The organism is uncultured Chloroflexus sp., from assembly GCF_937951745.1.
Classification (GTDB): Bacteria; Chloroflexota; Chloroflexia; order Chloroflexales; family Chloroflexaceae; genus Chloroflexus.
In genome coordinates, this window is the sequence record NZ_CALFBQ010000031.1 from 1 (window position 1) to 55,348 (window position 55,348).

Annotated in this window: 48 protein-coding genes and 1 tRNA gene; 27 read left to right on the forward strand and 22 right to left on the reverse strand. The window is 58.4% G+C overall.

Annotation, left to right across the window (positions count from 1 at the left end; all coding sequences use genetic code 11):
* A partial coding sequence (locus tag Q1A59_RS08545) for a DMT family transporter (protein ID WP_299644805.1) occupies nucleotides 1–732 on the reverse strand: 732 nt, incomplete at its 3' end.
* A 114-nt stretch (nucleotides 733–846) separates the two neighbouring features.
* Here Q1A59_RS08545 and Q1A59_RS08550 point away from each other — a divergent pair.
* Nucleotides 847–1,578 carry a plastocyanin/azurin family copper-binding protein gene (locus Q1A59_RS08550; protein ID WP_298402603.1) on the forward strand — a complete coding sequence of 244 codons (732 nt, stop codon included), beginning with the start codon at nucleotides 847–849 and terminating at the stop codon, nucleotides 1,576–1,578.
* A gap of 62 nt (nucleotides 1,579–1,640) precedes the next feature.
* On the opposite strand, the gene rlmD is transcribed toward Q1A59_RS08550, so the two are convergent.
* The 3 genes from rlmD to thrC all read right to left on the reverse strand — a co-directional run bounded on the left by rlmD (nucleotide 1,641) and on the right by thrC (nucleotide 5,270).
* Nucleotides 1,641–2,834 carry a 23S rRNA (uracil(1939)-C(5))-methyltransferase RlmD gene (gene rlmD, locus Q1A59_RS08555; RefSeq protein ID WP_298402605.1) on the reverse strand — a complete coding sequence of 398 codons (1,194 nt, stop codon included), beginning with the start codon at nucleotides 2,832–2,834 and terminating at the stop codon, nucleotides 1,641–1,643.
* Nucleotides 2,835–2,901: 67 nt separating this feature from the next.
* Nucleotides 2,902–3,897: an STAS domain-containing protein gene (locus tag Q1A59_RS08560; protein ID WP_298402607.1), complete on the reverse strand. Its 996-nt coding sequence runs from the start codon at nucleotides 3,895–3,897 to the stop codon at nucleotides 2,902–2,904.
* Nucleotides 3,898–3,941: 44 nt separating this feature from the next.
* Nucleotides 3,942–5,270, reverse strand: a complete 1,329-nt coding sequence (gene thrC / locus Q1A59_RS08565; RefSeq protein ID WP_298402609.1) for a threonine synthase — start codon at nucleotides 5,268–5,270, stop codon at nucleotides 3,942–3,944.
* A 330-nt stretch (nucleotides 5,271–5,600) separates the two neighbouring features.
* On the opposite strand from thrC, the gene mltG reads away from it, so the two are divergent.
* The 3 genes from mltG to Q1A59_RS08580 are packed head-to-tail and all read left to right on the forward strand — an operon-like array spanning nucleotide 5,601 to nucleotide 8,259.
* Entirely contained in the window at nucleotides 5,601–6,683 is a 1,083-nt protein-coding gene (mltG, locus tag Q1A59_RS08570; protein WP_298402610.1) for an endolytic transglycosylase MltG, read from the forward strand.
* Nucleotides 6,662–7,519 carry a shikimate dehydrogenase gene (aroE, locus tag Q1A59_RS08575; RefSeq protein ID WP_298402612.1) on the forward strand — a complete coding sequence of 286 codons (858 nt, stop codon included), beginning with the start codon at nucleotides 6,662–6,664 and terminating at the stop codon, nucleotides 7,517–7,519. Before mltG ends, aroE begins: the two co-directional genes overlap by 22 nt.
* Nucleotides 7,516–8,259, forward strand: coding sequence for an A24 family peptidase (locus tag Q1A59_RS08580; RefSeq protein ID WP_298402614.1), 744 nt, complete (start codon nucleotides 7,516–7,518; stop codon nucleotides 8,257–8,259). The genes aroE and Q1A59_RS08580 overlap by 4 nt, the downstream gene beginning before the upstream one ends.
* Nucleotides 8,260–8,376: 117 nt before the next feature.
* Here the strand turns inward: Q1A59_RS08580 and Q1A59_RS08585 are convergent, their stop codons facing one another.
* Both Q1A59_RS08585 and Q1A59_RS08590 read right to left on the reverse strand, forming a co-directional pair.
* Complete coding sequence (locus Q1A59_RS08585; protein ID WP_298402616.1) at nucleotides 8,377–9,669, reverse strand: adenylosuccinate synthase; 1,293 nt, start codon at nucleotides 9,667–9,669, stop codon at nucleotides 8,377–8,379.
* Nucleotides 9,670–9,779: 110 nt separating this feature from the next.
* A complete protein-coding gene (locus Q1A59_RS08590; protein ID WP_298402618.1) occupies nucleotides 9,780–10,982 on the reverse strand; it encodes an aspartate aminotransferase family protein in 1,203 nt (400 codons plus the stop codon).
* A 194-nt stretch (nucleotides 10,983–11,176) separates the two neighbouring features.
* On the opposite strand from Q1A59_RS08590, the gene Q1A59_RS08595 reads away from it, so the two are divergent.
* From Q1A59_RS08595 to Q1A59_RS08615, 5 genes are all read left to right on the forward strand, one after another.
* Entirely contained in the window at nucleotides 11,177–11,797 is a 621-nt protein-coding gene (locus Q1A59_RS08595) for a class I SAM-dependent methyltransferase (protein ID WP_298402620.1), read from the forward strand.
* Nucleotides 11,775–12,413 carry a ribonuclease HII gene (locus Q1A59_RS08600; RefSeq protein ID WP_298402622.1) on the forward strand — a complete coding sequence of 213 codons (639 nt, stop codon included), beginning with the start codon at nucleotides 11,775–11,777 and terminating at the stop codon, nucleotides 12,411–12,413. Before Q1A59_RS08595 ends, Q1A59_RS08600 begins: the two co-directional genes overlap by 23 nt.
* The gene (locus tag Q1A59_RS08605; RefSeq protein WP_298402623.1) at nucleotides 12,410–12,976 is read left to right on the forward strand and encodes a hypothetical protein; all 567 of its coding nucleotides are present in this window, start codon (nucleotides 12,410–12,412) and stop codon (nucleotides 12,974–12,976) included. Before Q1A59_RS08600 ends, Q1A59_RS08605 begins: the two co-directional genes overlap by 4 nt.
* 23 nt (nucleotides 12,977–12,999) lie before the next feature.
* Nucleotides 13,000–13,488 carry a hypothetical protein gene (locus tag Q1A59_RS08610; RefSeq protein ID WP_298402625.1) on the forward strand — a complete coding sequence of 163 codons (489 nt, stop codon included), beginning with the start codon at nucleotides 13,000–13,002 and terminating at the stop codon, nucleotides 13,486–13,488.
* A gap of 254 nt (nucleotides 13,489–13,742) precedes the next feature.
* Nucleotides 13,743–14,993: a hypothetical protein gene (locus Q1A59_RS08615; RefSeq protein WP_299644811.1), complete on the forward strand. Its 1,251-nt coding sequence runs from the start codon at nucleotides 13,743–13,745 to the stop codon at nucleotides 14,991–14,993.
* Nucleotides 14,994–15,035: 42 nt separating this feature from the next.
* Here Q1A59_RS08615 and Q1A59_RS08620 read toward each other — a convergent pair whose 3' ends face one another.
* Entirely contained in the window at nucleotides 15,036–16,112 is a 1,077-nt protein-coding gene (locus Q1A59_RS08620; protein WP_299644813.1) for a GAF domain-containing protein, read from the reverse strand.
* A gap of 105 nt (nucleotides 16,113–16,217) precedes the next feature.
* The gene (locus Q1A59_RS08625; protein WP_298402631.1) at nucleotides 16,218–18,698 is read right to left on the reverse strand and encodes an ATP-dependent Clp protease ATP-binding subunit; all 2,481 of its coding nucleotides are present in this window, start codon (nucleotides 18,696–18,698) and stop codon (nucleotides 16,218–16,220) included.
* 135 nt (nucleotides 18,699–18,833) lie between these two features.
* On the opposite strand from Q1A59_RS08625, the gene Q1A59_RS08630 reads away from it, so the two are divergent.
* The 10 genes from Q1A59_RS08630 (at nucleotide 18,834) to Q1A59_RS08675 (ending at nucleotide 28,640) form a co-directional block, all read left to right on the forward strand.
* A complete protein-coding gene (locus Q1A59_RS08630) occupies nucleotides 18,834–20,765 on the forward strand; it encodes a hypothetical protein (protein WP_298402633.1) in 1,932 nt (643 codons plus the stop codon).
* A 266-nt stretch (nucleotides 20,766–21,031) separates the two neighbouring features.
* On the forward strand, nucleotides 21,032–21,991 hold the full coding sequence (locus Q1A59_RS08635) for a cytochrome c biogenesis protein (protein WP_298402634.1): 960 nt from the start codon (nucleotides 21,032–21,034) through the stop codon (nucleotides 21,989–21,991).
* 2 nt (nucleotides 21,992–21,993) lie between these two features.
* A complete protein-coding gene (locus Q1A59_RS08640; protein WP_298402635.1) occupies nucleotides 21,994–22,197 on the forward strand; it encodes a CcmD family protein in 204 nt (67 codons plus the stop codon).
* A 65-nt stretch (nucleotides 22,198–22,262) separates the two neighbouring features.
* Nucleotides 22,263–22,682, forward strand: coding sequence for a cytochrome c maturation protein CcmE (locus Q1A59_RS08645; RefSeq protein ID WP_298402636.1), 420 nt, complete (start codon nucleotides 22,263–22,265; stop codon nucleotides 22,680–22,682).
* A gap of 63 nt (nucleotides 22,683–22,745) precedes the next feature.
* A complete protein-coding gene (ccsA, locus tag Q1A59_RS08650) occupies nucleotides 22,746–25,139 on the forward strand; it encodes a cytochrome c biogenesis protein CcsA (protein WP_298402637.1) in 2,394 nt (797 codons plus the stop codon).
* A 147-nt stretch (nucleotides 25,140–25,286) separates the two neighbouring features.
* Nucleotides 25,287–26,387, forward strand: coding sequence for a DnaJ domain-containing protein (locus Q1A59_RS08655; RefSeq protein ID WP_298402639.1), 1,101 nt, complete (start codon nucleotides 25,287–25,289; stop codon nucleotides 26,385–26,387).
* 33 nt (nucleotides 26,388–26,420) lie between these two features.
* Entirely contained in the window at nucleotides 26,421–27,260 is an 840-nt protein-coding gene (locus Q1A59_RS08660; protein WP_298402640.1) for a redoxin domain-containing protein, read from the forward strand.
* 32 nt (nucleotides 27,261–27,292) lie between these two features.
* The gene (locus Q1A59_RS08665) at nucleotides 27,293–27,976 is read left to right on the forward strand and encodes a response regulator transcription factor (protein ID WP_298402642.1); all 684 of its coding nucleotides are present in this window, start codon (nucleotides 27,293–27,295) and stop codon (nucleotides 27,974–27,976) included.
* A gap of 44 nt (nucleotides 27,977–28,020) precedes the next feature.
* Nucleotides 28,021–28,096: transfer RNA gene (locus Q1A59_RS08670), tRNA-Gly, on the forward strand.
* 250 nt (nucleotides 28,097–28,346) lie between these two features.
* Nucleotides 28,347–28,640, forward strand: coding sequence for a GxxExxY protein (locus Q1A59_RS08675; protein ID WP_298402644.1), 294 nt, complete (start codon nucleotides 28,347–28,349; stop codon nucleotides 28,638–28,640).
* A 236-nt stretch (nucleotides 28,641–28,876) separates the two neighbouring features.
* Here the strand turns inward: Q1A59_RS08675 and Q1A59_RS08680 are convergent, their stop codons facing one another.
* The 5 genes from Q1A59_RS08680 to Q1A59_RS08700 all read right to left on the reverse strand — a co-directional run bounded on the left by Q1A59_RS08680 (nucleotide 28,877) and on the right by Q1A59_RS08700 (nucleotide 35,503).
* Nucleotides 28,877–29,593, reverse strand: a complete 717-nt coding sequence (locus Q1A59_RS08680) for an ABC transporter ATP-binding protein (RefSeq protein WP_066787132.1) — start codon at nucleotides 29,591–29,593, stop codon at nucleotides 28,877–28,879.
* A 99-nt stretch (nucleotides 29,594–29,692) separates the two neighbouring features.
* Nucleotides 29,693–30,472 carry an ABC transporter ATP-binding protein gene (locus Q1A59_RS08685; RefSeq protein ID WP_298402648.1) on the reverse strand — a complete coding sequence of 260 codons (780 nt, stop codon included), beginning with the start codon at nucleotides 30,470–30,472 and terminating at the stop codon, nucleotides 29,693–29,695.
* 3 nt (nucleotides 30,473–30,475) lie between these two features.
* Complete coding sequence (locus Q1A59_RS08690) at nucleotides 30,476–31,825, reverse strand: branched-chain amino acid ABC transporter permease (RefSeq protein ID WP_298490326.1); 1,350 nt, start codon at nucleotides 31,823–31,825, stop codon at nucleotides 30,476–30,478.
* A gap of 3 nt (nucleotides 31,826–31,828) precedes the next feature.
* The gene (locus Q1A59_RS08695) at nucleotides 31,829–32,995 is read right to left on the reverse strand and encodes a branched-chain amino acid ABC transporter permease (RefSeq protein WP_298402650.1); all 1,167 of its coding nucleotides are present in this window, start codon (nucleotides 32,993–32,995) and stop codon (nucleotides 31,829–31,831) included.
* Between the two features lie 78 nt (nucleotides 32,996–33,073).
* Nucleotides 33,074–35,503, reverse strand: coding sequence for a branched-chain amino acid ABC transporter substrate-binding protein (locus Q1A59_RS08700; RefSeq protein ID WP_298402652.1), 2,430 nt, complete (start codon nucleotides 35,501–35,503; stop codon nucleotides 33,074–33,076).
* A gap of 285 nt (nucleotides 35,504–35,788) precedes the next feature.
* Between Q1A59_RS08700 and Q1A59_RS08705 the strand changes: the two genes are divergently transcribed.
* From Q1A59_RS08705 to tsaD, 3 genes are all read left to right on the forward strand, one after another.
* Nucleotides 35,789–36,373 carry a hypothetical protein gene (locus tag Q1A59_RS08705; RefSeq protein ID WP_298402654.1) on the forward strand — a complete coding sequence of 195 codons (585 nt, stop codon included), beginning with the start codon at nucleotides 35,789–35,791 and terminating at the stop codon, nucleotides 36,371–36,373.
* The gene (locus Q1A59_RS08710) at nucleotides 36,370–37,104 is read left to right on the forward strand and encodes a YggS family pyridoxal phosphate-dependent enzyme (protein WP_298402655.1); all 735 of its coding nucleotides are present in this window, start codon (nucleotides 36,370–36,372) and stop codon (nucleotides 37,102–37,104) included. The genes Q1A59_RS08705 and Q1A59_RS08710 overlap by 4 nt, the downstream gene beginning before the upstream one ends.
* A 126-nt stretch (nucleotides 37,105–37,230) precedes the next feature.
* Nucleotides 37,231–38,289 carry a tRNA (adenosine(37)-N6)-threonylcarbamoyltransferase complex transferase subunit TsaD gene (gene tsaD, locus Q1A59_RS08715; RefSeq protein WP_298402656.1) on the forward strand — a complete coding sequence of 353 codons (1,059 nt, stop codon included), beginning with the start codon at nucleotides 37,231–37,233 and terminating at the stop codon, nucleotides 38,287–38,289.
* A 19-nt stretch (nucleotides 38,290–38,308) separates the two neighbouring features.
* On the opposite strand, the gene Q1A59_RS08720 is transcribed toward tsaD, so the two are convergent.
* The 4 genes from Q1A59_RS08720 to Q1A59_RS08735 all read right to left on the reverse strand — a co-directional run bounded on the left by Q1A59_RS08720 (nucleotide 38,309) and on the right by Q1A59_RS08735 (nucleotide 42,424).
* Nucleotides 38,309–38,941, reverse strand: a complete 633-nt coding sequence (locus tag Q1A59_RS08720) for a glucosaminidase domain-containing protein (RefSeq protein WP_298402680.1) — start codon at nucleotides 38,939–38,941, stop codon at nucleotides 38,309–38,311.
* Between the two features lie 15 nt (nucleotides 38,942–38,956).
* Nucleotides 38,957–41,134: an HD family phosphohydrolase gene (locus Q1A59_RS08725; protein WP_299644822.1), complete on the reverse strand. Its 2,178-nt coding sequence runs from the start codon at nucleotides 41,132–41,134 to the stop codon at nucleotides 38,957–38,959.
* A 22-nt stretch (nucleotides 41,135–41,156) separates the two neighbouring features.
* Nucleotides 41,157–41,708 (reverse strand): GatB/YqeY domain-containing protein, encoded by a 552-nt coding sequence (locus tag Q1A59_RS08730; RefSeq protein WP_298402659.1) that lies wholly within the window; start codon nucleotides 41,706–41,708, stop codon nucleotides 41,157–41,159.
* A gap of 86 nt (nucleotides 41,709–41,794) precedes the next feature.
* On the reverse strand, nucleotides 41,795–42,424 hold the full coding sequence (locus Q1A59_RS08735; protein WP_298402661.1) for a guanylate kinase: 630 nt from the start codon (nucleotides 42,422–42,424) through the stop codon (nucleotides 41,795–41,797).
* Between the two features lie 59 nt (nucleotides 42,425–42,483).
* Between Q1A59_RS08735 and Q1A59_RS08740 the strand changes: the two genes are divergently transcribed.
* The 3 genes from Q1A59_RS08740 (at nucleotide 42,484) to Q1A59_RS08750 (ending at nucleotide 44,909) form a co-directional block, all read left to right on the forward strand.
* Nucleotides 42,484–44,232, forward strand: coding sequence for an NFACT family protein (locus Q1A59_RS08740; protein WP_299644825.1), 1,749 nt, complete (start codon nucleotides 42,484–42,486; stop codon nucleotides 44,230–44,232).
* 82 nt (nucleotides 44,233–44,314) lie between these two features.
* Nucleotides 44,315–44,551 (forward strand): ferredoxin, encoded by a 237-nt coding sequence (locus tag Q1A59_RS08745; RefSeq protein ID WP_298402664.1) that lies wholly within the window; start codon nucleotides 44,315–44,317, stop codon nucleotides 44,549–44,551.
* A 67-nt stretch (nucleotides 44,552–44,618) separates the two neighbouring features.
* The gene (locus tag Q1A59_RS08750) at nucleotides 44,619–44,909 is read left to right on the forward strand and encodes a hypothetical protein (protein WP_298402666.1); all 291 of its coding nucleotides are present in this window, start codon (nucleotides 44,619–44,621) and stop codon (nucleotides 44,907–44,909) included.
* Here Q1A59_RS08750 and apaG read toward each other — a convergent pair whose 3' ends face one another.
* The gene (gene apaG, locus Q1A59_RS08755; RefSeq protein ID WP_298402668.1) at nucleotides 44,910–45,317 is read right to left on the reverse strand and encodes a Co2+/Mg2+ efflux protein ApaG; all 408 of its coding nucleotides are present in this window, start codon (nucleotides 45,315–45,317) and stop codon (nucleotides 44,910–44,912) included.
* Between the two features lie 76 nt (nucleotides 45,318–45,393).
* Nucleotides 45,394–47,772, reverse strand: coding sequence for a S9 family peptidase (locus Q1A59_RS08760; protein ID WP_298490324.1), 2,379 nt, complete (start codon nucleotides 47,770–47,772; stop codon nucleotides 45,394–45,396).
* A gap of 266 nt (nucleotides 47,773–48,038) precedes the next feature.
* Between Q1A59_RS08760 and Q1A59_RS08765 the strand changes: the two genes are divergently transcribed.
* Nucleotides 48,039–49,406, forward strand: coding sequence for an LCP family protein (locus tag Q1A59_RS08765; protein ID WP_299644829.1), 1,368 nt, complete (start codon nucleotides 48,039–48,041; stop codon nucleotides 49,404–49,406).
* 320 nt (nucleotides 49,407–49,726) lie between these two features.
* Here the strand turns inward: Q1A59_RS08765 and Q1A59_RS08770 are convergent, their stop codons facing one another.
* The gene (locus Q1A59_RS08770; RefSeq protein ID WP_298402673.1) at nucleotides 49,727–50,530 is read right to left on the reverse strand and encodes a [LysW]-aminoadipate kinase; all 804 of its coding nucleotides are present in this window, start codon (nucleotides 50,528–50,530) and stop codon (nucleotides 49,727–49,729) included.
* A 115-nt stretch (nucleotides 50,531–50,645) separates the two neighbouring features.
* On the opposite strand from Q1A59_RS08770, the gene Q1A59_RS08775 reads away from it, so the two are divergent.
* The gene (locus Q1A59_RS08775; protein WP_299644831.1) at nucleotides 50,646–51,794 is read left to right on the forward strand and encodes an N-acetylmuramoyl-L-alanine amidase; all 1,149 of its coding nucleotides are present in this window, start codon (nucleotides 50,646–50,648) and stop codon (nucleotides 51,792–51,794) included.
* 10 nt (nucleotides 51,795–51,804) lie between these two features.
* On the opposite strand, the gene Q1A59_RS08780 is transcribed toward Q1A59_RS08775, so the two are convergent.
* Together Q1A59_RS08780 and Q1A59_RS08785 are read right to left on the reverse strand one after the other, a co-directional pair.
* Nucleotides 51,805–54,450, reverse strand: coding sequence for a C25 family cysteine peptidase (locus Q1A59_RS08780; protein ID WP_298402676.1), 2,646 nt, complete (start codon nucleotides 54,448–54,450; stop codon nucleotides 51,805–51,807).
* A 13-nt stretch (nucleotides 54,451–54,463) separates the two neighbouring features.
* A partial coding sequence (locus Q1A59_RS08785) for a DUF11 domain-containing protein (RefSeq protein ID WP_299644834.1) occupies nucleotides 54,464–55,348 on the reverse strand: 885 nt, incomplete at its 5' end.

Consider the following 55,348-nt stretch of genomic DNA (forward strand, 5'->3'; position numbering starts at 1 on the left):
TATCAATAGCATCAAGAGGAGAATTGCCCCAATTGATAAAACTAGCGTCAACCACAGCAACGCTCCGATCAGGGCCGGTTGCCAATCAATCACCTGTTTCTCAAACAGCAGCGCTAATGGCGCCGTCACTAGCAACGCCCCCAGATATTGCGCCCACGTGCCGCTCAGCAGCGGCAATCCGGCGCCAAATCGTTTTTGGTAAAGGGTGCCGGCAGTAGTGGCCAGCAAGGCGATAGTCGCCGCTGTCAGCGTTACCGGCGTAACCAGCGGCGGCCCGGCTACCATCAGTTTATCACTCACGACTGCCGCAACGCCAATCAGCCCAAGCGCTAACCCGAACCATTGCCGCCATGCGATCTGCTCGCCGAGCGCCCACTGGCTGATCAGTGCGGTCAAAATCGGCTGCAAACTAACGATAAGCGCTGTGAGACCCGCCGGCATGCCGCCATCAATCGCAAAAAAGACCCCGCCCAAATAGCCACTATGGAGCAGAATCCCAACGATTGCGCTGTGACCGTAGGCGCTAGCTTGCGCGAGCCATGGCTGCTGAAACATCACGGTCAAGCCGCCCAGAATGATTAATACGAGGACAAAGCGGATGCTGAGGAAGGTGAACGGTTCGATGTGCGGTAACCCAAAACGTGCCCCTATAAATCCGGTGCTCCAGAGCAGCACAAAAAGGAACGGAGCAATCGTCGCGAGATGGGTAGAAACGGCAATGTGGCTCTTCATGCAGAGTTGTTTTCTTTCAGTATAACACCCATGTTCATCAGGTTCTCATTTTATGCTAAACTATGGTCTGTGCCGAATATCACGATATCAGGCCGAATGACGAGGAGGTTCCAGATGAGTTGGCGAGGTTCTGGATCGAGTAGTTTTCGTTCGCGCAGCAGCAGTAGTAGTGGCCGCAGCAGCGGCAATGGCGGCTCAAGCTTCTCGGGTGGCAGCGCCGGCGGACCACCCCTGAGTGTGATGATCGGGTTGGCGTTTGGGCTTGGTTTCATTGCGCTAATCATTATGATCGCCTTCAACGTCAATCAGGGCGGTTTTGTCGCCGCCGGTCCCCGTCCCACCGCAACGCCGCGCCCCACCGCTACTCCCCGTCCTACTGCGGCGCCAGCCGCTACCCAGCCGACCAAAGCCCCGGCTGCGCAAGCTACCAACGCCGCTGGTGGCACTAACGTAGTGAACGAAACCCCGGCGCAAACTATCGAGATTCAGGCTGATCCGAATGCTTTGGCATTCGTCCAGACCTCTCTAACTGCCCCTGCAAACACCGTCGTTAAGCTCAATTTCGTCAACCAAAACAACCTTGGCGTCCAGCACAACTGGGTACTGGTCAATGGCGGTGATGATGTGGCCGCCGCCGTGAACAACGCTGCGCAGGCAAACGCTGATGCCCTCTTTGTGCCGCCGCCCGATACGCCCGGCGCCTTAGCATGGACGCCGATGCTCAATGCTGGTCAAACCGGCAGCGTAACCTTCCGCACGCCCCCCCCCGGCACCTATCTCTACATTTGCACCTTCCCCGGTCACTATCTAGCTGGTATGAAGGGCACGCTGACGGTTACTCAGTGACCGGTTAGTGGCTTGATCGCAACGCCAGTAGTGCAGTAGCACTATTGGCGTTATCTTTTTTGTCACTCAGCACACCGTTCTAACACGGCAATCGTCTCAACGTGCGGTGTGTGGGGAAACATATCGTATCCCCGCAGGCTCGTTACTCGATATGCGGTCTGTAGTAGCTGCAAATCGACAAGCTGAGTGAGCGGGTTGCACGACACATAGACAATCCGCTGCGGCCCGATCCGCAGCAGTTCATGGCAAACCTGCGGCCCTAGACCGGTACGCGGCGGATCGGCGACGATTACCGGCAAACTTCCCGCCGGCTGCGCGCGCAAGTACTCCAACGTATCGGCGCAGATCGGGTTGAAGTTGGCAACACCATTGGCGATCGCATTGCGCTGCGCACGTGCGACGCTGTCCGCCACTGCTTCAACGCCATCGACGCTGGCAACGCGCCGGGCCAGATGCAACCCAATTGCGCCAACGCCTCCATACAGATCGGCAGTCCGCATTGTTGGCTCAACTGCCGCTGCGCTGACCGCATCGCTGATTAACCGATCCGCTAAATAAACATTGTTTTGAAAGAAGGTATTGGGGCCGACGAAACAGACCATCTCGCCAATGCGCATCGTCAGATCGGCTGCGCCCCAATGCCAGTACGGCTCGCCGAATGAGAGATCGGTCAGCGTGTCGTTGACCAACCAGTGAAAGCCTACCACCCCCGGCTGGGCCAGTGCCGTCTCCGCCAGCGCAGCCATCGTTGCTTCATCACCGCCGCCAGCCGTTACCGCTGCGATCAGCAATTCGTCATTTGGGCTGCGCCGCACCACCACATAGCGCAAAAAGCCGGTATGGGCACGGATGTCGTAATCGGGCACACCTAACTCGCTGGCCCGCCGCCATACCGCTTGCGCCGCCGCAAACGCCATCGGCGGTATCAGGTGGCACGTTGTGAGTTCGATAATGTAATTAAACTTGCCGCGCGCTCGCAAGCCAAATCGCCCCTTCGTGGCGACGTAATCCATCCGGGTGCGGTAGGCAAACGGGTCCGGCGAGGGAACAACCTCAAACCCATCAACGCTGATCCCGCCGCTCTCGTACAGTTCGCGTAAGACGGCAGCTTTCGCTGCTACCTGATCGGCGTATGCCCGATCCTGAAACGCGCACCCGCCACATTCCCGCGCATGCGGGCATAATGGCGGCGTTGGCTGCCCGGCTAATACCCGATTAACGATCGCCTTGCGCAGCGTCTTACTGGTAAATGTCATAGCAGATGCTCACATTCCAGCGGCGCTGCTAACCTTCGTTTCACCATAGCCACTCGTCTTGGCCGTATCAATTCAACCCATAACGCTGATTGCGGGCCAGCGTGTTCTGCTCGCTTAGCCAACGCTGCAACGCCTCTTGCGGCGATGCCGCCACTTCCAGCTCATGCAACTCAATCCCAATGTGCGTCAAGGTTAACGCCACCTGCGACGAAATACCGGTCAGCGTTACTCGACAACCCAGCAAACGCAATGAGCGCACTGTTTGAGTTAACGCATTAGCAACTGCTGTGTCGATCAATGGTACGCCAGCTACGTCGAGAATAACCAAATTAACCCGCCGTTCGTAAACGAGTTCCAATAACCGTCTGGTAATCTTGCCCGCCCGTTGGCTATCGATCCCGCCCACAAGCGGGACGAGCAAGACGCCATCGGCAATCCGCACTGCCGGTGTCTCAAGCTGGCTCACCAGTTCGAGCAGCTCTTGCTGACGCTGATTCTGCTCGGCTAACTCGTGACGCTGCTGCTCGATCGCTGCTGCACGCTCGGCAATTTCAGCCCGTGCCGCTTCAGCTTGGGCCGCATTCCGTTCAGCCTCAATCCGAGCCGTATCGAGCGCAAGCCGAGCAGCCGCAAAGGCAACTACCTGCACAATATAGCTTGCTAATACGCCAACATCCGCGTAGACGCTATCAAATCGACCATCGGCCAATACATCGCGACCGAGCAAGATGGCAATCATCGCCAACCCAATCCCGGCCACCCACTGCGTATTCGTAATCGCAATGGCAAACGCTAACGGCGTGAAGAGCACGATTGTCTGCCCCTCTAGTGGCAGGCCAAAGGCTACCACCAGTGCCACACCGCTTGTGGCAAACATCCGTGCCCCTTCCCAACCGCGCCAGTAAAGCCATGTAGCTATCCAGAAGATTGCCGAAACGATGAGGGTGAGAATAATCGTTGTTAATGGATCACCAAACACGATGTTCAGCAACCCGCGTACTAGCGTGTAGCCCGCCATACCGCCCATAAGGACGAGGGCTAAACTTCGTTGGTCGACTCGCACAGGCCCTCCGTAGTTTGCAAGAATCTTCTACGTACTAGTTGGTACTAATCACCAAACCGCTGCGCAATGGCACGGCGCACAGCATCAACGTCGGGCGGCAATTCGATGGGCGGGTTGGTATATTGGCCGACCACATCGCGCAATGTCCCTTCATGATACTCGACTTTAAAGCGACTAAACTTCAACCCGTGCGCCGTAGAAATCACTACGACACGATCCCCCCGTTCGATTTCACCGCGCTGTACGAGTTTGATCAACGCAGCAAGGGCCACGCCAGTATGCGGGCAGGCATACGCACCGGTGCGATCAGCCCGCGCAGCAGCGTCGGCCAATTCTTGCTCGGTTGCCTGCTCGACAATCCCATTAAAGCGGCGCAGAATGCTAATCGCGCGATTAATACTCACCGGATCGCCAATCTGAATGGCGCTCGCCGCCGTAGGTTGGGCCTTCACCGGTTCGTACTCGCGAAACCCGGTGAGGTATGACCGGTACAATGGATTGGCGTTGGCTGCCTGTGCCGTCACTATCCGCGGCAACCGGTTGATCAGACCGAGTTCGTACATCATCAACAGACCCTTGCCGAGCGCAAAGGTGTTGCCGAGGTTGCCGCCGGGAATGATAATCCAATCCGGCACTTCCCAATCAAACTGCTGCACAATCTCGATCCCAACTGTCTTTTGGCCCTCGACCCGCAGAGAATTAAGTGAATTGGCCAAGTAGATGCCATTATCGGGGTTGGCGGTAATTTCACGCACAATGCGCATACAGCCATCAAAATCGGTATCGAGCGCCAGCACGAGGGCACCATGTGCAACCGGTTGCACCAACTGGGCAATACTCACTTTGCCTTTCGGCAAGAACACGATTGTCGGAATGCCGGCTGCCGCGCCATACGCTGCTAGTGCCGCAGAAGTATCACCCGTTGAAGCACAAGCAATTGCCCGGATCGGTTTGCCCTCGCTGATCATTTGCTTGACCACGCTGACCAGCACGGTCATACCGAGATCTTTGAACGAGCCGGTGTGTGAATTGCCGCACATCTTGATCCAGAGATCTTCAAGCCCGATCTCGCGCCCAAAGCGCTCGGCCCAAAAGAGATTGGTGCCGCCTTCAAACATACTGACCACGTTGTCGTCAGAGACAATCGGACAAACCCACTCTTTCTTCCCCCACACGCCACTGCCATACGGCCACGTGGTTCGCATCCAACGCTCATCAAACAGTCGTTTCCACTCTTCCGGGCTACGTTGGGCCAGCGCAGCCATATCATGCTGCACCTCTAACAACCCGCCTGACCGGCTGTAATACACCACCTCCGTCAGCGGGTACCGCTCGTTAGGATCGTCTTGGGCGGCAAACCATGCGTGATACATTGCGCTTCACTCCTGCATGCTGCGTTTGCCTGAAATTAGGCAGCGTGAGGTATCCTTAGTTCGCTCGGCCGATATTAGGTTGTTCTTACAAGTGTTTATCATACCATCGAATGGGTTGGGCCGCCATGCGGCGGGGGTAGGGCATACTGCTGTGTGCCCCTACGCGCGGGGTGTTGCCGGAGATTGAAAAGCTTCAGCAAACTGACGCGCTTGTGTGCCCCTACGCGCGGGGTGTTGCTTGTCGTTCAACCGTACCGCTCATACGCTATAATGACCCTATATCTTTAGCATGGTTGACTGCGCCCCTGCGGCGCAAGGGAGGTTAGCGCAATGCGGCATGTCCGCGCACTGTTACTCGGCCTTTCGCTGCTGGCGTTGGTGGTTTCCTGCGCCGGTTACATCTTCCTCAGCGAATTGCGCGCGACGCCGGCAACATCCGGCACTCCGGTTGAGTTTGTGGTCGCCCCCGGCGAAACGGCCAACGATATCGCCACCCGGCTCGGCGAGGCTGGCCTGATCCGCCAACCGGCCTTGTTTCGGGCGCTGGTGCGTTGGCGCGGTCTCGATCAACAGATACAGGCCGGGCGCTATGTGCTAAGCCCGGCAATGACGATGAGCGAGATTCTGATCGTCTTGCAGAGCGGGCGCGTCGTCAACGATATTCAGATTACGATCCCTGAAGGTCTCCGTCTCGAAGAGATTGCTAGCATCATCGCCGCCGCCGGTCTGGTCAGCGAGAGCGAATTTTTGGCCGTAGCGCGCGATGGCGACCGCTTCCGCGCCGATTATTTCTTGCTCAATAGCTTGCCGGCGGGCGCAACGCTCGAAGGTTATCTTTTCCCCGACACCTATCGCTTCGCCCCTTCGGCTGATGCCGAGACCATTGTGCGCAAGCTGCTCGATCGCTTCGTTGAGCAGTACAGCACCATCGAGCGCTCGGTGCGCGTGCCGGGGGTAACAGTGCATCAGATTGTGACCATGGCTTCGATTATTCAACGTGAAGCGGCGTTGCTCAGCGAGATGCCTCAAATCAGCGCTGTCTTCTGGAACCGGCTCAAGCCCCAGTATGCCCCAACGTTCGGCGGCGGCTTGCTCGGCGCTGACGCTACCGTCCAGTATGCCATCGGCTATGACGCCACTGAAGGCACATGGTGGAAGCGCAACTTAACCGTGACCGATTTGGCCATCCAAAGCCCGTATAATACCCGCATCACGCCGGGCCTGCCGCCGGGTCCAATCGCTGCCCCCGGCCTTGCCGCCCTCACCGCAGCGGCCCAACCGGATGAGACATCGCCGTATCTGTTCTTTGTCGCAAGTTGCGAACGCGACGGTTCGCATAAGTTCGCGACGACCATCGAAGAGTTTCGCGTCTACGAAGCGGAGTGGTTGGCGTGCCAACAGAATCGACCCTAACGGCAGAGATTATCTTGATCGGTGATCCGGTGGCCCATTCCCGTTCGCCAGCGATGCACAACGCAGCACTGGCGGCGCTCGGCATAGCTGCCCGCTACCGCGCCGTGCAGACGACTGCCGCCGACTTGCCAGCCCGTATCGCCGAGCTGCGCCAAGCACAGTTCCTTGGGGCAAATGTCACCTTGCCGCACAAGCAGGCGGTAATGCCGCTACTCGATGAGCTTGATCCGCTGGCGGCCCGCATCGGCGCCGTCAATACCATCGTGCGCCAATCCGATGGCCGGCTGCTAGGAACCAATACCGATGCGCCGGGATTGTTGGCCGATCTGGCCACCGCTGAATGGTCGCCCACCGGTCAAGAGGTAGTTATTCTTGGCGCGTCGGGGGCGGCGCGCGCCGCCGCTTTCGCGCTAGCCGATGCTGGCGTCGCTGGTCTCACGATCATCAACCGCAGCTTGATGCGCGCGGTTGATCTCGCCGCCGCTGCCGCCGCTAACCAACCGGCGCTGCGCGCGCGGGCGTTGGCGCTGGCCGATCCGGTCGTCGCCGAGGCTATCGCCGCCTGTACACTGCTGATCAACGCCACCTCCTTGGGTTGGCACGATGACGAAACCCCGCTGCCTGATCCGCCGGTTGGCCCGCATTGTCTGGTCTACGATATGGTCTACCGCGAGACAACCCTTTTGCGCGCTGCCGCCGCGCGCGGCGCGCGGGTGCGCGATGGCCGCGGGATGTTGGTTGAACAGGGAGCCCTCGCCTTTGAACGCTGGACGGGCCGCCCAGCACCGCGCAAGATCATGTGGCAAGCCGCGTTTGGGGTGGAGCACGGGCCATGATCAGTCTGCTCGTCATCGGTATTGGTCTAGTGCTGGGAAGTTTGCTGAATGTGCTGATTATCCGCCTGCCCCGCGAGCAACGCCTGCTCGGCTGGCCGCGCTGCATTCGCACCGGCCAACCGCTGCAATGGTGGCAGTTGCTGCCAGTGCTGGGGTGGGTCTTACAACGCGGTAAGGCCGCCGATGGTCGCCCACTGCCGATCATCTACCCGTTGGTCGAAATCGGCAGCGCCATCTGGTTGTGGCGGTTGTACGACCTCTACGGATTTGGCCCGCTCTTCCCGTATCTGGCCTTTGTCGGCGCGGTCTTGATCGTCACCGGCGTGGTTGATTGGCTCTACCGCTGGATCTACACCGTTGTCATTCTGGGAGGGGCGCTGATCGCCTTTATCTGGGGGTCATTAGTAGGAGCCGGCTGGCGCGAATTGCTCTTGGGCGGGTTGATCGGCGGGGTAGGGTTCCTGTTTCTCTACTTGCTGGCGCTGGTGCTGTTCCCTAGCAAATCGGCCCCGTTTGGGTTAGGCGATGTCTATCTCGCTATCTTTATTGGTGCAGCGCTCGGTTTGCGCCACCTCGGCCCAGCCCTCATCTACGGCATCTTTATGGCCGGCTTGGTCGCCGCCGGCATCCTGATTGCCCGCCGGCTTGGTCGCACGACGCCGGAATACCTGCCCTACGGCGCATACCTCTGTCTTGGGGTGTTGATCTACGTGGCCCTTGGCGGCTACTTGTCGCCATAAACGGGGCGCTGCGCGATACGGGTTTTACACGCGCCGCATTGCAACAGCCAAGAACGAATGCGGCAGGCAACCTGCCACACTCCCTCTGCCTCGCATTGGGCGAGGAATCGCCCCTCATCAAAACACATCCGCCACCATGATCGTCTGATCACGTTCGGGGCCGACCGACACAATCCCCAGCCGCGCGCCAACCAATTGGCAGATGCGGGCCACATAGGTCTGCGCTGCATCGGGCAAATCGGCAAACCGGCGCACGTGGCGCGTTGATTCCATCCAACCCGGCAGCTCTTCATACACCGGCTCGACCTGCGCCAAAATGGCGGTTGTGGTCGGCGGATACTCGAGCACCGCGTCATTCAGTTTATAGCCAGTACATACTTTTAGCGTCTCGATCCCATCCAGCACATCAAGTTTCGTAATCGCCAAGGTGTCAATCCCGTTCACTTGCGCCGCATAACGGGCCATGACCGCGTCAAACCAACCCACCCGGCGCAACCGGCCAGTGGTCGTGCCAACCTCGGCCCACGGCGTGCCAATTTGGCGCAGCGCATCGGCCACCGGCCCATCAACTTCGGTCGGGAACGGCCCTTCACCGACGCGCGTAGTATAGGCCTTCACCACTCCAAGCACCGAATTGATCCGAGTAGGGCCAATGCCGCTGCCTTGGCACGCGCCGGCAGCACCGGGAGGCGAGGAGGTCACGAAGGGGTAGGTGCCGTGATCAATATCGAGTAATGCGCCTTGTGCCCCTTCCAACAACACCGGCAAATCTTTGTCAAGCGCCCGGTGAATGATGGGATGCACATCGGTAATATGGTCTACTAAGCGCCGGCCATACTCGAGATAGGTCAAGTAGGTATCGTGTAGCGAGAGCGGGCGGGCATTGTAGAGCTTGGTCAAGATCCGGTTCTTCTCTTCAAGCACGGTACGCAACCGGTTGAGCAACGTCTCTTCGTGCAACAAATCGCCCATCCTGATGCCGGAACGGCTCATCTTATCGGCATAAGCCGGCCCAATCCCGCGCCCGGTGGTGCCGATCCGCCCCTCGCCCCGCGCCTCTTCCTGCAACTGATCGAGCTGAATGTGATAAGGCATAATCACGTGAGCGCGATCGCTGACGAATAGCTTGGCGGTCGAAACGCCCCGCGCCTCGAGTTCTTCAATCTCTTTAATCAGCACCTCAGGATTAATCACCACGCCGGGGCCAATCACATTCACAATCCCCGGATCGAAGATGCCAGAGGGAACCAAATGTAATTTAAACGTGCCCAGATGGTTGACCACGGTATGGCCGGCGTTATTGCCGCCGCCGTAGCGAATCACCAACCGGGCGCGAGCGGCTAATAGATCAACCAGATGACCTTTGCCCTCATCACCCCACTGAGCGCCGATTAAGGCAAGCACAGGCATTGTTATTCTCCCTGTTGGATTGCACAGCTCACGCCGGTCTATTCTCGCTGCACCAATGCCACCGGCTTTCTATCCCCCGCCGTTCCGCCTCGCTACGTTCAGCCGCGCGCTCACACCCGCAACGCTGCGCGCAGACCGGCAATCGCTTCATCAACGTGCTGCGGTTCGATAATTAACGGCGGCAAGAGCCGGATCACGTCTTCCCCTGCTGTCGCCACCAACAACCCATAGCGATGGGCCGCTTCGCGCACCGCGCCCGCCGATCCGGCAATCCGCACGCCGCGCATCAACCCCCGCCCGCGCAATTCAAGCACCATATCGGGGTGCTCGGCGGCCAAATCCTGTAACGCCTCATCGAGATAATTGCTGACCTGCTGTACGTGGGCAAGAAAAGCCGGATCGCTAATCTTGCGGAAGACCGTCGCACCCACTGCGGTCGCCAACGGATTGCCGCCGAAGGTTGTGCCATGGTCGCCGGGCTGAATCGCATCGGCCACGTGTTGACCCATCAGGATCGCACCGATCGGCAGGCCGCCGGCCAGCGGTTTGGCCACCGTCATGATGTCCGGTTGCACGCCAAGCTGTTCGTGGGCCCAAACCGTGCCGGTGCGACCCATCCCGCACTGAATCTCATCGAAGATAAGCAAGGCACCATACTGCCGGCACAGCTCGCGCGCGCCGCGCACAAAGTCAGCCTCGGCGGCGCGCAGGCCTCCTTCGCCTTGCACCGGCTCGAGCACGACTGCGCAGACATCGTGCCCCATCGTCGAAGCCAACGACGCGCGATCGTTATAGCGGGCGAAGCGCACTCCCGGCATCACCGGCATGAATGGCTCGCGGTACTTCTCGCGGGCCGTAATCGCCACCGCTCCCATGGTGCGCCCGTGGAAGCTGCCGTCAAACGCGACAATCGTCGTTTTGCCTTCACCAAAATGGGCGCGCGCATAGCGGCGGGCAAACTTTATCGCCCCCTCAATCGCCTCGGCGCCACTGTTGCAGAAGAATGCCTTGTTGAACGCCGGACTGCTCTGCACCAGCAGCGCAGCTAATTCGACCGCCGGGCGAGTATGGTAGAGGTTAGAAACGTGGATCAAACGCGCCGCCTGCTCGTTGATCGCGTTGAGCACATCGCGATCGCCGTACCCTAGCGCATTGACGGCAATACCGGCCACAAAATCGAGATAACGCTGGCCCTCGCTGTCGTAGAGATAAACACCCTCGCCGCGTTCGATAACGAAATCGGCGCGCACATAACTCTGCAACAGATAGTTGTGATCGGCCTGAATTAGGTCTGCGGCGCTCTCGCCGATCATAGTTCGTCCTTTCCAACGCGATGTGCGAACCCTCTCACGCGCAATTATACCACCGGCGGGCGGAAGGGGCGGCATAGCTTGACATGCACCGCCGTGCGGAACTGAGATTATGGTATAACGATAGCAGCCGCTTGTGGAGTGCGGCAGTGGATTTGCCGCCTGCTTAAACTTTGCGCCGCTCGAGTACGCATCCTATGATCTCATTTTACCAGCGCCTCATCCGCTGGCTCTTCCAGCGACTCTACCACGAATTTGCATGGAGTTACGATCTGATCGCATGGCTCGTTTCGGGCGGCTACTGGCAGCGTTGGGTGCTGGCCGCGTTGCCTGCGCTGCGCGGGCGCGTGCTGGAACTCGGCTGTGGCCCCGGTTATCTCCAACGGGCCTTGGCAGAACGGCCCGCCGTCGCCGGTCTCGACGCCTCACCCGCCATGCTGCGTCGCGCTGCGCGTTTTACCAACCGGCTCGTGCGCGCCGATGCCCGCCGCCTGCCGTTTGCCGATACCAGTTTTGATACGGTCTGCGCCACCTTCCCCGCCGAATATATTCTTGATCCGGTCACCCATGCTGAAATACGGCGGGTACTGGCGCCGGACGGCCAATTGGTTATTGTTGATGGCGGGCGGCTGGAAGGGAGCTATGGGCAATTGATCGATGCAATCTATCGCCTGATCTGGCTGGGACGCAACCCGCCCGATCTGCCAGAGAGCATCTCATTTGGCGATTTTCGCATGCGCGTGCAGCGCGTGAGAGTCGGTCATAGCAGTGTCCTTGTGATGACCGGGAGGCCGCATGAGTCCGGATCTGAGCATTGAACAGACCCTGCGCGCACGCGGCTATTCGGCGCTGGCCGGGATTGACGAGGCCGGACGTGGCTGTTGGGCTGGGCCGGTGGTGGCCGCCGCAGTGGTATTAGCGCCAATCGTTTACGAACAGCCGCACCTCTTGGCAGCAGTCAACGACTCGAAACAACTGAGCGCCATAGCCCGCGAACGCGCGTTTGCCACCGTCCAAACCTACGCCCAAGGCATCGGCATCGGTATCGTGCCGGCCTTCCTCATCGACGCTTACGGCATTCTGCCCGCTACCCGCCTTGCGATGACTCAGGCGCTGCTCGCGTTGCCCTGCCCAGTTGATGCGCTGTTGATCGACGCCGAACATCTCCCCGGCCTTCGCCTGCCCCAAGAATCGTTGGTGCGCGGCGATGCCCGTTCGCTCTCGATTGCCGCCGCCTCGATCATCGCCAAAGTCACCCGCGACCAGTTGATGCGCACTGCTGATCGCTGTTACCCGGCCTATGGCTTTGCCGTGCATAAAGGGTACGGCACTGCCACGCATCGCCGCGCTTTGGCGCACTATGGCCCATCACCCATCCATCGCTATACCTTCCAGCCGGTGATAGAGTCACTCGAGCAGTTGGAACCCGCATGAATCTCCGTGAACATCTCCTTTATTCAAGCGTGCTGGCTGCCAGCTTGTACGCGCGCCAACCGGTCGCCGCTGCGCTCTTGATCGCCGGCGGTGTGCTGATCGATCTCGATCACCTCGCCCTATACGTCTGCCGCACCGGTGATTGGAGCATCAGCGGTGCGCTGCTGTACAACCGCTATCGCAACCAGTTCATTCGTCCCCATGACAACCGGCCCCGCTATGGCTCGCTGCGCTCGTGGCTGCACCAGCCGCTCTTCGTCTTGCCGCCGCTGTGGAGGCTGGCGCAGCGTTACCCATGGTTCCGTCCATTCGCCATTGGCGTCGCTTTCCATCTCTTGCTCGATCACCTGCCTCTGCCGCTGATCTGGGCAGCGTATTGGCGGGCTGGCGGACGCTGCGCGCGCTGCGGTAACCGGCAACAGATTGAGGTGTACCGCCGGCCCCGCTTCCCCGATCAGCGCATGCAGTGGGTCGCGCTCTGCCGGCAGTGCGCAAACAAGAGAATGTGGTACACTGATCATGATACGCATGCCACCACAACTTCCGCGCTGCCCAACGATTGAATAAACCGGAAGGAGTGTATTAAATGGATCCGGATGACGAGCTAACCCCGGAAGATCCGCTGACCGAACTGAGCCGGCTGGCGAGCGAAGCCATTGACAGCCAATCGAAAGGTGCCACCTCAGCCGAGCGCCGCCGGCGTTGCGATCGCGTGCTCGAACTCGAAGCGCAAGGTTTCATCACCGACGATCGCGCCTGCTTCCTCGCCGGTTTAGTGATGATCTGCGGCGAATCGGTGGCCGATTTTCACCATGCCCACCGGTTTGCCCGTCGCGCCACCGAATTAGGTGACGAACGCGCATGGACGTTGCGCGCGATGGCATGGGATCGGTTGTTGATCGAATTGGGCCGGCCACAACACTTCGGCACCCAGATCATCCGCATGGGCGGGCGTTGGTCGCTGGGTGAAGTCAATCCACAGGTGACCGATTGGGAACGGGCGCTGTTCGGCGTGCCGCCGCTGTACGTGCAGTTGCAGCGGGTCGAAGAATTACAACGCTCTGAACAAGAGTGATAATGGCGACGGGGCGATGGCATCGATCGCCCCGCTGTATAGCTGTCGTTCGCTATTATTAACACCTCTCACACCACAATCGTCTTTCCTCCACACCCATTTTCCTACCTGCATTGGTCAAGCGCTTTCCAACGATACATCCTCTGTAACAATCGTGTAATCTATGCAGATTGTTCGTTGAACGCAATCAGGCGTACAGTTTCATTGTCCTATCAGGTGTGTCTCAGGTTCAAAACAAGACAGGGGGGGAAACTATGAGACGCCTTTCGTTGCGTTCACTGTTCGCTATCGGTTTCGGCACGGCCCTCGCCCTTGTACTTGCCTGTTTCACCTACGGCGCTGCTGCATCACGCGCCAGCGTCGAAATCTTTACACCGCAAGGGCAAGCCCAATGCGCCGCAACCGGCGCTCCGGCGCCGGCTATCTTCCAAACCCAGACCTTGCTCGCGCGGTTCGACTACTACCGCGTGCTCGAACCGCCGTTTGGGCCGGAACCCACTGAGGTTGATATCACCTTCCCTGATGGGCGCATTTTTACGGTCAGTGCCGCTCAATTCCTCGACGGTGTGATCGATATGCCCACTAACGTGCAATTTGCCCGCTTTACCAACAACGCCGGCCAACTCTCGCTCAACATTACCATTCCGGGCACATGGCCCTACGGTTGTTATCGCCTCACCGGGCGGGGGCTGGGTGTGGGTGGCGCTCACACAGCCTCAGCCTTCTTCGTCGTTATTCCCGGCGGGCGCCCCGGCCCGACCGGCAACGCCACGCTGCGGGCAACCTTGAACGGGCAAGATACAAATGTCCTGCTGCAATGGCAAATTCTCGAGGTAGACGGGCGCAATTTCTTGGGTGGCGAGTTGGTCTCGTTCTGGCTCACCGCCCCCGATGGCACGGTCATTAACTTCCCCCCCGGCCAGCAGGTCGTGCAAGCGACGCCAAGTGGAGCAGTATCAACCTCGTTCCAGTTTGAAGGGAAGAATCCGGTGGGACGCTACACGGTAACCGCGCTCGGCAACACCAGCGGCTTTCGTGTCTTTGCCCACTTCGAGCTGAAGTCGCGGCCTGTCACCCAACGCGGCCCAGCCCGGCTTTCGGTCGTGGTACCATTTGGTGCCGAAGCGCCACAACGTTCGATCTTCTACGCCAACGGCGATCTCTTCTTCCCCGGCGAGCGGGTTGATCTATGGCTGACGCTGCCCGATAGCTCAGTGCGCGGTTTCCCCTCAACCTTTGCCGATCCGGTGGCCGGCCAGTTTCTGGTAGAACTGTTCCTCGATGAGCGGCTACCGGTCGGATTCTACCAATTGACGGCGCAGGGAGCGGTCAGCCAGCAATTGGTCATTGCCACGTTTACTCTAACCCAAACCACTGACACGATCGCCAATCCGCAACCGGTGCCGCAAATCGGCCTTGATAACAACCCCGTAACGCCGCCCAATCTCAGCTTTATTGATCCTAACCCAGCGGACATCAACGAATACGGGAATCCTGACGAATAAACGCTACTGGCATCGGAGTAGGGGCAGAGTAGTGCTTTCCCCCTACTCCAGCGGCATAGCCATACTCAGAGCGAGGATTTGCTGCATCTCACGCAAGCGAGCAAGTTGGATTTCGAGCTGGTCAAGGGCCTGCATATTACCAGCGCGGGCTGCGACCAACGCAACGCTCATCTGCGCTTCAATCTCGTTGAGGAGTTTGGCGCTCTGCTTGCGGCGCGTCTCGAGATCAGCCGCATAAATCGCCAGCGCGATATGGCAAGCCACCAATTCTAACAAATTGAGATGGGAACTATCGAACCGACGACTCTGGGTCGTGGTCACAGTTAATGCGCCGAGCAAGCGCGGCCCCCATCGCAACGGCGCTGCCATCGCGCACCGCGTCGGCGCATCATACTCACGCATTCGCAACGAGAGCCAACGCTGGTCGGCATCAGTTTCATCAATAATCAACGGCTGCCCTTCGCGTAGCACCAAACCGGCAAAACCGTGCTCGCGCACCTCGCGCGCACGCTCAGGCGTGGCAACGTGGCCATTGCTCAACAACAACATCGGCGCGGCGCTGTTATCGAGCGGGAGCAACAGCAACGATGCCCGTTCGCCGCCTACCATCGCCGGCACCTGTGTCGCCAATTGCAAACCCAAATGGAGCGGATCGGCCGTGGCGCCGGTCACCATCCGGCCAAACTGTAGCAACTGATCGAGGGTATCGGCATGGGCGCGGGCTTGATTGAGATACTGGTCAAGCTGGCCTTGCAACGACGATTGCTCTAGCACAATACCGACAATCTGGCCCAATGCCGTCACCAATTCACGGTCATCGCTATCAAATGGCGGCGTCGATCGAGTAACTTCAATCCGCCCTACCACCCGCCGGCCAATCATAATCGGCCCAACCAACATGGTCGGCGCGTGTGTGTGCAAACTGCCGGTGCCAGCCGGAACAATAATCTCAACTTTGTCGGCCAGCAACCACTCGCTGCATAGATCGCGCAACATCGGCAACGGGTCAGATTGGCGAGCAGCAGCAAAAAAGGCGCCTACCGTCATTAAGGCATTGCGCAGACGGGCAGCCCGGCGCTGGGAGGCAATCAACTGAGTAGCAACATCGGATGCGGTCACAACCACTCCTGATCAACAACACAAGACGCCTGTCATCCTTGATATTCGATCATACCACGATGCCGGGCCGGATAAGATGACAAACCCGGCATCGTAGATTACAGTTCAGGCATCAAGCGGTTCGGCAGGGCGGCGCTCTGCCATCGTTAGGATGCTGCCGCGATGAAAGACGAGCTGGCCGTGCTCAACATCCACCTCGATCTGATCACCGGCGACAAACGTGCCACGCAGCAACTCGCGCGAAATCGGCGTCTCGAGCAGGCGTTGGATAGTACGGCGCAACGGGCGCGCGCCAAAGACTGGGTTGTAGCCCTCGTTGACCAGATATTCCTTGGCCGCTTGAGTTAATGTTAAGCCAATATTCTGCTCGCGTAGCCGGTTAACCAATTCGCCGATCTGCAATTCAACGATCTTGGTCAAATCTTCCATCGAGAGCGGATGGAAGAGAATAATCTCGTCGATCCGGTTGAGGAATTCGGGTCGGAAGGTCTGCTTGAGCGCCTCATCAACCTTCTTGCGCGCCTCGCGCAGATCGAACGCTTTGTGCGCTTTACCGCCCACGTTAAAGCCGATCCCGCCGCCTTGCAGATGCTCGGTGCCGGCGTTACTCGTCATGATAATGATCGTATTGCGAAAATCAACCGTGCGGCCTTGGCCATCGGTCAGCCGGCCATCGTCGAGCACTTGCAGCAAAGCATTGAAAACATCGCGGTGCGCCTTCTCGATTTCGTCGAAGAGCACCACCTGATACGGGCGGCGACGAATACTTTCGGTCAATTGGCCGCCTTCGTCATAGCCGACATAACCGGGCGGCGCGCCGATCAAGCGGCTGACGGTGTGCTTCTCTTGGTACTCACTCATATCGACCCGCGTCATCGCCTCTTCGCTATCAAACATGAACTCGGCCAAGGCGCGGGCCAGCTCGGTTTTGCCGACGCCGGTCGGGCCAACAAACAGAAATGAGCCGATCGGGCGGCGCGGATCGCGCAGGCCAGAACGGGCGCGGCGAATAGCGTCGCTCAAGGCGACAATCGCCTCGTGCTGGCCGATTACCCGCTCGTGCAGCCGTTCTTCCATGTGGATCAGCTTCTCGCGCTCGGTTTCGAGCATGCGGCTGACCGGCACCCCTGTCCAACTGGCGACAATCTGCGCAACATCTTCATCATCTACCACTTCATCGAGATTGTTGCGCGCCAGCCACTCACTGCGCTCGGTCTCAAATTCCGTTTGCAGAGCCAAATAGCGCGCGCGCAGCATCGCCGCCCGTTCGTAGTCGCGACGCGCGCCGGCTTCTTCCTCTTCGGTTTGCAGCCGCTTTAGCTCCTCTTCCTTCGCTTTCAGCTCAGGCGGCATTGAGAAGATGTCAATCCGCAGCTTGGCGCTGGCTTCGTCAATCAGGTCAATCGCCTTATCGGGCAAAAACCGGTCGTTGATATAGCGGCTCGAAAGCTGCACCGCCGCCCGCAACGCCTCATCGCTGATCGTCAGTTGATGGTGCTCTTCGTAGCGCTTGCGCAGGCCGCGCAGCATCTCAACCGTCGTCTCCGGATCAGGCTCTTCGACAAACACCGGCGAGAAGCGCCGTTCAAGCGCCGCATCCTTCTCAATGTGTTTGCGATACTCGTCGATCGTCGTGGCCCCGATCACCTGAATCTCGCCGCGCGAGAGGGCCGGCTTGAGCATATTCGAGGCATCAATGCTGCCGGTCGCGGCGCCAGCGCCAACAACTGTGTGCAGTTCATCAATGAAGAGGATAATCCGCCCCTTCGCATTGCGCACCTCGTCCATCACCGCTTTCAGCCGCTCTTCAAACTCGCCGCGGAACTTCGATCCGGCCACCATGCCGGCCAGATCAAGCGCCAGCAACTTGCGATCGATCAATGTCGGCGGCACGTCGCCACGAGCAATGCGTTGGGCCAATCCCTCGACAATCGCCGTCTTGCCGACGCCGGTTTCACCAACCAACACCGGGTTGTTCTTGGTACGGCGGGAAAGAATGCGAATGACGCGAGTAATTTCAGCTTCGCGACCAATCACCGGATCGAGCTTGTCTTCACGAGCCAGCTCGGTCAGATCGGTGCTATACTTGGTCAGAATTTCATAGCGGCTCTCAGCCGACGGGTCATCGCTGCGTTGGCTGCCACGAATCTCCATTAACACTTGATAGATCCGCTCCTGATCGATATGATAGCTCTGCAAGATCCGCGCTGATGGGCCATCACGCTCGCTCGCCAACCCGATGAGCAAATGATCAAGGCCGACATACTGATCGCCCAACCGGTTAGCCTCTTCTTCAGCGCGCTTAACCAACCGCTGCGTGCGCGGCGTAATGAAGACTTGACCACCAATACCGTGCGAATTCAACATCTTAGGGAGCTTTTCCAGCTCGCGCTCGATGCGCCGTTCCACCTCTTGCGGATCAACATTCAAGCGCACTAGCGCCCGCGTCGCCAGACCATCGCGCTGACGGAGCATCGCCAAAAAGAGATGCTCAACATCAAGCTGCGAATGCTGGTGATCCTGCATAATCTCTTGGGCAATATGGAAGGCACTTTGCGCCTTTTCAGTAAATCGCTCTAGTCTCATTGCTATCCCTCGTGCGTGTCCGCCGCAAGGCAGATGGGCAGATCACAAGATTGACCTGCTTTGGTAGTATAGCACAGCAAGCCGTTGAAAATAGGGTGAGTCTATTGGATTTATGTTATCGTGCAGGGAGAATGTATGGGTACCCAACCAGCCAAACTGCGTCCTGATCGGTTCGTCGCGCTCGGCCTAGCAATACTCGGCATCGTCTGCGCTGGTCTCGCCAGCTTGCTTCCGCCAGCGGGGCGGCTCGATATTGGCACAACCTACGCCCAACCCTATATAGATGGCTTTTATGGGTTAGAACGTAACCGGCAATTTTCGTACTCCTTCACCAAAACAAAGGCCAGCGTCTCGTTTCCCGGTATTGGGTCAAACTGGACAACGGTCGTCTTACGGGCCAACGGTTATCGACCAGATGGCGCACCACCGGCTGAATTGGTGATTGCAACCGAGACATTACAACCGGTGCAAGTGATTTTACGGAGCGATACGGCACGTTATTATCTGCTCGTGCCACCGGGTGACGACAATCTTAGGCTTCAGCTTACGAGTTCAACCTTTTCAACCGCAACCGATCCGCGTCAACTAGGAGTGGCTATCGACTGGATCGAGGCGTATCAGTTGGAATACGGTTGGCCCTTTTGGCAAGCAGTTCATTTCACCCTGATCGGGGTGCTAGGTTACTGGCTGGCGCGCCGAGTAGCAGTCGCCCCATTGCCAGCAGCGGCGCTCGTCTCAACTGTGCTCATCACACTCGGCGGCTTGCTGGCCGTTTACCGCATCTGGTGGGCTATCTTTACCCCTGTGCTCTGGGGATTGCTGGCCGGGTTACACCTTGCTTTAGGGCCACTACGCGCCTTTACCCGCTTCGCCTTTGCCCGCGGCGGCGAAACCTTGCCGCCACCCTACGAAACGTGGATCTGGCGGATCGTGCTGCTGGCAGCGTTAATCAAGATCGGTGGCGTGATCTACCCGCAAACCATTGTCTACGACGAACGTTGGCACGTGCCGCGTACCCAGATGGTGCTCGATGGCCGGTTTATTGAATTGGTCGTGCCGAGCCGGGTAACCCTGCTCGGCGATACGGTCGGCTTCGAGGGTGGTCATTTTCCCTATTCGCCATTGTGGTACCTCATCACTGCCCCCTTTGGTCTGGTAGGGATTGATCTCGGATTAGCCTCGAACGTGCTCAATACGGCCCTTGATGTATCGCGTAGCCTGCTGATCGCTTATATCGCCCTTCGCCTGTTTGGGAGACCGGTCATCGCCGTAGTCGCGGCGGGTTGTTACCATCTGCTCTTGATGCCCTACTTCTTAATTTCGTGGGGCAATTGGCCAACCCAACTAGGATTATGGGGTGCATTAGTCCTGATCGCGGTGGTACTGGCTTATTACGATCATCCCACCGATCGGCGCGCGCTGTGGGGGGTAGCGGCGGCAGCGGCACTTGCGATCCTGACCTATACCGTCGTTGGCATTATGGCGTTTACCATGATGGGCATCTACGCCCTCATCGAGCTGATCCGGCGTGAGAGCCACACAACGCAGCGCGGCAGGCTAACCCTGATCGGGCTGGTCATTGCGGAAGCGGCAGCGTTCCTGATCTACCATATCTGGTATGTGCCGGTAGTCGTAGCCGAGACGGTGCCGGTCATCGCATCAGCTTTGGCGCGACGGGCAAGCCGGGCTGAGGCGCTACCCCTGCCTACCCCAGCGATTGATGGTGCGTTTATGCTCAACCATCTCACATGGGTTGGAATCGGGCTGATTTTAGGCGGTGCCGTGCTGGCTTGGTTCACAGCGCGGCGGGCACATAGCCTGCTGATCAGTTGGTGGGCAATCTTGATCCTCTATTCGCTGGTCAACTGGACAATCGCCGACATGATTCTCAAGCATGTCTTCTTTATGCTACCGCTCGCCGCAATCTGCATGGCGCTGGCGCTGGATTGGCTGTGGAAACAGGGGATCATGGGCCGTGCGGTGACCGGCTTGTCACTCCTTTACTTGGTGATGAGCGTAGCGGTGCGCTGGTACCATTTCATCATGGAGAAGCGTCATATTGTGTAACTACACCTAACCGATATGAGCAGCATAGCGTTGCGATCTTGTCGCATTCGAATCAGGCGCCGTCACGGTGCGCACCAATCATGATACAATAGTTAAGGCTTACTCTATATTGTGATCTACTGAGGCCTGATGAAGCGACGCATTATCGACTGCCGGCGAACCGCAAATAATCTAGCGTGAACATTCCTTGCTTTTAAAGCAACAACGTTGTATGATGCGTCAAAGATGGATCGTTTGCAACCCTATGGGCTAGAAGGTAGGTTGTCATGATGCAACGGCTTGCGCAAGCGGCAAAGATCGGCATCGGCATATGGATGGCCGGCGTGATCATTGCTACCTTTCTGATTGTGCCGCAGTATGAAGGGCTGGGCGAAGCCGGGCGAATTGTGATCGTGCATGTACCGACAGCGTGGGTCAGTGTCATTGCCTTTACGATCTCGGCAATCTTTAGCGGATTGTACCTCTGGCGGCGACGCGCGCAAGATGATCATCTTGCGGTGGCGGCTGCCGAAGCCGGTCTGCTCTTTACGATTCTTGCTACCGTTACCGGCATGATCTTCTCGCAAGTGGCATGGGGCATCTTCTGGAATTGGGATCCGCGCCAGACCTCGATCTTCGTGCTCTTGTTGATCTACGCCGCTCTGTTTGCGCTGCGCGCTGCGATCGATGATGTTGACCGGCGGCGGCAACTGAGCGCCGTCTACTCACTCTTCGCCTTTGTTACCATGCCGTTCCTTTTCTTCGTCGCGCCACGCATCGCTGATAGCACGCTGCATCCTAATTGTGCGTTCATCCAAGGCAGCAACTGCGATGGCGTGGTGCTTGAGGTGGGTAAAGTCGGGCTGATTGGCGACCAAAAGGTGCAATTGCTCGGCCTCGAACGGCAAGGTAATCTGATTGTCGCCGAAGTGAAGGTCAGCACGCCGGGCTTGCAGCAAGAAGCCATCCTGTATCCGAGCTTCGACCTCGTAGATGGCGGGATGGCGGCGCGGCCTGAATTCCCCGGTTCGCGGTTCCAATTGGGCCTTGAGGAATACGATGCTGCTACTGGCGCAGTGCGGCTCAATATGGAAGCGCCGGGCACCCAACTCTTGGAAAATCGGCGGACGCTGTACACTTTCCTTGCCGCCAACCTTGGCTTTACCGCACTCTTCTTCTGGATGTTGCAAGTTCGTTCACTGGTGTTGAATGTGCAGTGGGCAGTAGCGCAACGCGGGAGGGCATAACTATGGATAATGCAGCAATTTTAGTTGCAACTGCCGCAGTATTGTCGGTCTGGATTGCAATCTTTATTTACTTGTGGCGGATCGACGCCGCTGCGCGCGCGTTGCGCCGTGAATTAGAGCGTGAGCGCGAACGCAACGAAACCGCGGCGCCTGCTGCAATCGTTAGCCGAGTGCATGATTCCGGCGAACCGGTCGAGCGCCGGTAAACCGTAGGATCAGCGCGCGCCGCACTGGTCTAGACCTTGCATAGAAATGTGGGAAAGGTGATCGTATGGCTGTCGCAACCACTCCAGTTCGCCGTGGCCTGAATATCAAGCCGCTACACATTGTCGGGCTTGGTATCATTCTGTTGGCCGTTGTGTACGGTTTTTTCGGCTTCCAAGACGGGTTCCGCGCCTATACCACCAGCGTTGATGAGGCGATGCGCAGCACGCGCAGCGTGCAACTGGCTGGCTTCCTCGGTAGCACCGGCGAGATGGATGCCCAAGGCCGGTTTACCTTTCTGCTCCAAGATGAACATGGTAAGCTGATCAAGGTCATCTCTGACGATCCGCGCCCGGCTAATTTCGAGCAGGCGATTAGCATTGTGGCAATTGGCCGCTATGATCCGGCTGAGCAGGCATTTATGGCCGATGATCTCCTCGTCAAGTGCCCGTCGAAATATCAAGAGATGAATCAACCGAAACCGTAAGCGCTGGCCGGCCATCGCCACTGGTTACTCGGTCGTTGTCCCCGACCGCTGGAAAGAGTTGCTATGTATTTCTTCGGTACGTTCTTGCTCATAGCTAGCCTTGGCATGACCTTGCTGGCTGCGATTGGCTATGGCCTCGTGCTGCGCGGGCAGCGATCTGCACTTAGCTATGCCCGGTTTGGCGTGTACGCCGCACTGGCCGGCGTCCTGATGTCATGGACGTTGCTGATAACGGTGTTTATCGCGCGCCGCTTCGATCTCGATTACGTGTACAACTATAGTTCGCGTGATCTAGAGTTCTTCTTCACCATTGCCGCCAGTTGGGCCGGACAGCCGGGCAGTTTTATGATCTGGCTGCTATGGGGGGCGATCGTAAGCGTGTTGTTGGTGCGCCGCACGAAGCACTTTGAGCCGTATGTGCTGCTGGTGGTGATGGTTATTCAAGCGGCGATTATCGGTTTTGTGCTGGTGCTCAACCCGTTCCAGCCCCTCGTCGATCCTTCGACCGGGGTAGCCCTCAATCCCAGCGATGGACGCGGCCTCAACCCGCTGCTGCACAATTTCTGGATGATTATTCATCCGCCGATCCTGTTTGTCGGCTATGCGTTGGCCATGATTCCCTTCGCGTTTGCGCTAGCGGCTCTGTGGCGGCGTGACTACGATACGTGGGTTCAGCGCGCTCTACCATGGACGCTCTCAGGATGGGCGTTTTTGGGCTTGGCCCTGCTGCTCGGCGGCTATTGGGCCTACGAAACGCTCGGTTGGGGAGGCTACTGGGGCTGGGATCCGGTCGAGAACTCCTCGCTGGTGCCGTGGCTGATTCTGACAGCGCTTATCCATGGGATGCTGGTGCAGCGTACCCACGGCGGCCTGCGCAAGACCAATCTGGTCTTGGGGGTTGCTACCTATATTACAGTTTTCTACGCGACCTTCATGACCCGCAGCGGCGTATACGCCAACTTTTCAGTCCACTCATTTGTGGCTGAAGGGATTTTTGAAGGATTGGTTGGCTTTCAGATCGTCTTGCTTGCGCTTGCGGTCATCTCACTCCTTATGCGCTGGAACGATATTCCCTCCCGCCCGCTGAGCGAGAAGTTCTTCTCACGCGATAGCTTCTTTGTGCTGGCCATCATCACGATTGTGATAACCGCGCTGGTGGTTGGGATCGGCACTTCGATGCCGGTCATCTCGGCTATTCCCGGCGTCGGCCACACCTTGCAAGAGTGGATGGGGCGCTACTTCGAACTCGATGACGGCACCCTTATGAATCCGCAAGCCCAGCCGTTTGCAGACGGTCGCTTCTCGCTGGCGCCCACTTTCTACCAACGTACCGTGCCACCGCTTGGGGTGGTGGCAATCGTGCTCTTGATCATTGGCCCGTTGCTAGGCTGGCGCGATGCGAACCTGAGCCATTTACTGCGCGCCTTGCGCTGGCCGGCGGTATTGGCGGTAGTTGCCGCAATTGTAGCCATCATCGTTGATGTGCGCGATGTGCTTGCCTTAGCTTACGTCGCCGGCGGCGCGTTCGCTTTCGGCACCAATCTGCTGATGCTAGTGCGCACGCTTCGCAGCGGCTGGCTGCGCATCGGCGGCTATCTCGCTCACCTTGGCTTTACCGTGATGGCAATCGGTATGGTCGCTTCTTCGGCTTATGCCACCCCCGATGCGCGCCTGACCCTTGCCCCCGGCGAATCGGCCCGCCTGTTCGGCTACGAGTTTATCTTCAACGGCTATCAGCTCGACGAACAGCAACGCGGCGTGCTCGATCTGACCGTTAGCGACGGTTCGCGCACCTTCTCGGCCCAGCCCTACCTCTATTACAATCAGCGGATGGGCGCTACTATGCAGACGCCCTCGATCCACAGCTATTTCTGGCACGATCTCTATATCTCGCCAGCCGGCTACGATCCTGAGCGTAACCCGGTCCGCCCAGTACTCGGCGTCGACCAGAGCGTGCAGATGGGGCCTTATACGCTGATCTTCCGTGGCTTTAATATCGACCGCGATGCGATGATGCGCGGCGAAGCCAAGGTTGGCGCAAAAGTGGAGGTGCTTTACGAGGGACAAACGATCGAGGTTGAGCCACGAGTCGAGGTGGTTGTCAACCCTACCACCAACGAGAGCGAGCTGCAATTTATCCCGGTGACGCTCCCCGGTGGCCATACCCTCTATTTGCGCGAACTTGACCCCACTAACCGCATGGTGTTGCTGGAAGGTAGCGGCCCCGGTCTCGATAACTTGCCAGTCGTGCCAGCAAAAGCGGTGATTGCCGTGAGCGTGAAACCACTCGTGGTCTTGGTGTGGGTAGGCGTCATTCTGATGGTCATCGGCGGCGCCATCGCGCTGGTACGGCGCTACCTTGAGGGCAGTCTGGCCTTGGCTGGGGTGCGCGTGCGCCTACCCAAGGCATTGCCCGAATTGGCTGCGCAATTGGGCTGGCGCGGGATTGGACGTTAACCAAGTACCATCAGGACACGTATGATGATAGCCGGCCTTGTGGTCATGACACCTTTCTGGACGGTTGATAGCGATAGATGATTATGGAACGGTCGCGGTTGGGGGCAGCCTGATTGGCTACCGATCGCGACCGTTGTTGTGAGAGCGATGACCGATTACTACGAGCTGCTGCAAGTTCACCCCAAAGCTGATGCTGAAGCGATCCGGGCAGCATACGAACGCTTACGCGAACGGTACGCGCCCGAACGGCTCGAGGGCGCGGCTGATGAGTTAGTTGAACTTGCACGGCGACGGCGCGACGAGATCGAACACGCCTATAGCATCTTGAGCGATCCGCAGCGACGGGCCGAGTATGACCGGCAATTGCACGAAACGCTCCGTCCGGCCCCGCCAGCGACGAGGGCCAAAGCTGCGGTGCCACCGCCGCCAATCGATGATGACGAACTAATCGATTTTCGCCCGCTGCCGCCGGCCCGCCGGCAAGAGCGCCCGCCGGGGTTTAATCCGCAACCATATCTCAGCTCGCAGCCGCGTCGCGATGCACCGCGCCGTGGGCGAACAGCGACGCAAGCACAACCGGTCTGGCTCATGCCATCGTTGATCGTGGCCGCCGCGACCTTTAGCATTGTGCTCGGCACGCTGATCAGTACGATGGTGGTAGCGCCGGTCGCCACCGCACCTAACACGCCTACAGCTACAATTGTGCCACCTACTCCTACATTGCGCGAAGTCTTGACCCAATTCGATGGGCAGGTCATTGCAGCGCAACAAGTGGTAGCACAAGTGCCTGATAATCCCAATGCGTGGATCAACCTTGGCAATGCGCTGTTTGACAGTGTCGTCTATGTGCGGGAACAGCTCGCGACTGGCGATGCCGAAACGCAACGCATCTATCAAGAGCGGTTGCCGCGCTGGCTTGAGGCGGTAGATGCCTACCGCAAGGCACTGGAATTGCAACCGGGCAATGATGTCGTGCGCGCCGATATTGCCGCCAGTTTGTGCTATTACGGCCTTGATACCGGTAATCCGGATCGTGCCCAAGAGGGGTTAGCCGAGGCCGAGCAAGCGTTGCGCGCTGCACCGCAAGATGCCCGCGTCTTGCTCTCGCACGGCATCTGCTTGATCGCCGTTGACCCGCCCCAAACCGAGCGCGCTCTGCAACAATGGCGACTGGTGCTTTCAATTCCGGGGGTGAATCCGGGTTTACAATTGCAAGCCCAAATATTAATTAATGAACACAGTCAATAAGACAACAAAACATCCCACTAAGGATATGTTACAATGGCAGAGATGAACGGGCTTCATTACTATCGTCTGCTGGGGATCAATCCAGACGCCGATCAAGCAGCGATTGCGGCTGCTTACGAACAGCAACGGCAGCGGTACTCGCCCGATCGCCTTGCCGAGCTTGACGACGAATTGCAAGCGATTGCGCGCAACCGGTTGGCTGAACTCGAACGCGCCTATCAGGTGCTGAGCGACCCAGAACGCCGGCGACAGTACGATATCAGCCAAGGGTTGATCAGGCCAGCGAAACCGCTGGTGCGGCGTAGCCTTAGCCAACGCGAAGCCATCAATGCCTTCATCTTTGCCTTTCTGGCCGTTGGTCTGGTAGCTGCCGTCTGGATGTTCACCAACCGCGACACCATCCGCGGTCAGGCAATGGGTGAGGTCAACCGCCCGGCACCCAACTTTACGGCCCCCGAATTGCGTGGCGGCACCATCGAACTGGCCCAGTATCGCGGTAAGGTGGTCTTAGTCAATTTCTGGGGCACGTGGTGCGAACCATGCAAACGCGAACTGCCAGCTTTGCAACAGGCCTACGAGCAGTTTGCGGAACAGGGGTTGATGGTCATCGGTGTGAATTTGACCGATGATGAGCGCGTGCAAGGTCAAACCGTCGAAGGAGTAGCTGCATTTTTAGCCCAATATGGCGTTACCTATCCGATCGCGCTTGATGTTGATGGCAAGATCACTGAAGCCTATCGGGTATTCCCATTGCCGACCAGCTTCTTCATCACGGCTGATGGCCAGATCCGTTACGTACATATCGGTGAACTCACCTTTACCGATATTGCCGCCCGCTTTTCTGAACTCCGGTCAGCCGGCGGCGGTCAATAACAATGGGTATCACTGACACCGGGGTAAACGCCATGGAGCAGCAGCAAACGATTTTAGTTGTCGATGATGACAATGGCTTGCAAGAATTGGTGCGTGTCCGGCTTGAGCAAGAAGGCTACCGGGTTCTGCAAACGACTAACGGTCACGAAGCGATCAAGATAGTCCGCCAACAACGGCCCGACCTCGTGATCCTTGATATTATGCTGCCCGATCTTGATGGCTTGACCGTCTGCCAGCGGGTGCGCGAGTTTGCCGCTACGCCGATCCTGATGTTGACCGCCAAGACGATGCCCCAAGACATCATTACTGGCCTCGATCAAGGAGCCGATGATTATCTGACCAAGCCATTCAACTACGATGAATTGCTGGCCCGCGTGCGGTCGCTGCTCCGACGCGTACCACCGGTCAATCGTTTGCTCACTGCCGGCAACGGCGTGCTGAGCATTGATCAGCGCAGGCGCGAGGTGCGGGTGCGCGGCGAGTTGATCGATCTGACCCCGACGGAGTATCAGTTGTTGCAAGTGCTAGCCGAACAGGTCGGCACCGTCGTGACGCACGAACAACTCTTACGCGCTGTGTGGGGCAACCAACAGGCGCGCGACAACGATTATCTCAAAGTCTATATTTGGCATTTGCGGCGCAAAATCGAGCTTGATCCGCGCCAGCCGCAACTCTTGTTGACCGAATGGGGGGTAGGGTATCGCCTCGTTCCCTAATTGACAGCCGGCGGCGAGCATGCTATACTATCTTTCGCTAACAAGCGGGAGTAACTCAGTTGGTAGAGTGTGTGCTTCCCAAGCACAATGTCGCGGGTTCGAGTCCCGTCTCCCGCTCCACTACATCCCCTGACTTATCGTCAGGGGATGTTACTTTGCCAGATAAAACCGACCACCGGACAGCTCCGCACTATTCCACCTCACCCAACCTACCCCCGCTAAATAAGTGGATTCCTTACAAACTGCCTCCAACTTCCTCGTTACCATCACCCTTTTCGCGCGGTATCTATAAGTAGAGCCGATTCAACAGATGCCAGCGCAACGGCAGCCATCAAGCTCACGCAGCACAGCGGCAGAGGAGCACAACGGTATGTCATTATGCGTCAACGATCAACTGGGTGGTTTAACTTATGCCATTATCGGCATGGCAATGGCAGTGCATAACGAGCTTGGCCCCGGCTACCGCAAAGCTGTTTATCACCGGGCTATGCACCAACAATTGCGCAAGCGCGGGTTCGCATCCGAGTACGAACCCCGCCTGCCAGCCTTGGATCGGCCCGGGGGTCTTGTCACCGTTTACCGGCCTGATCACCGCGTTGAACACGTGATCCCCGTGTCATACAACGCACACTTCTCCCCCCTGACAAATGATGAGATCGCGTAGTGCCTCAAATACTTTGCCGCCTTAGACTGTAATGTGTGTCTCCTGTTTAACTTTGGCCGGCCCAGACTCGAATGGAAACGCCCTTTCCCCCCAAAAAATATTGCACCATCGTCATCGTCGACCAAAATCACAACCTTTTTGCCACTCATCTCCTCACAGCAAAATATAACCATGCACGGCTAACCGTGCATGGTTCCCACTCACTTATTCGTTCCCCTATTCGTTATCGGTTGTACTTATTCCAAACCCAAATATGCTTTCTGCACCATTTCATTGTCGCGCAGATTGGCGGCAGTATCTTCAAGCACAATCTCGCCGCTCTGCAACACATACCCGCGATGAGCGATGGATAGCGCCTGCAACGCATTCTGCTCCACCAACAGCACGGTGGTACCCTGCTGATTGATCGTCTGGATAATCTCAAAAATCTGCTCAACCAGCACCGGCGCTAACCCCATCGATGGTTCGTCAAGCAGCAACACTTGCGGACGCGTCATCAAAGCGCGACCGATGGCTAGCATTTGCTGCTCACCACCCGACAACGTACCGCCTTTTTGACTCACCCGTTCGCGCAAACGGGGAAACAGCGTCAGCACCCGATCAAGATCGGCCTGATACTCTGGGCTACGCGTATTGTACAGAAACGCCCCCATTTCAAGATTTTCCAGCACCGTTAGGCGGGGGAAAATCCGGCGCCCTTCCGGCGATTGCGCAATCCCCAATTTCACAATTTCGTGGGGCGGCAAGGTATCAATACGCTTCCCATTAAACAACACCTGCCCTTGACGTGGTTTGAGCAAGCCAGAGATCGTGCGCAACGTCGTGCTCTTACCGGCGCCGTTCGAGCCGATCAGGGTGACGATCTCACCTTTTTCGACCGTCATCGAGATGCCCTTGAGGGCATGAATTTTACCGTAATAGGTATGAACGTTCTGCAATTCAAGCAGGGCCATGCATATCCTCAATCTTCCGTCGCAGCTATTGTCCCGTGTGACTGCGGCCTGACAACCGCAATGATAGGATCGATCCGGATCGATTTCAGACCTTCACCCTCATGCCGCGTGGCCGGCAGCACCCCTGCCAAGATACGCTTCGATCACGCGCGGATTGGTACGGATCGCCTGCACATCGCCTTCGGCGATCTTGCTGCCATAATCGAGCACTGAAATCCGTTCGGAAATCGACATAACCAGTCGCATATCGTGCTCGATCAAGATCACGGTAATGTCGCGCTCATCACGCAAGCGCCGGATCAATTGAGTCGCTTCGGCGGTTTCGTGCGGATTCATGCCGGCGGTCGGCTCATCGAGCAAGATAATCTTCGGATCGCCGGCCATCGCGCGGGCAATCTCCAGCCGGCGCTGGTCGCCGTATGGCAAGTTCTTGGCTAATTCATCACGCTTATCGGCAATACCGACAAAGCTCAGCAATTCGAGCGCCTTATTACGGGCCTTCGCCTCTTCGCGCAACATTGTGCGGCCACGGAAGATAATGCTCCAGATCGACGCATGCAAATGGACATGCATCCCGATCAACACATTTTCCAGTACCGTCATATTGCCGAAAAGGCGAATATTCTGGAAGGTACGCCGCATGCCAAGGGCAGCAATCTGATCTGACCGCCAACCGGTAATATCCTGCCCAGCAAAGACGACACGCCCCTTATCAGGTTTATAGATACCGGTCAGCACATTAAAGAAGGTGGTCTTGCCGGCACCATTAGGGCCAATCACACTCACAATACTGCCCGGCTCGACCGTAAACGTCACATCATTAACGGCCACAAGGCCACCGAAGATCTTGGTGATATTCTTAGCTTCGAGAAGCGCCATGCGTCATCTCCCTGAATTGGGGCTGGTTGGTTTGGCGTCCTTATCCACTTCCAGTTCTTCCTCGGCAATCTCAATCTCATGCTGTTCTTCGCGCCGGCGCTCATCAGGCCACAACCCTTCCGGGCGGAAGATCATCATGACCACCAGCAGCAAACCAAACAGCAGACGCTGATACTGGGTCGGATCAAACTGGCGGGGGATCGGTGCACCGGCAGCTTGCGCCTCACGCAGCACTGCGGCAATGCGCGGCAAGATTTGCAAATCGAGCATCGTCACGATTATCGCGCCCAACATGGCACCGGGGATTGAACCCATCCCGCCGAGAATCACCATGACCAGAATATTGATCGAGCGCAACAAGTCGAAGGTAGGCGGATTGATAAAGAGCTGCTTAGAGGCAAACACTACCCCCATCACCCCGGCAAACGACGCCCCGATCGCAAAGGCCATTAATTTCATCCGCACCCGCGGAATTCCCTGCGCAACCGCCGCCACTTCATCTTCCCGGATCGCCTCCCATGCACGGCCAATCCGGGAATGTTTGAGGCGAGCCACGACGATCACCGTCAGCAGCACAATAATCAGTACCAAATAGTAGAAGAAGAGCTGGTACAACCGGTTGTCATCGGCCACAACCCCCAGATTACGAATCTGATCAACAATGATCAGCGGCGGGCGTTCGATTGCGCGGATACCCTGCGATCCGTTCGTGATGTTAATCGGGCGATCGAGGTTATTCGCCACTACCCGGATCACCTCGCCGAAGCCCAGTGTCACAATCGCCAAATAGTCGCCGCGCAGCCGTAGCACTGGCAAACCAAGCAAGACACCGGTGATAAGACCCAGAATGAGACCGATAATGAGGAAGGGATAGAACATAACAGGATCAACCGGGCCCCACGCCGGATTGATCTGACTAATCTGCGGGGTACTAAAGATGCCCCACGCATAAGCACCGACTGCGAAGAAGGCCACATAGCCAAGGTCGAGCAGACCGGCAAAACCCACCACCACATTCAACCCCAAGGCCAGCGTGGTAAAGATGCCCGCCTGCGTCGCCACATCAATGTAGAATGGGTTCAGAGTGCCAAAGTAGGGCAATACAACGCCGAGCGCAAACACCCCCAAGATCACCTTAAACCAAGCCGCCACCCGTGATCGATACGCCACCAGCATCGACAGCAGAAAGAGCACGAAGACAACATCGGTGCTCAACTCGGTGCGCGGATTAGTCACCAGCAGTATCGAGCACGCGAGCACGTATAAGGCCAAAAACCCATACGCTGCCGGCCCGCTGCTCAGAGGCGCCGTCACCCGTTGCCAAAGGCTTTGCGACGAAGTGCTCGTAGTCATAAGCTACACCTTCTGCGTGGTCGCCTCACCGAGCAGACCGGAAGGCCGGAAGATCAACAGCAAGATCAGAATGCTAAACGCGGCCACATCGGCATAGGCTGCGCCAGAGAAATTACCGGCGGTGAAAATCGACAAATAGGCTGCCACAAACGCCTCAAGGAAGCCAAGCACCACCCCGCCAACCATGGCACCGGTGATGTTGCCGATCCCGCCCAACACGGCGGCGGTAAACGCCTTGAGACCGGGGATCAAGCCCATATACGGATTCACCGTCCCGATGCGCAACCCAAACAGCGCGCCAGCCGCACCGCCCAATGCGCCGCCGATCAAGAAGGTCAGCGCAACGATCCGGTTAACGTCAATCCCCATCAAGCTCGCCGTTGGCATATCTTGCGCGGTGGCGCGGATCGCCTTGCCCAACTTAGTGGCATTGACAACATAATTCAACACGACCAGCATAATGGTCGCAGCCACAATAAAGATCAAATCGCGTGGGCTCAGGATCACCGGTACGCTCCGATCACCGAGCTGCATAGTAAACAGTTGGATTGGCTGACCAAAATTCGGGGTCTGGTAGCGGGCATTAAAACCCAGCGGCGTACTGGTCATCACCAAGCGAGCAAGGTCTTGCAAAATCAGCGACATCCCGATTGCCGAAATCAGCGGCACCAAACGCGGCGCACCACGCAACGGGCGATAAGCCACCCGTTCCACCGTGACCGCCAGCATGCCGCAAAACGCCATCGCCACTAATATGACCAGCAACACGAAGACCAGTGGCGGAATACTCTCCAGTGTGCCGGTGCTCACGAGCAAGAAGCTCACGGTTGCACCAACCACGCCACCAATCATGAAGATTTCACCGTGGGCGAAATTGATAAACTCAAGCACGCCATAGACCATCGTGTAGCCAAGCGCGATGGTAGCGAAGAGGAACCCGCGCACCAGCCCGTCAATAATGACCTGCGGCAGGATGATAACCACCCGCTGCATAATATCAGGCTGAGTGGGAGAGAGGATAAAGGCGAGCACAACCACGATCAGTGCTAGACTGACGGCGCTCCCGACAATGAATGCCAACAACTGACCGACCGGACCAAACACAACCCCAAGCACTTCACCGAGCGAGCGGCGAGCAGTCGTGGGGGCAACCGTTGCATCGACAGCCATGCATGCTCCGAACAGAGTAGTGAGCACATACGCAAGAGCCAACCTCTCGCGTATGTGCAGTACGGACAACCGAACGCCTTATTGCGGCGGCGCAATATCGAGGCGGCTGATCAACTCGTTCTGATTCCAGTCAGCCGCGTTGACACGCAACACAAAGTAGGTCGCCGTGGTTGGATCACCCTTCGCGTTGAACTTGAACGTACCAGTAATACCGGGGAAGGGCGGCAGGTTGCGGATCGCCTCGAGTACCTGCGCGCGGGTCGGCTTGCCGCCAGCGGTAATGGCCGCCGACAGAATGCCAGCCGCACAGATATTCGCGGCATCGAAGGCCTGCGCCGAGAAGGGCGGCGCGCCTTCGCCATACGCGGCCTGATAGTCAGTCGCATACTTCGCCGCCTTGGGGAACTGGCTCACCGGCGCGGCCACCGAGGTGTAATACATCTTATCCACCGCATCACCGGCCAGCTTCACCAGCTCATCCGAATCGAGACCATCGGGGCCCATGAACTGGGCGGTGATGCCGCGATCACGAGCCTGCCGGAAGAGCGGGCCGGCCTGATCGTAGATGCCGCCGAAGAAGATCAGGTCGGGGTTGGCCGCCAAGATTGGGGTTAGAATGGCCGAGAAGTCACTCTTCTCTTCGGTGCCTTCGAAGCCCAACACCTGAATCCCGTTGGCTTCAGCCGCCTTGCGGAAGAACTCGGCCACGCCCTGCCCGTAGGCGGTGGTGTCGTGGATGATGTAGACCGACTTGACCTTTAGCTCTTCGCGGGCGAACTTCTCGGCCACCGAGCCTTGCACGTCGTCGCGACCGACCACGCGGAAGGCCACTTCATAGCCGCCCTCGGTGATATTCGGGTTTGTATTGGCCGGCGAGACCATCGGCAGGCGGGCATTCTTGTAGTCAGGCAACGAGGCCAACGCCACACCCGAATTCAGGTGCCCAACCACACAGAGAATGTCCTGATCCGAGACGATATTCTTGGCGTTGGCCGAACCGACTTCCGGCTTCGCCTGATCATCGAACGGCACCACCTCGAACTTAACGCCCAGCGGCGACAATTGCGCATTGAGCTGCTCAATTGCCAACTCAACGGCGTTCTTCATACCGGTGCCGAGCGCCGCTTGGCCGCCCGACAGTGGGCCTTGGGTCGCAATTTTGACCGTGCCGAGCCGGCTGGCCACCGCACCCAACTGGGCCGCTAGCGCCGCCAGATCGAACTCGGCTGCGCTGCCGGTGGCAGCCTCGCCGGGAGGCGCAATCTCAAGCCGGGTCACTAGCTTGTTGTCGTTCCAATTCGCCGCATTCACCTGCAACACGAAGTAGGTCGCCGGATTGGGGTCACCCTTCTCATTGAAGGTATAGGTACCAGTTATACCCTCGTAACCCTTCAGCGCCTTGACCGCCGCCAGCACCTGCGCGCGGGTCGGCTTGCCGCCAGCCGCCTTTGCCGCATCAGCGATGGCAGTCAGACAGATGCCGGTTGCATCATACGCTTGCGCCGAGAAGGGCGGCGCGCCTTCACCATACGCTGTCTGATAATCTTGGGCGAACTTTGCAGCATTGGGGAACTGGCTCACCGGCGCGGCCACCGAGGTGTAATACATCTTATCCACCGCATCGCCAGCCAGCTTCACCAACTCATCCGAGTCAAGGCCGTCGGGGCCCATGAACTGGGCGGTGATGCCGCGATCACGAGCCTGCCGGAAGAGCGGGCCAGCCTGATCGTAAATACCACCGAAGAAGATCAGATCCGGGTTAGCGGCCAAGATCGGGGTCAAAATGGCCGAGAAGTCACTCTTCTCTTCAGTACCCTCAAATCCGAGCACCTGCAAACCGTTGGCGATAGCATTCTGCCGGAAGAACTCGGCCACACCCTGTCCGTAAGCGGTGGTGTCGTGAATAATGTAAACTGACTTAACCTTCAGTTCTTCACGGGCGAACTTCTCGGCCACGGCACCCTGCACATCGTCGCGACCGACCACGCGGAAGGCCACTTCATAGCCGCCCTCGGTAATGTTCGGGTTGGTGTTGGCCGGCGAGACCATTGCCAAGCGGGCATTCTTGTAGTCAGGCAAGGCGGCTAGCGCTACACCCGAATTCAAGTGCCCGACTACGCAGAGGATGTCTTGATCCGACACAATGTTCTTGGCGTTAGCCGAACCGACTTCCGGCTTCGCCTGATCGTCGAACGGAGCCAACTCAACCTTAAACCCTAACTCGGCGAGCGGACCCGACAATTGTTGCACTGCCAACTCGGCTGCATTCTTCATGCCGGTACCGAGCGCCGCTTGGCCGCCCGACAACGGGCTTTGGGTCGCAATCTTGATCACCTGCGTGGGGGCTGCCGTCGTCGGCTGCATAGCTTCCGTCGGCGCGGGGGCCGCGGTCGCCTGCGTCGCCGGCTGCGGCGTCGGGGTCGGCTGAGCCTGCTGGCCGCCACCACAAGCGGCGAGCATCGAGGCCAGCATACCGACCAGCAACAGGAAACTGATCGAACGCTTCATAACCGATTTCTCCTTAACTTCAAACCGGTAATCTGCCGTCTCCAGCGGTTGGCTGAACGTAACGCAACGGTGCTGAATCGGGAGCGAGTCAGCGGGACGCATCATTGCGTTGCGAACAGTTAACCACAATGGATGACAGTAGGCGAATATACGCGATCCGTGCCAGTTTGTCAAGCTTGCCGGCTAAAGCTACAATAAGGGGAGGATAACGCAGAGGAATTTCCCGGTTGGATCAACGCATGGGCGGCTCCAACCGGGAGCAACCAACGTAAAGAGACGGCGGCGATGTACGACGATTCACCGCCCATTCCGTTTTGGGCAATTGGCCTCTTGGGCGCAATCTTTCTGATCGGGATTAGCATCTTTATGCAGCAATCGCGATCAGCGGCCTTGATCGAGCAATTCGCCCGCCAACCGACGCCGGCACTACCTTTGCCCGCGCTCCCGCAGCTCGAGATGCAGAATCTGGCGCCGGAAGCGCAAGCAGCGGCCCGCGCCATTTGGCAACAGATCGCGACCGGCAATCGCAGCCAGCCGATCGATCCGGTCGCGAGCAGCCAGCGGGTGCGGGTAGCGATTGACGTGATCGAACCGACCGCCGATGGGGTGCGGATTAAGGGGACAGTGACGAATCTGACCAATGCCGATCTGCTGGTGCCGATTAGGGCGTTTGAGCTGCGCGACAGCACCGGCGAGAGCTATCGCTCACCTAGCTCGACGATGGCCAACTTGCCGCCGGGCGGTTCGACGCCGCTGGAATTGAGCGTGCCCTTGCCGGAAGGGCGCGGTCTGCTGTTGATCACCCATTTGCCGCCCGACCCGCCGATCGAGCAACGCTTGCTGATCGATGTGCGAGGAGCGCGACCATGAATACCGAGTTGAGCCAACGACTGGCTGCGGTACAGGCGCAGATTGCCGCTGCGGCAGCGGCGGCTGGACGCAGCGCGGCAGACGTGCAACTAATTGCGGTCAGCAAGACCCATCCGCCAGAGGTGGTGGCGGCAGCGGTAGCCGCCGGCGTAACCGATTTGGGTGAAAATCGGGTGCAAGAAGCACACCAAAAGATCAGCGCGTTGCACACTCTGCGCCCACGGCCACGCTGGCATTTGATCGGCCACCTACAACGCAATAAAGCCAAGCTGGCCGTCGAACTGTTCGATCTCATCCATTCAGTTGACAGTCTGCGGCTCGCCGAAACGCTCGACCGGCATGCCCGCGAGCGTGACCGGCAGTTGCCGATTCTGTTGCAGATCAATGTCAGCGGCGAAGCGAGTAAAGAAGGGTTCTGGGTGCCGGGCGGCCTGAAGAATAGCGACGCCTATAGCGTATTGCTGCGCGATATTGAAACGATCTTGTCGCTGCCAGCACTTGAGGTGCGCGGCCTGATGACGATCGCGCCGATTGTGGCCCACCCTGATGAAGCGCGACCTGTCTTTGCCGCGTTGCGCGAACTGCGCGATGATTTGGCTCGCCGCTACCCGCAGGCCAATTGGCGCGAGTTGTCGATGGGGATGAGCGATGATTTGGCGGCAGCGATCGCTGAAGGGGCGACAATGGTACGGATCGGGCGTGCGATCTTTGGCGAGCGGCAGGCGGGATGAGGTTTGCACCTCCGCTCTCGGCGGCAATGGCCGCGGACTAGTCAATCCACAGCCTTGCCCGAACCCACCCTCGTTATGACCTTGGCCAGCAATGACGTGTATTATGACAACTTAAGAGTTCTTGGTATGAACCAACTTCCAGACGACTTTACCATTTTGGCGCTTGAAACATCGTGCGACGAGACAGCCGCCGCGGTGGTGCGCGGTGGGCGCACGGTGGTCAGCAATATTGTCGCGTCACAAATGGCGACGCACGAACGGTATGGCGGTGTGGTACCCGAAATCGCTTCGCGCCAGCACATTCTCAGCTTGGCACCGGTGGTGCGAGCGGCGCTCGCGGCCCTGCCAAACGGGTGGAACGACGTGCATGCGGTAGCGGCCACCCAAGGTCCCGGCCTTAGCGGCGCATTGCTGACAGGTCTGAATGCGGCTAAGGCGATGGCATGGCAGCGTGGGTTGCCGTTTGTGGCGGTCAATCATCTTGAAGCGCATCTGTACGCAGGCTGGCTGGGCAGCGATCCGCCGCCGCCGTTCCCGCTGGTGGCCCTGCTGGTCAGCGGCGGCCATACGCTACTGGCGCTCATTCGCGACCACGGCCAGTATGTATTGCTAGGGCAGACTCGTGATGACGCCGCCGGCGAAGCGTTCGACAAAGTTGCGCGCATTTTGGGGCTGGGCTATCCGGGTGGGCCGGCGATACAGGCTGCGGCAGCGCAGGCGACTTCCGGCGGGGTATTGCCACGGGCATGGCTGCGCGACAGCTACGACTTCTCGTTTAGCGGTCTCAAGACGGCGGTCTTGCACCGGGTGCAAGACCGGCTAGCGCAAGCGGCGCGACTCAGTGGGCGTAAAGGCGGCAACGAGCCGGCGCAACTCGATGCGCCATTTGTGGCTCAGATGGCCTACGCCTTCCAAGAGTCGGTAGTGGATGTATTGGTCAGCAAAACGGTTGACGCGGCCCGCCGGCACGGCGCGCAGGCGATACTGCTGGCCGGCGGGGTGGCGGCCAACCGGCGCTTGCGCGAAGAGCTGATCCGACGTGCGCATGTGCCGGTGCATCTCCCGGCGCTCGATCTTTGCACCGATAACGCGGCGATGGTAGCGGCAGCGGCGTTTTACCGCTTCCACACCGGGGTACAACACGGTTGGGATGTAGATGTGACGGCGAATTTGCCGTTAGCGTAAAGCATCGCGGCGTGATGCCCTACGCCAACGGCACCGCCAACATTTGATTTGCAATCCGGGCAATCGCCTCGCCGTAATTATGGCCGGGGCTGGCCCAACCAGCCCCCTGCGCCCCTAGCGGGTTGTGGACGCGGCCTAGTTGCTTGATCGTCTGGGCGCTGCCACGAAAAGCACGCGGGAAGGGCCGATAGCTCAACGCCTTGGCGATCAGTTCGCGCTGAGGCGGCGTTTCGCTTCCTTCGCGCAGCGCGTATGCCAGCAACCGCCCAATTTGGGCCGGGATCGCATCATCAGCCCACGTCGCAAAACTCACCCCCGCCTCCCAACGTTGGCGTTGGGGATTGTAGGCCCAGCCGCTCGGATTCGCCGGCTGGTGCGTCTGCCACTGGCCGGTCACCCCGATTCCGGCGGGATTCCGCCGGGGGCGCTGGCTCCAGAAACTGGTCAAATTGCCGGTTTCGTGGATCATCTGCGCCACTGCCAGTACCGGGTCAACCCCCACCGGCAAACAGATGCGCACATACGCCGGAATGATGACATCGGCAATATCCTTCTCGGTATACTCGCCGTGCGGGCGGCTGAGAATATAGCGACTCATCTGATCCATCGCGGCGGTCTGCGGCCCAAGGATGGGGCTATCGGCGGTATACATCACGGCAATGCTCCTTCAGACGCGAACGATTGGCGGCGCATAGTCAACCCGTGGGTGATAGATAGATTGTAACGTGTTGACAAATACCGTCTTAATTTGGCCCAACTCACGCATAGTCAACGGCGCATCGCTGAGTTCGCCTTCGCGCACGCGGGCATCAATGATTGACTGCACCAACTCATCGAGAGTAACAGCGCCATTCGCTGATCGTTCACCCGGCTCGCCGTTGCGTTTCGCGATCAATTTGCCGTGTTGCGCTTTCGAACGAACGGTTGCCTCAACCGAGTCGGCCAGCATCAAGATCGCCTGCTCGCGGGTATAGGGCCGGGGGCCGGGGTAGCGAAAATCGCGTTCATCGATATTGTCGTAGCGTTGGAGGGCCTGCTGATAGAAATGGCGCACTAAGCCGGTGCCATGATGGGTTGCGATAAAATCGACGATCTGCTCGGGCAAACCGGCAGCGCGGGCCATCTTGATCCCCTCGCGCACGTGGTCGATGATTATCTGCGCACTGATATAAGGATCGAGATCGTCATGCACATTCTCGCGCCCCATCTGGTTATCGGTAAAGAAAGCGGGGCGAATCGTCTTGCCAATATCGTGATAATAAGCGGCCACCCGCAACAAGAGCGCATCGGCGCCGATCGCCTCGGCAGCGGCCTCGGCCAGATTCCCAACCGCCACGCTATGGTAATACGTCCCCGGTGCTTCGCGGATCAACTTGCGCAACAGCGGGCGCGACGGATGGGCCAGCTCCATCAACTGCAACGCCGTCACCTGCCCGGCCAGCCGGCCAATCATGTTAAACAGACCAAATGAGAGAATCGTCGTCAGACCGCCATTGGCAATTGCGCTAAGAACCGTGGTAAGCATCCAGTCGCTAAAGCCAGAGAGGGTAAAGATCGCCTGTTGGCTGAGCCAGAAGGTGAGTTCCAGCGCCACAACGGTAGCCGTTACCCCCAGACCGGCGATCAAAAACGAACGCAACCGTTCAGCGGAGCGCACCAGCAAGATCGCGCTAGTAGAACTCGCAAACAGGGTCACGGCCAGCGTCAGATCATTCCCTTCCATCACGCTAATCACAATCGCGGCCAGCAAACTGGCGGCAAAACCGATCTGGCCGGTGAAGACCACCGTTACCACCACAGCCAGCATCGCCAGCGGGAAAAAGACTGGGCGCGCATCGTAGATCAGCAACCCAATACGGGCGAGGATCAACGTGACCAAAATGGTGCCCACCAAGACAAAGAGAGACCGAGCTTGTTCGGTGAGGTTGGGCTGAAAGACGCGCAAATAGCCAAACAGACCGGCGCTAAGCAGGGCAGCCAGCAACCCGAAGCCAAGCAATTCCGGCCAGCCGAGCGGGCGCGGCATTGCGCCGGTAGCCTGCAGCTTCTCAACATGGGCCGGGGTGACAATCTCACCAGCGCGAATGATCATCTCGCCGGCCAACACCTTCACCTCAACCGGCGCCACCTGCGCCGCCGCATTCGCCCGCCGTTCTTCGGTCGCAACCGTATCAAGGGTACGGTTCACCCGTAAAAAGGCAGCGATGATCGTTTGGGCCAACTCGCGTTGGGCAGGATCAAGGGTGGTTGTCGCCAGCCAAAAACTCAACCACCGATCGCGCAGTTGGTTAAGCGCCCGCTCGTCAACCGCATAATCATACCGTTCAATAGCGCGATCGTACAAACTCAAGATCGTGGTGCGCAACAGCGACCACGCTTCATCATCGAGTGAGAGTATCAACCGCGCCTGTTCGGCAGACAACTGCACATCGGCGCTGGGCAATTCGCGCAGCGCGCGCAACCGGCCCGCTTCATCGAGGGTCGGATCGCTGCGCACCCGCCCGATCAATTCGAGAAGGCTAAACAGATTGCGGCGCTGTTCGATCGGGATCTGCGGATCGTTGAAATAGACCAGATTATCAGGGTTATTAGCCGCCTGTTTGCGCCGTTCGGCTGTCAGCACCTCGCTGGTATAGATCACCTCGGTGGGTGCAGTAATACTGAGCGGGCTAGGCTGGCCGACCTGCAACCCACTGGCGCTGGGGAGACGAAAGGTGAGCACAGCCCAGATCCCAGCCCAGAGTAAGAGCACCGCCAGCACCAACCGCGCCTGTGCGCGCGACAGCGCCAACATTTGCGGTTGGACTAGCCAACGGGAGAGCCGGTGGCGCGAAAGGGCCTTCATAGGCGTCTCTGGATGCGAGAAGTTACGACGCGCTCAACAGGTCACGCGCGACCTGACTCAGGGTGCGATTGTCCGCTTTCCCCTTAAACCGTTCAAGCAAGACCGGCATCACTTTACCCATGGCAGCAGGGCCACTCACGCCAAGTTCGGCGATCACGGCAGCCACCAGCGGACGTACTTCTTCAGGGCTAAGCATCTTAGGCAAATATTCGCTCAACACTGCGATTTCAGCCTCTTCGGCTGCCGCCAAATCGGTTCGGCCAGCCTTATAATAAATATCCGCAGCATCACGCCGACGCTTAATTTCACGGGCAATGACAGCCTCTTGCTCTGCCTCGCTAAGCGCAGCGTGGCTATCAACCGAAATGGTGGCTTTGGCCGCCTCAATCGCCGCCGGATCGCCGGCGTGCTCAGCCTCGATCGCCGCAACGGCCGCGTCAAATCGCTGCTTTGCGGCCTCGAGTTGGGCCGCTTGCAGTGCAGCACGAGCGGCACGAATCGCATTCACGCGCACTTTGTCACCGGCGCGCATTGCTGCTTTCAGATCGTTGGCAAGACGTTCTTGGATGGTCATACGTTCTTCTCCCCCATGATTAGTGTACGGGCTACAGCGTCACCATGGTCCAACTACAGCCATAGCCCTGCTGTAGCCCTACAGGGTTACAAGGTTACCCGGCGCGGATAGACGCGAGCTTTTTCAGCGCTGATAATGGCCCGAATCTGGCCAACCGCTTCATCAAGCCGGTCGGCATGGTTGATCACCACGTAATCAAAGTTGGGCAACTGGGCCAACTCGTCGGCCACCATCGCCAACCGGCGCTCAACCTCGGCGGGTGATTCGGTGCGGCGCAGCATCAGCCGGTGGCGCAGCTCATCGAGCGAAGCCGGCGCAAGGAAGATAAACACCGCTTCAGGCGCGAGCCGCTTGATCGTCGCTGCGCCATCGACATTGATCCGTAAAATAACATCGCGCCCGCTGGCCATTGCCTGCCGGATCTCGAATTTAGGAATGCCCTTATACTGGCCGTATACTTCAGCCCATTCGAGCAGCTCGTCGTTATCGATCATCTCACGAAAGCGCTCGGTAGAAACAAAATGGTAATCAACGCCGTCGATCTCACCGGGCCGTTGTGGCCGGCTGTTCGCAGTCACGACAAAATGGAAGGGGAATCCCAACTCGCGCATCCGCATCAGCACCGAGTCTTTGCCGACGCCAGACGGGCCTGAGATCACTACGAGTAGCGGTTGCGGCGGCTTACCTTGCAACACTGGATTAAGAACCTGTTCCATGCCTACGCTCGTCTTGTGGTATCCTGCCGGCGATAGGGCTGACACCGTATGGTGCAACGATGTATTTTGATGCTCTAACGTTAACGGCTGTCGTCGAAGAACTGCGTGCAACGCTCCTCTTTGGGCGGATCCAGCGCGTGGTCTTGGTTAGGCCGCTCGTCATCGGCCTAGAGGTCTACGCCCATGGCCAGCGCCGTTATCTGTTAGCGTCGGCCGAAGCACAAGCAGCGCGGATTCATCTGGTGAGCCAGCGCCTCAGCCGGGGCGTTGACGGCGAACCGCCCTTTCTGCTCTTAATGCGTAAATATCTGCTCGGCGGTCGCATTGTAGGCATTGAGCAACCGCCATCCGAGCGGATCGTTTTGTTCAGTATAACGAAAGCGGCGGAGTCGTGCAAACCACCGGTGAGCGCCGATGAACTAGCCGATGACGAGCTAGATGATGATGAGACGGCGGATGAGGCGGCATTGTTGCGCTGCGATCTGATCGTCGAACCGCAAGATCGGCGCAGCAACATCATCTTGGTTGATGATAACAACTTGATTCTCGATGCGATCAAGCGGGTGACGCCGCGCATGAGCAGCCGGGTAATCATGCCGCGACGGGTGTATGAATTGCCGCCAACGCCAGCCAAGCGTGATCCATTGCGGGCTACTGCCGCCGAGATCGAAGTAATACTAGGGCCGGGTGATCCGGTCAAGGCATTGGTGAACGCTTACCGCGGCATCTCGCCACAGGCTGCGCGCGAAGTGTTGGCGCGGGCTTGCGGCGCAGTACCGGCGACCGGGCAAGGCTTACCGGCCTACACCATCGCAGCCCGGCTGCGTGAAATCGTGGCCGAGCCGCCGGCCCCGCATCTGGTGAGCGATGCGAACGGGCCGATCGCCTACGCGCCATACCGGCCATTACACCTGCCCGGTGCCGTGGCGATGCCGAGCATGAACGCGGCGCTAGAGGCATTTTACGCCACCCACCAGCAACCGTTGGGGCGCGACCAGCGCCGGGCCGACCTCGCGGCGCGCTTGCAAGCCAGCCGCGAGCAACTGGAGCGGCAACGCGAACAGATTGTGGCTGAACTTGCCCGCGCCAACGAGCTGGATCGGCTGCGCTGGGAAGGCGAGATGATCTTCGCCTTTCTACATCAATTGCCACGAGGCGCAACCGAGCTGGTGGTGGAAGGGGAGCGAATTGCGCTCGATCCCAACCGTCCGCCGGTCGAACAGGCGCAAGAGCGGTTCAAGGCGTATGACAAAGCCAAAAGTGCCTGTGCCATCTTGCCCGCACGATTAGCCGAGACCGAAGCGCGGTTAGCCGGATTAGATCAATTATTGGCGCTATTGGCAGTCGCCGATGACGCCACCCAAATCGACTTGATCGCCGCCGAAGCAGAAGAGGCCGGCTACCTGCGCCCGTCACCCACCCGGCGTCGCTCGCCGCGATCACGCCCGTTGCAGGTGCGTTCGAGCGATGGCTTGCCGATCTACATCGGGCGCACTGCCCGCCAGAACGAAGAAGTGACCTTTCGCATCGCCCGCCCCACCGATCTCTGGTTGCACGCGCGCAACATCCACGGCGCACACGTGATCATCCGGGCCGAACATCCTCCCGAACGGACGATTGCCGAGGCTGCGGCCCTAGCGGCCTATTACAGCCAAGCGCGCGACGATGCAGCGGTTGAGGTTGACCTCTGCCGGCGCCGGGCCGTGCGCAAAATTCCCGGCGGGCCAACCGGGTTGGTCAGCTACCACCCTGAACGGACATTGCGAGTGAAGCCACAACCTTGCGGCGAAGTGGTACAAAAGTGGTAGACAGCGGCCCATGGTCTGTAGTAGTCTGAACTCAAACAACCACCGCGCGGGAAACCGCAGTGCCGATAGGAAGGAGCTGTCTGTGCCATACGTTATCACAGAGCCGTGTATTGGAACGAAGGATGCCTCGTGCGTCGCCGTCTGCCCGGTCGATTGCATCTACGAGGGCGAAGATCAGTACTACATCAACCCGGATGAGTGTATCGACTGCGGCGCATGCGAGCCGGAGTGCCCGGTCGAAGCGATTTTCGCCGACGACTCGGTGCCCGAGCAGTGGAAGAGCTATATCGAGAAGAACCGCAAGTTCTTCGGCGCGTAAGCAAGGGAGGGCGAAGGGGCCGATCGGTGCTCGGCCCCTTCGCTACCGCTCGTAAACATACACACCAATGAACAAACCATCCGTTACTGGCGCCAGCCTACTCGACGCGCTGCGGCTACCGCTCCCACGCTTGAGGGCGAATCAACCACCGACGACGGCAACCACACCGGCGTGGCAGCGTCAATTGCAAGCCATCGCTGAGGTGCAACTCGCCCGCTTTCCGTTTTTGATCCAAATGCGGGCTATCTGGCGGCTGCTACGCGAAGAACGGCCAGATTGGGCGTGGCTATTGCCGCTACTGGTAATCGTCTTCGTCCGCACTTACCGCCGGGAACGAGAGCGGATGCAGCAGCGATAATCACTCTTCGTCATTGATCCATTCGGGGTCGGCAACCAAATCGAAGCGCGGGATGATCGCCGTGAAATAGGCATTGTCCATCGTGCGAAAATAGTACTCTCCTTCCATCCAGCCGCGCGGCGACTTGAGAACACAAAAGCTCTGGTATTCATGCACCTCGCCGGAGTTGAGTAGTGGTTGCAAGCCAACCACGCCATCCCCCACCACCTCCAGTTCCTCACCAATCGAATCGTAAATCGTCCAACGCCGGCTCATCAACTGAGCGGCGCGGCGACTGATATTCTCGATCCGCACATCGTAGGCGAAGACAAAGCGTTGCAGCGGCGGAAACGAATGGCCCGGCAGATAGTGCGGGCGCACGCTAATGCGCATGCCTTCACTGAGACGGTAGTAAAAGGGTCGTCGCATAAGCAAACTGCAATGATAGTATGGCAGCAGAGGAACGGGATTGAAACCCGTTCCTCTATCATAGATACGGCCTTACCTACTTCAAATGAGTACGGAACCAGCTAATCTGCTCTTGAGCGGCATAAAGCTGGTTTTCCTGCAACCCTAGACCGTGCCCCTCAAAAATAAAGCGTACCATGCGCGCCGGAACACCGCGATTGACTAGTTGCAGATGTAAGTTCTCATTCTGCACGATCGGCAAGAAATCTTCGGTGCCATGGAAGGTCAACACCGCAGCTTTGACCTTATCGGCGCCGTAGCTCGGTGAGTCTTTCACATACTCGTTGAGCGCTTTGAACGGCGGCAACCCTTCGAGATACGGAGGCAGAATGACCGAGCCGAGCTTCCATTCGCTGATCACATCAATAAATGCACACTGCGGATTCGCAGCGGCATAAAGGTCTGGATGGCGCACAACACTCTGCAACGTGAAGTAGCCGCCATACGAACAGCCGGTAATGCCCACCTTGCCTTTAGATGTCCAGCCTCGGCTTATCGCCTGTTGGACGATCTCGGCCTGCTCGTCAATGTCGATCTGACCGAAATTCGCACTATCAACCAGCGAATTGTAGACCGCTGGTGTATAGCCATGGCGTCCGGCAACGGGTGTAATGAGCAGCGCAAAGCCGAACGAAGGCAACAAGGCATACGGGTTCTCGACGTTGGTCATCCACTGATTGATCATCGGCACGTTCGGCCCACCTTCCTGCCAAACGATCATACGCACATTCTTGGGTGGGAAGGGAGCATCAGCCGCTTGGATGAGCGTACCAACCCGAACTTGCCCATTACGGAGCGTAAACGTCACCGGGTCTTGACGCAGGTTGGCCTCAACCCGCAATTCTTCGTTTTGCCATGTGAGCCGCGCCAGCGCAGTGCCGTCCCAGCGCAGGCGGTAGATGTCAGGCGGATCGGTATACGAGGTGTAGGTAAAGACGATTTGGCGGGTGCTGCTGCTGGTCGCAACCACGTTAAAGTACGAGCCAGCGCGGTCAGCGAGATTGCGCAACTCGCCTGAGACACGGTTGTAGTAATAGGGATGGCGGTTACTTCCAACAACGCCACGCACGATAAGCTCATCGGGGCTAACAAAATCGGCAATACTGCGATAAACAACATCACCACCTGAGAGCATTGGATGCTCAAAGGTTTTGCTGAGGCGGAACTGGCCACTATTATCGCGGTCGTAGAACCGGAAGCTGGTGCGCGAAGAGAAGCGCGGGAGATAGACTGGATGGGTACGTCCCTTGAGGTACGCTGGATGGTGAGCTTTGATCAGCAACGATTGCCCACCGGGCGCCCAGTCGTGCGCTTCGAGGATCGGCGCACCGACTGTAGCGTCAGGCCGAATCACCTGTGTCTGGCCGCTAGCGAAGTCGATCACATACGTATTGTTATTCTGGATAATCGGATTTTGGCGCGGCGGCAGATTGCCGGTTGAGTCGCGATAAATCTCTTCGGAGAAAAGAGCACCGACATAGGAGCTGCGTCCTTCGGCATCAGGCACACCGAAAAACGACACGGCGGCAAAGGCCGAATCGCTCGTCCACGTCGCATTCAGCAAAGCCGAGGCGTAAGGAATGCTCGTCACGTAGCGTTCTTCACCGGTTGTAGCGTCGTAGAGAAAGAGGTTATACGGCTCGCGCGTCGCTTCAATTGCAGTACCATCGTTCTGTTGCTGGAAGAGAAAGCGATTCAGCAGATCAGGCCGGCGCTGGCGCAACTGATCGACCCGACGCTGGAGACGAGCCGGCAGCGTGAACTGATGCTCGCGAGTGGCGAACGGGATCGGTAAACCTATTGTGTAGCGTTTGGTGAACGGCTTGAATTCTGCCGACGACGATTCCTCGGCTGTAGGCGGCTCGCGCACGATGAGCCAATTGGTAAGATTGGGCGCAATCGAGACAATGCCAAGGTTCTCATCAGGCAGACCGACTTGAAAGGCATTAACTTCACCGCTAAATCGGTTGATGAACAGAGCCACAAACGCATCTTCAAGGCCTGTGGCGAAAAAGTTAACCGCCAGCACACCAAGCGTGCTCTCATCTTGCCAACTGAAGCTACCAACCCCAAAGAAGGGAAGTGGGACGAAGAAATCGAATGCCTCAGCGGCAATCGGCACGGTGTCGCCGGTGGTAATATCAAGGAACGCGAACCCTTCGTTCGAACTGATCAACACAGCGGCATCGTCAGGACTGATATCGCTGCGTGGAACTGGATATGAGACGTCGTTTTGTAAGCGATCGATCTTCGCAATCTCATCATCGCTGAGCAAATTGGGCGGCAGGTCTTTCTCATCACCGAACTGATTAACATTGACAATGTTGTTACGAATAGGCGCCGCAGTCACAGGTGCAACGAGACCAACTAGAGCGACCAAAACACCGATCCACCAGAGCCAGCGCGACCGTCGCATAGACGTACTCCTTACCATTGCAAAAAGGTGAAGACGCTACGTTTTGTATCATAGCAGATGGAAAGCCAAAATGGTATACTACAAAGTACTATATTCTTGCTGTAATAGTCACTTTGCTCGCGGTTGTGGTCACTGGTGCAGGATTGCTGAACGTTCGTATAGCAACCCGCTTGCGATAGGATGCGACAAGACAATTGCCGCACTTCTGAGTCGGGGTTGCAACTCATGCCGCAATCTATTATGACCGGTGATCGAATGGCACTCGTATGAACTGTAGTGAAGCACGCGCGCTGCTTGCCGCCGGCATCCGGCCCGGTTCGGGGTCAACAACCCAAGCGCTTCTGCACGATCATCTAGCCCAGTGCGCCACTTGCCGCGCGCTGGCCGAAGGAAGCGATCAGGCACTATTAGCAGCATTGCTCGCGACGCCGCTACCAGAACGTCCTCCAACGCGCAACTGGTCGATCCACCATCTCCTCTTTCTCCTGCTCGCCTTGCTCGCCGGCTGGCTTGGCTTTCAAACTGGCAGAGTAGTATTAGCAGGAATCACAATTAGCCAGAACATGACTGCAATGCAATTGCCCTCGCCAGCTATCACGGTAACGCCAGCAATGATGGCCATCGCAACACCGCTGCCAACCCCCATTCCCTCACCCTTACTATCGCTAGATCAACCCACGACAACCAGCGAAGCGATCGCTGTGGACGCCTCACCAACGCCAGCAGCGTTGGAGATAGCCGTTGCCGCATCGATAACGCCAATCCGTTTGCCGGCAATTGATGGCCGCGTGCCGGTGCCGACGCTGATGCCAACCGTTGGCGTTCGTCTGCCGGAGGACGATGCGATTCACATTCTGTTGCTGGGCAGCGACCGACGACCCGGTGAGAGTTGGGCCACGCGATCTGACGCCGTGATGCTAGTGCGGATCGAGCCATCGCAGCGACGGGTAGCACTGCTTTCGTTACCGCGTGATCTGATGGTTGACATTCCGGGATACGGGTATGGGCGAATTAACAGCGCGACGGTCTATGGTGAAATGAACCCAGCCATTGGCGGGGCTGAACTCGCCCGGCGGACAGTAACGAATCTGCTCGGACTACCGATTGATCATATCGTGTGGGTTGATTTTACCGGCTTTACCGCGGCAGTTGACGCCATCGGTGGGATTGAGGTTGAGCTTGAGCAGGCGATCTACGATCCGGCCTACCCGACGATGGATTACGGGATTACAACGGTCTACTTCCCGGCGGGGAAACAATGGATCGATGGCGCACAGGCGTTGATCTTGAGCCGTACTCGCCACGCCGACAGTGCCTATGCTCGTGAAGAACGCCAGCAGATGATTGCGTTGGCGATTGCCCGTCGAATTCGCGAACACGATCCGGTAAGGCAGGTTGAGCTGGCCGCGCACGTGACCACTGCGCTGCGCCCGCACATCCGCACCGATCTGAGCGCCGACGAGCTGTTAGGGTTGGCATGGTCGTTGCGCGAGGTTGACTTAGGCGCAATCGAGCGATTCGCACTAGGGCCGGACGACGTGTACGAAGGATTGATTGAAGGCGATCCATACGCATTAACGCCTCGTCCCGGTGCGATTGCGGCGCTGGTGCGGGATTTTGTGAACGGGAAGTAGAGGTAGCGGCTGAGATTAAGAGCCACTAAAAGACACAAAAAGTGATAGCGAGATAACCCTCACCCCAGCCCCTCTCCCGCCACGCGGGAGAGGGATGCGGTTTGCAGCACCAACGCAACGCGGGAGCGATGACGGCGCATTGCTCTTAAACACAGCAGTGTAGCAGCGAAATAGCCGCATTCCCGAAGGGTCGGCAGCACCCACTACCCCGCTCTTGCAACACGGGAGCAGGGTGCGGTTTGAAACAACAGGGCATGGATTACGGCGCATTGCTCTTAAACACAGCAGTGCGGCAGTAGAACTGCCACATTCCCGAAGGTTTAGGCGATATGAGTGCCGCCGCCGGCCAGCGCGTGGCTAATGCACGATGGAATACGGGCATCGGCAAGAATGACGCGCTGCACTCCGCCGGCCAATGCCTCTTGCGCGCCGAGCAGTTTCTTCTTCATCCGCCCGGCGGCGTAGTCCATATTGGCTGCGAGTTCGGTGCGCGGGATGTTGGTAATCAGCGACGCCTCATCGGGAAAGTTGCGCAGCAAGCCGGGCACATTCGAGAGCAGGATCAGCGTCTGCGCGCCGAGCGCGGCGGCGATGGCGGCGGCAGCACGATCACCATCAACATTGACCGCTTCGCCAACTGTGGAACAGGCAATCGGCGCCACCACCGGCAAATAGCCGGCGTCGAGCAGCATGCGCAAGAGCGGCGCATTGACCTGCTCGATCGTACCAGTCCAATCATCGCGCAAGATCATCTGGCGACCCTGCTCGATCACTCTGATGGTCGATTTCCGTTTGCCCTCCAACAAACGGCCATCAAGGCCGCTCAGGCCCAACGCCATTACTCCGCGCATTTGCAACCGCTCAACCAATTGTTTGTTGATCAAGCCAGCAGTCGCCATCAGAAAGATTTCGAGCGTGCGCCGGTCGGTATAGCGGCTCGTATGGCCGCCCGGCGAGGTAACAAACCGGGGTGGATGGCCGAGCGCCTCGGCCAACCGATTGGTCTGATCCGAGCCGCCGTGAACGAGTACCAGCCGCTCGCCAGCTTGCCAGCGCGCAGCCACATCGTCACAGAGTGCGTCGTAGTCGTTGCCGGCGCTGCCACCCACCTTAACCACTAACATCGCAGCTTCCTCCTTATTGCCGCATGCAAAGACAGAATCTCGCGGATAGCCGCATTCTCCGATTTCTCAGCAATTTCTCTGACAACTATCGTCGCAGAAATGGTATGATGCGCCTATGCGATTGATAGCTTGCCTTATTCTACTTCACTTCTTCATCCTCGCTGCTTGTGCGCCCGCACCGGCAGCAACGCCGACAGGAATAGCGACGCGCGAGGTCGTTAGCGCGCCTACGACAACCCCGTTACCGCTGCCTTCACCGACCCTACCGCCAGTGCCAACGGTGACACCGGCGCGGGCGGCGCAAGCCGTGCCGCCACCGGTGAGTGATACTGTAGCGGAAGCAGCGCCGCCAGCGCCAACCGCGATCCCAAGCACGCCGTCAACCCCCACACCGCGCCCGACCGGCACACCGCTGCGGGTTGGCATTCAGATCGGGCACTTACGTTCACATGAATTGCCTGACGAACAGGCGCACTTGCGCACCTCAACCGGCGCGCGCTGGAATGGGATCACGGAAGCGCAGGTGAACGAAGCAATTGCAGTGCGTGTTCGTGACATACTGGTCGTGGCGGGGGTGGAAGTTGATCTGCTGCCAGCCACTATACCGCCGGCGTATGATGCTGATGCATTCGTGGCAATCCATGCCGATGGTTCAGCGGAAGGGGCGCGGGGATGGAAGATCGCTACGCCGTGGCGCGCATCGGCAGCGAGCCGTGCATTACTCGCAGCAGTCGCCGCAACCTATGGCGTCGTGACCGGACTACCGGAAGATCGCAATGGCATTACCGTCAATATGCGCGGGTACTACGCCTTTAATTATCGTCGTCACACCCACGCGATTGCACGCACCACCCCGGCCATCATTATTGAGACAGGATTTCTGACCAATGCCGCTGACCGCGAGATTATCGTGGCACGTCCTGAGGTGGCAGCGCGCGGGATTGCCGAAGGGATTTTGCAATATTTGAACCAGCGCGATCCTAACGATGGCGCAGCATTGCTACCACCCGAATGGCCGATCCTCTACACCAGCGCTGAGACGATGGTGCGCGCCGGGCCAGCTGATACAGCAAAGCTGGTAGCGCGCGTACCGGCTGATAGCCGCATCTTTGTCTTCAATCAGGCAGGCGAGTGGTATGAAGCAATGGTGCGCGCCGGAAACGCGCGATACGTAGGTTGGGTGCGGGTCGATCAGACCCGCCCGGCGACAGCCAACGACAACCCAGCGCCGCCGCCCGCCGAACCGCCAGCGACGAATCCCTAACGCACGCGCGTTACCGCTGTACGATTGGCACATTCACCTGATACAACGGGCGGGCAGCGACCGGCGTCAGCGGATCACCCAGCACAAGAAACGTCCGTAACGACTCAGGAGCTTCGCCACTGGCGGCGAGATTAGCATAGCCGGCAGCCACAAGGTGGCCAAGCGGAGGGTACGGTTCAGCCGCCCAAAGCGCCTTGATAAAGCCAAGCAGCAACTGGCGATGACCGTAAGCAACACCGAAGCCGCTCGAACTCCACGTGGCAATCGCACCGCCGGCTGGGTTCAACAGCAATGCTTCATCGATTGTCGTACCACGGAAGGACGGATGCTGAAACGCACCGGTCAAACACGTCATACTCAGCACCACCGGCAGCGCCGGCGCGTTGCGTAGATCAGTCGCCGTATCAACGTGCAAAAGAAACGGATCAGTTATGCCAATCTGGGTAAACGCCCACTGAAACTGCAAGCCATGCCCGGCATAGACGAGCAAACCGGCTCCTTGGTTAAAGGCAGCAAACGCCTGCTCACGTGCTGTCGCAGCATCAGCAATACGCCCTACTGACCCAGCCGGATCGTAATAGATGCGCGTCGCACTGGTTTGGGCAGGCTGGAGAGCAATCGCTTCGTTGAGCAGGGCAGCAAAATCACCACTAGCATCAGGATTATCGGCAAGATAGACCGCGTGGCGCTGCCAAAGACCGCCACTCTGCTCGTAGGCAAGCAATTTAGCCACCACATCGCGCAATTCTGACTCAGATTTCACCGGCAAGCGGCCGATCCACAGATCGGGTTGAAACAGGCTCTCAGTAAGGGGGTCATCACCATCGAGCTGAGCAAAACAGGTCTCGCAGGCCGTTTCACCCAACCACGGATCGACCACCGCCAAGTAGGGAGGGATATGGCTCGTCCAATCATACCCCAGATAATTGCGCGGATCGGAACTGCCATCACCGACTAAGATAACCGCTTGAGGCTGGGATGGCCATGTGGCAGTCGCATAACGCAAAAACTGACGAATCGCGGTAGGATCCGGCTCGCCGCCACTCCAGCCGGCATAAATATCTTCAACCGCGATTGCAACCGGCGACCAACCTTGCGCTTGCCGGCGGGTCAACAGTGGTTGGAGCGCATCGAGAAACGCACGTGGGGCAATATAGATTGCCCGCGCATGGCGCGGCGTCGTGAGATTGATCGGCTGATGACGGACCACTGCTGGGGTGTGAAGCGTATCAGTTCCGGTAACCAGATAACGGCGCGGCACTGGTGCGTCGTCAGCGAAGGCAGTACCGGTGAAGGACAGACGCACCGGTTGCTGCGGGTCACTAATGTCATAGACGGCTGCGTCGGCAGCAGCGCCAGCTAACGGATAGGTGAAACGACCGGCTTGACCGCGAAAGATCGCCCCCTGTATGGAAAAGATCGGCTGGGCCGGCGCGTCGAACATCACTCGATCGAGATAGACCCGATCAACGCCGACAAGCGGGTCAAGCGTGAGCGTCATCGCAGCGGTTGGCGTAGGCAGAACGACAGTCGCGCGATACATCCCCGCTCCACTCCACTCGATAACCGTACTCCAATCGCTCGCCGTAGTAAGCAGCAACCGGTGGTCACCGTTATGTTTGACCAGCGTCGCCAATTCGAGCGTGAGGCTCATGGGGCCGCTGGCAGCGAGCGGTAGGGAAGTAGATAAAGTCACCGTCGTACTAACCGGCGAACCGGCCACTGCATCAAGCCGGCGATGAAAGAAGCGATCGCCATCGAAACCGGCCAGTGTCGACTCGTAGATGGTTGGTGGATCGGATGGCCAGACACCGGCGACACGGATCGTAGCCGGCTGATCGCCAGCTTGCGGCTGCACAGCGCGCGTCGCCATCAACGTAGTAGCGGTTGGTTCGACCGTCAGCCAATAGCGGTCGGTGGCCGACCAGCGCTCAGCGGGGGAAGGCGCGTAGAAGCGGAGGGCAGTCACAGTTGCGCCAATCGTAACAGCCTCCAATGGAAAGGTCAAACCGGCCCGTTGGAGACGCAAGCGATTGGGTTTAACAACGTTCAGATCAAGACCAAGCGCGCGTAGATCATCGGCGCTGATCTGCTGGACGCCTTCAGTAGTGACATCGATCGTCCATGCATCGCGCGTAGCCAACGGATCAGGCGCGGGCACACTGGCAAGCTGGACCGAGGAGCCAGCCACCGGCTTAAGCGACGCACCGGTGATCAAGGCCGTGAGACTCAGGGCCAAACGCGGTTCATTACCGGCCAGATATTGAGGAGAAATCTCGTAGATCGCCGAGCGCACGCCGCGGAGGGAACCCTCACCAATCAGGCGGAGCGGAGCCGAAGGCGGAGCAGGCGCAAACTCCGGCAACGGCAAGCGGAGTTCACCATCAATTTCCAGCGCCGGCAGCGCCGGTGTTGGCAACGGTTCGGCCAACGGCTGATCGTGCAACGTGCGGATGACCGGCACTGCCGGCGCACCGTCAGCTAGGTAGAGCAGAAACCGCTGCGGTTCGCGAGGACTGGCCAATTGCCAGCGCACCTCAACCCCGCCGACAACTGGTTGCAACACCAAGCCAGCAACCGGCTGCGCCAGCGTCACTGGCGCAGCCGAGGCAAGCAAAGCGGCCAAGACAAGGAAGTAGAGCAGAAAGCGCCGCATTCGACCCCAATTCCTAATGATACGAGCGCCGTTGCAGTAGCGCACCGAGGCCAATTGCCACTAATGCCAACCCAATGAAGGCCAAGAATGGACGGACAGGATTGGCCGCAGTTTGCGGCAGGATAGACGGTGGCGGAACCGGTGGTGAATTAATAATTACGCTGCTCGTGTTGTTATCGGTCGTAATCTCGCTGCTACTCGTGCGAACAAGAGCAGTATTGACACTATTGGACGGATTAAGCGGTGCAACAAGCTGCGCCGTCACTTGTACTACAATCGTCTCGCCGGGAGCAAGCGACGGTGTAGAGACCGTCACCTGATTACCGTCAGTATTGATATTACCGGCAGTCGTCGTCACGCCGATTAGGCGCAATGACGGCGGCAGTGTATCGGTCAGTGTGACATCGGTTGCTGGCGCGTTGCCAATATTGCCAATGGTCAGCGTGTAAACCACCTGATCGCCAACCTGCGCGACAGATGGTGACACCGATTTGGCAAGCGTCAGATCGGGCAGTGGTGGTTGCACCGTCGCGCTGCTCGTGTTGTTATCGGTCGTAATTTCGCTGCTGCTCGTGCGCGCCATCGCCACGTTCCGGTGATCCGGCGGCAGGGGAAGTGTAACTACAACAGCGCGGATCGTGATCGTGATCGTCTCCCCCGGCGCCACCACCGGTACGGCAACGCTGACCCGATTTCCGTCAACCTGTGCGGTGCCGACCGAAGCACTCGCCGCAAGTACGCGCGCGAAGGCCGGTAACGGATCATCAACCGTCACGTCAACCGCTGGCGCATTGCCGATATTGCGTAACGTCAACGTATACACAATCTCATCACCAATCTGCGCGACAGAAGGAGTAACCACCTTATCTAGCACAAGGTCTGCTATGGCACTCGGCGA

Bases quoted from the DNA above. Each gene is read 5' to 3' on its own strand.
- Q1A59_RS08635 (WP_298402634.1), top strand. From the start codon at position 21,032: ATGATGCAACGGCTTGCGCAAGCGGCAAAGATCGGCATCGGCATATGG.
- apaG (WP_298402668.1), bottom strand. From the start codon at position 45,317: ATGCGACGACCCTTTTACTACCGTCTCAGTGAAGGCATGCGCATTAGC.
- Q1A59_RS08725 (WP_299644822.1), bottom strand. From the start codon at position 41,134: ATGAAGGCCCTTTCGCGCCACCGGCTCTCCCGTTGGCTAGTCCAACCG.
- Q1A59_RS08770 (WP_298402673.1), bottom strand. From the start codon at position 50,530: ATGTTAGTGGTTAAGGTGGGTGGCAGCGCCGGCAACGACTACGACGCA.
- Q1A59_RS08765 (WP_299644829.1), top strand. From the start codon at position 48,039: ATGAACTGTAGTGAAGCACGCGCGCTGCTTGCCGCCGGCATCCGGCCC.
- Q1A59_RS08720 (WP_298402680.1), bottom strand. From the start codon at position 38,941: ATGTATACCGCCGATAGCCCCATCCTTGGGCCGCAGACCGCCGCGATG.
- Q1A59_RS08735 (WP_298402661.1), bottom strand. From the start codon at position 42,424: ATGGAACAGGTTCTTAATCCAGTGTTGCAAGGTAAGCCGCCGCAACCG.
- Q1A59_RS08550 (WP_298402603.1), top strand. From the start codon at position 847: ATGAGTTGGCGAGGTTCTGGATCGAGTAGTTTTCGTTCGCGCAGCAGC.
- Q1A59_RS08695 (WP_298402650.1), bottom strand. From the start codon at position 32,995: ATGGCTGTCGATGCAACGGTTGCCCCCACGACTGCTCGCCGCTCGCTC.
- Q1A59_RS08595 (WP_298402620.1), top strand. From the start codon at position 11,177: ATGATCTCATTTTACCAGCGCCTCATCCGCTGGCTCTTCCAGCGACTC.
- Q1A59_RS08700 (WP_298402652.1), bottom strand. From the start codon at position 35,503: ATGAAGCGTTCGATCAGTTTCCTGTTGCTGGTCGGTATGCTGGCCTCG.
- Q1A59_RS08630 (WP_298402633.1), top strand. From the start codon at position 18,834: ATGGGTACCCAACCAGCCAAACTGCGTCCTGATCGGTTCGTCGCGCTC.
- tsaD (WP_298402656.1), top strand. From the start codon at position 37,231: ATGAACCAACTTCCAGACGACTTTACCATTTTGGCGCTTGAAACATCG.
- Q1A59_RS08705 (WP_298402654.1), top strand. From the start codon at position 35,789: ATGTACGACGATTCACCGCCCATTCCGTTTTGGGCAATTGGCCTCTTG.
- Q1A59_RS08685 (WP_298402648.1), bottom strand. From the start codon at position 30,472: ATGGCGCTTCTCGAAGCTAAGAATATCACCAAGATCTTCGGTGGCCTT.
- Q1A59_RS08710 (WP_298402655.1), top strand. From the start codon at position 36,370: ATGAATACCGAGTTGAGCCAACGACTGGCTGCGGTACAGGCGCAGATT.
- mltG (WP_298402610.1), top strand. From the start codon at position 5,601: ATGCGGCATGTCCGCGCACTGTTACTCGGCCTTTCGCTGCTGGCGTTG.
- ccsA (WP_298402637.1), top strand. From the start codon at position 22,746: ATGTATTTCTTCGGTACGTTCTTGCTCATAGCTAGCCTTGGCATGACC.
- Q1A59_RS08585 (WP_298402616.1), bottom strand. From the start codon at position 9,669: ATGCCTGTGCTTGCCTTAATCGGCGCTCAGTGGGGTGATGAGGGCAAA.
- Q1A59_RS08675 (WP_298402644.1), top strand. From the start codon at position 28,347: ATGTCATTATGCGTCAACGATCAACTGGGTGGTTTAACTTATGCCATT.
- Q1A59_RS08665 (WP_298402642.1), top strand. From the start codon at position 27,293: ATGGAGCAGCAGCAAACGATTTTAGTTGTCGATGATGACAATGGCTTG.
- Q1A59_RS08775 (WP_299644831.1), top strand. From the start codon at position 50,646: ATGCGATTGATAGCTTGCCTTATTCTACTTCACTTCTTCATCCTCGCT.
- Q1A59_RS08580 (WP_298402614.1), top strand. From the start codon at position 7,516: ATGATCAGTCTGCTCGTCATCGGTATTGGTCTAGTGCTGGGAAGTTTG.
- Q1A59_RS08645 (WP_298402636.1), top strand. From the start codon at position 22,263: ATGGCTGTCGCAACCACTCCAGTTCGCCGTGGCCTGAATATCAAGCCG.
- thrC (WP_298402609.1), bottom strand. From the start codon at position 5,270: ATGTATCACGCATGGTTTGCCGCCCAAGACGATCCTAACGAGCGGTAC.
- Q1A59_RS08680 (WP_066787132.1), bottom strand. From the start codon at position 29,593: ATGGCCCTGCTTGAATTGCAGAACGTTCATACCTATTACGGTAAAATT.
- Q1A59_RS08730 (WP_298402659.1), bottom strand. From the start codon at position 41,708: ATGACCATCCAAGAACGTCTTGCCAACGATCTGAAAGCAGCAATGCGC.
- Q1A59_RS08615 (WP_299644811.1), top strand. From the start codon at position 13,743: ATGAGACGCCTTTCGTTGCGTTCACTGTTCGCTATCGGTTTCGGCACG.
- Q1A59_RS08610 (WP_298402625.1), top strand. From the start codon at position 13,000: ATGGATCCGGATGACGAGCTAACCCCGGAAGATCCGCTGACCGAACTG.
- Q1A59_RS08760 (WP_298490324.1), bottom strand. From the start codon at position 47,772: ATGCGACGGTCGCGCTGGCTCTGGTGGATCGGTGTTTTGGTCGCTCTA.
- Q1A59_RS08740 (WP_299644825.1), top strand. From the start codon at position 42,484: ATGTATTTTGATGCTCTAACGTTAACGGCTGTCGTCGAAGAACTGCGT.
- Q1A59_RS08625 (WP_298402631.1), bottom strand. From the start codon at position 18,698: ATGAGACTAGAGCGATTTACTGAAAAGGCGCAAAGTGCCTTCCATATT.
- rlmD (WP_298402605.1), bottom strand. From the start codon at position 2,834: ATGACATTTACCAGTAAGACGCTGCGCAAGGCGATCGTTAATCGGGTA.
- Q1A59_RS08660 (WP_298402640.1), top strand. From the start codon at position 26,421: ATGGCAGAGATGAACGGGCTTCATTACTATCGTCTGCTGGGGATCAAT.
- Q1A59_RS08690 (WP_298490326.1), bottom strand. From the start codon at position 31,825: ATGACTACGAGCACTTCGTCGCAAAGCCTTTGGCAACGGGTGACGGCG.
- Q1A59_RS08590 (WP_298402618.1), bottom strand. From the start codon at position 10,982: ATGATCGGCGAGAGCGCCGCAGACCTAATTCAGGCCGATCACAACTAT.
- Q1A59_RS08780 (WP_298402676.1), bottom strand. From the start codon at position 54,450: ATGCGGCGCTTTCTGCTCTACTTCCTTGTCTTGGCCGCTTTGCTTGCC.
- Q1A59_RS08750 (WP_298402666.1), top strand. From the start codon at position 44,619: ATGAACAAACCATCCGTTACTGGCGCCAGCCTACTCGACGCGCTGCGG.
- Q1A59_RS08600 (WP_298402622.1), top strand. From the start codon at position 11,775: ATGAGTCCGGATCTGAGCATTGAACAGACCCTGCGCGCACGCGGCTAT.
- Q1A59_RS08605 (WP_298402623.1), top strand. From the start codon at position 12,410: ATGAATCTCCGTGAACATCTCCTTTATTCAAGCGTGCTGGCTGCCAGC.
- Q1A59_RS08655 (WP_298402639.1), top strand. From the start codon at position 25,287: ATGACCGATTACTACGAGCTGCTGCAAGTTCACCCCAAAGCTGATGCT.
- Q1A59_RS08640 (WP_298402635.1), top strand. From the start codon at position 21,994: ATGGATAATGCAGCAATTTTAGTTGCAACTGCCGCAGTATTGTCGGTC.